Source organism: Vibrio sp. 10N.286.51.E5 (assembly GCF_041469125.1).
Taxonomy (GTDB): domain Bacteria; phylum Pseudomonadota; class Gammaproteobacteria; order Enterobacterales; family Vibrionaceae; genus Vibrio; species Vibrio crassostreae_C.
Window position 1 is genome coordinate 57,672 of the sequence record NZ_JBFRJZ010000019.1, and the last position, 57,671, is coordinate 115,342.

Genomic DNA, 57,671 nt, shown 5'->3' on the forward strand with positions numbered 1-57,671 from the left:
TGTCGAGTCAATGCCAGGTGTTGAACGCTTGTCGATCGATTACATGCTCGAGGAAGCAGATTACCTCTCAAAACTGGGTGTTCCTGCGATTGCTCTATTTCCAGTCGTGAACCAAGACGCTAAAAGTTTATGCGCAGCTGAAGCTCATAACTCAGAAGGTTTGGTGCAGCGCGCTGTACGTTTACTAAAAGAGCATGTGCCAAACATTGGCGTTATTACTGACGTAGCACTAGACCCGTTCACCACTCACGGCCAAGACGGCATCATCGATGAAGATGGTTACGTGATGAATGACGAGACGACTGAAGTGTTGATCAAGCAAGCATTATCACACGCTGAAGCAGGTGCGGATGTGGTTGCACCGTCAGATATGATGGATGGTCGCATTGGTAAGATCCGTGAAGCGTTAGAAGAAGCAGGTCATATTCATACTCAAATTATGGCGTACTCCGCGAAATACGCATCGTGCTACTACGGTCCATTCCGCGACGCAGTCGGCAGTGCTTCGAACCTGAAAGGTGGTAACAAGAAGAACTACCAGATGGATCCTGCGAACAGCGATGAAGCGATTCACGAAGTCGCGATGGATCTTAATGAAGGTGCGGACATGGTGATGGTTAAGCCTGGCATGCCTTACCTAGACATCGTGCGTCGTGTGAAGTATGAACTCCAAGCGCCGACATTTGCATACCAAGTGTCTGGTGAGTATGCGATGCACAAAGCAGCGATTCAAAACGGTTGGCTAAAAGAGCGTGAAACCGTCATGGAATCACTGCTGTGCTTTAAGCGCGCTGGTGCTGATGGCATTCTTACTTACTTCGCTAAAGATGTGGCTGAGTGGCTTGCAGAAGACAACGCACAAGCCGCAGAGCACTTAAAAGAAAAGTAATCGTGTAAGGTTCACTTAAGTGATCAGTAAAGGGTTGGCCATTGTGTCAGCCCTTTCGTTTATAAGGATGAATAAGATGTCAGTTGTCGTACGTGAAGGTTCTTTAGAAGAAGTGGTGTCTGTGGTCGAGCAAATCTCTGAGTTCGCTAAAAAAGAGAGTGTCGCTTCTCTTTCAGAGCGGCTAGCAGGGAAAAAGAATCTTATCTTAGTGGCTGAAGAAGCAGATGTGCTGCTCGGTTTTAAGATCGGCTATGAATTGGATCAAGATACTTTTTACAGCTGGTTTGGTGGCGTGTCACCGCTCGCGAGGAACAAAGGCGTTGCACAGGCGCAATTAGACGCTCAGGAACAGTGGGCGAAAGAGCAGGGCTACAGACAGTTAAAGGTTAAGTCTCGTAACCAGTTCCCTGCAATGTTGCGCCTGTTATTGAGAAACGGTTACCTAATCGAAAAATTTGAAGAAAAAGAAGACATTAATGACCATAGAATCCATTTTTTGAAGCAAATCTAAGCAATGCTGTTAACGGTTTATAAATTAAATGAGATTTATTATCATTTAAGTGTTGACTATTAAATGAGAATCATTATTATTAACTTCGTCTTAGGGAATGAGGAAATGTTCACAAGGATGTTAAGTACTCAAGTATCTACTTGGTTACCCAACAGAATTCTCGCGAACTTGTACTAAGTTCTTTTTGACACGACATTGCTCACATTGCTTCCAGTGTAATTTATAGCTTTTAGGTAAAGCTGTGGTATTCAATTTGAATGGCTTTACCGGTTTTTGCTAGGCGACATCTTCGGGTGTCGCTTTTTTTATACCTACCATTTCAACAAGATGCATATTTAGTGGCACGTATTTTTATGAATAAAACGCCATCAACATTCTTTTCCACAACGCAAGATCGAGAAAAGATCGTTGATCATCTGTTCGATCTGTAAAAATATTCTTTATTTTCAGTTGTTTATTGGTGTTTTTTGAGCTGTTCACCGTAGTTCTCAACAGGGTGGATAAATAATATAAACAGAGTTATCCACAGAACGCTTGCGTCTAAGAACAAAAAATAACAACAAATCGATTATAACGAACACAACCGAGTGAACGGATACAGATCGACAACGTGGAATCCAACCAACAGACGTGGCATTCTTAACAGATAATTTCTGTACTTACTGGATACACAAACATTATGGCTCGTATTCCTGATAATCCATTGATTCTGATCGATGGCTCTTCTTACCTATATCGCGCGTTCCATGCTTACCCTGGCACAATGAGCAATGGTGATATCCCAACTAACGCTGTTTACGGTGTAGTTAACATGCTGCGCAGCATGATGCGTCAATTTGCTTCTGATCGTATTGCGGTAATTTTTGATGCGAAAGGAAAGACGTTCCGTGATGACATGTACCCAGAGTACAAGGCAAATCGCCCACCTATGCCTGATGATCTTCGTTGCCAGATTGAGCCTTTGCACAATGTGATTCGTGCAATGGGTTTGCCACTTATCTCTATTCCCGGCGTTGAAGCGGATGACGTGATCGGTACGCTTGCTTCTCAAGCTTCTGCGATGGGTATGCCTGTGCTTATTAGTACTGGCGATAAAGATATGGCGCAGCTTGTCGATGACAACGTTACTCTGATCAATACCATGACCAACGTGGTAATGGATCGTGAAGGCGTGATTGAGAAGTTTGGCATTCCACCAGAGCTGATCATCGACTACCTTGCGCTGATGGGCGATAAAGTCGATAACATCCCAGGTGTTCCGGGTGTCGGTGACAAGACAGCGACAGCTTTGCTGCAAGGCATTGGTAGCATCGAAAAGCTGTATCAAAACCTGGATGATATTGCCGCTCTTGGCTTCCGTGGTTCAAAAACCATGGCTAAGAAGCTGATTGATAATAAAGAGAACGCTGAGATGTCTTACGAGCTTGCAACAATCAAACTGGATGTTGAGCTTGAAGAGACGCCTGAGTCATTAGTAAAAGCACAACCAAACACGGATGAGCTGATTAAGCTATACGGTCAACTGGTCTTCAAATCTTGGCTAAACGAGCTACTTGAAGGTGGCAGTGGTGTGGTTGAGGCGGATGAAAAGTCGGGCGCAGTGCGCAGCAATACGGCATCAACCACTTCTACCGTAGAAATGAACACCTCTGCCGTGACGATTGATCGCAGCAACTACGAAACCATCCTCGATGAAGCGTCATTCAATGCTTGGCTAGAAAAATTGAAAGCGGCTGAAGTGTTTGCTTTCGATACTGAAACGGATAGCTTGGACTACATGGTGGCGAACCTCGTTGGCCTGTCATTCGCGACTGAAGAAGGCGTTGCCGCTTACGTACCGGTTGCCCATGATTACCTAGATGCACCTCAGCAGCTGGATCGCGATTGGGTACTTGAACAGCTTAAGCCGATTCTTGAAGATGACGCACAAGCGAAAGTCGGTCAGAACCTGAAGTACGATATGAGTGTGCTCGCGCGCTACGGTATCGAGATGAAAGGCATCAAGCACGACACCATGTTGGCGTCTTACGTTTTCAATAGTGTAGGTGGCAAGCATGATATGGACAGCCTAGCGCTGCGTTTCCTACAGCACAGCTGCATCTCATTTGAGCAAATCGCAGGTAAAGGTAAGAAGCAGCTTACTTTCAACCAGATTGAGCTGGGTGAAGCGTCTCCATACGCTGCAGAAGATGCGGACGTCACGCTACGTCTTCATAACCGTTTAATGGAAAACATCGAGCAAGACGAAAAGCTAAAAGCGATTTATGAAGAGATCGAAGTACCACTGATTCCAGTGATGTCTCGTATTGAACGCACAGGTGTATTCATCGACGACATGCTGCTAGGCGCTCAATCGCAAGAGATTGCGGTTCGTCTTGATGAGCTAGAGCAGAAAGCTTACGAGATTGCAGAGCAAGAGTTCAACATGAACTCGCCAAAACAGCTGCAAGCGATCCTGTTTGAGAAAATGGGTCTGCCTGTTATCAAGAAAACGCCATCAGGTGCACCTTCAACCAACGAAGAAGTGCTGCAAGAGTTGGCTCTTGATTACCCGCTACCTAAGCTGATCATTGAGTATCGTGGCCTTGCGAAACTAAAGTCGACCTACACAGATAAACTACCGAAGATGATCAACGCTGAAACGGGTCGTGTTCATACGTCTTATCACCAAGCGGTGACAGCAACGGGTCGATTGTCTTCAACAGATCCAAACCTGCAGAATATCCCAATTCGTAATGAAGAAGGCCGTCGTATCCGCCAAGCATTCGTTGCACAACATGGTTGGAAGATTCTAGCGGTCGATTACTCTCAAATTGAATTGCGTATCATGGCGCACCTTTCGGGTGATAAAGCGCTTCTGGAAGCATTCCAACAAGGCAAAGATATCCACGCAGCAACTGCGGCTGAGATCATTGGTGTTGATATTGAGAGTGTGACCACTGAACAACGTCGTCGTGCTAAAGCCGTTAACTTCGGTCTTATCTACGGTATGAGTGCCTTTGGCTTGGCTAAGCAACTGGGTATTCCTCGTGGCGAAGCACAGCACTACATGGACACTTACTTCGAGCGTTACCCTGGCGTAATGCAGTATATGGAAGACACGCGCAGTGCTGCTTCAGAGCAAGGCTTCGTTGAAACCATTTACGGTCGTCGACTGCACCTTCCTGAGATTCAATCTCGTAATGGCATGCGTCGTAAAGCTGCTGAACGCGCGGCGATCAATGCGCCAATGCAAGGCACAGCAGCGGACATCATTAAGAAAGCGATGTTGTTGGTGGATGAGTGGATTCAAGCGGAAGGCGATGGTCGTGTAAAACTGCTTATGCAGGTACACGATGAATTGGTGTTTGAAGTGGAAGAGTCATCTTTAGCCGAAATTGAAAGTAAAGTACAAGAATTGATGGAATCCGCTGCAGAGCTAGAAGTGCCGCTTGTCGCGGAAGCTGGCCACGGTGACAACTGGGATCAAGCCCACTAATCAGTTTTTGACCTTAATAAGCAAATTAGTATGAGCCAGTGCACAAACACTGGCTTTTTTTTGTCTCAAATAAAGTTAAGTCGTAATAAGAATTTAGGTGTTTTAATAAAACATTCATGAAAAAAAACTACAAAAATTGTTTTCATTTCTGAGCAATTGTTGTACATTAAATCTTGTAGGGTACAGAGGTAAGATGTTCTATCTTTCAGACCTTTTGTTTCACGTTATTGGATTAGGCTGATTCAGCCGCCCCAGTCAGTATTTGACTGGGGCGTTTTTTCTTATGCGAAAGAAAAATATTTCCAACCTACCATTCCCCCGTAAAACCTCTCATTTTTAGTGCCTTTATTACACTTTCTCAAGCACAGTGATAAGCCCCTGATTTGCCTTAGATCTGGAATTCGATCAGCTTTTGGTAATTTAAATCCGTCTCTAAGTCGATTGTTTTATCACTTGAAATAACTTTTATTTTACAAGTTATCGATAAAGGATTGATGGATCACGCCTTATTTATCAGTGTATTGAGTCGGTGAATGCTCAATGTAATCCATGATTTTCTGTTGTTTCTCGGTGCTGTATTTCAGTGCTTCGGCGGTGATCTGGATGGATTGTGCCATCGAAGAGATATTGTTGGTCGCTTTTACCAAGGTTTGCTGCATGGGTTTCAGGATAAGCAGATAGATAGCGGTCAAAGCGATAATAATGACGGCGATAACGGCCGCCAGCGCAATGATGATCTTGGTCTGAATGTCATCCAACAGCATTTGACTGGTTTGTTTAAAGGCGAGTCGAGATTGGTCTAAGGCTTGTGGCAGTTGATTGAGTGATGTCTTGGTGGAGCTCGCAAGCTTATTGATACTTTCAACGGTTTGATTGAGGGCTTGTTGCTGGTCGTCGCTTAGGTTGGGGTTGTTGACTATCGCTTGCAAAGATTGCGATATCACCTCAAGAGACTCACTCGCGTCTTGGGCGTACTTTTCCATGCCATCGAGGTCTAAGGTCATATCGACATTGATCAGTGGGGCTTGTTCTTGTTCTTGTTCTGCTTCAGAGGCAAACCCTGTCAGTGAGACCAACATAAGTGCAATGATGGCCAATGGTGTTTTCCACATGAGTATTCCTTTCTCATTGTTCTGATTATTTAGATGTGTCTTTTAGTATGGTTCACTTCTATTGGTTTTAGTGGCTAAATCCGATTTTTAACACTAAAAACTTAGGCTTAACTCACTCATTTTTGGGCAAAAAAATACCCCACCTATATAAGGAGGGGCATTGATAAGGCTAAATCACGTGTTGTAAGTGCTCTAACCTATAGCGATAAGTAGAGGAACTACTCTGAGTCGTTGTGCTCTTCGTCTGCTAACTCATCAATGATTTGATCAGCAAGCGCAGGCGCAAACCACTCATCCATCTTGGCACGCAGTTGGTCAACGCCGATGCCCTTCATTGAAGAGAAGACATCAACCGCAACATCACCACCGAAAGATTTTGCATCGTTACGGATTTTCAGTAGCTGTGCTTTACGCGCACCACTTTTCAGTTTGTCTGCTTTTGTTAACAAAACCTGTACTGGGATGCGGCTATCGATAGCCCAGTAGATCATTTGTTGGTCAAGGTCTTTCATTGGGTGACGGATATCCATCAATACCACTAAACCTTTCAGGCTTTCACGTCGTTGTAGGTATTCACCTAGCGACTTCTGCCATTTTTTCTTCATCTCAAGTGGTACTTGAGCAAAGCCATATCCAGGTAAATCGACGATATGACAACCGTCCGTTACCTTAAATAGGTTGATTAGCTGAGTTCGACCGGGTGTTTTACTGGTTTTCGCCAAGCTTTTTTGGTTTGTAACGCGATTTAGCGCGCTAGATTTACCAGCATTGGAGCGTCCTGCAAACGCAATTTCGATCCCTTCGTCTTCTGGTAAATGACGAATATCAGGTGCACTGGTAATGAAATGCGTGTTTTGATAATGAATTTTTACGCTCACTGTTAACTCCATCTCGACTTTGTGTAGTCGATTGATTACTTTTTTGTGAATTTGTGTAAAATAACCGTGCTCGGCATAAGGTCGCCTATTGTACCATGAGTGGCAACATAGAGTGGTACTGGAAGCTTGATAATTATAATGGAATGTCATGAAGAAATTAGCGCTAATTTTGAGTCTTTTAGCCAGCTGCTCAGTATGGGCTCAAGGTAGTATTGAAGCTGGTAAAGCCAAATCACAAACATGTGTTGCCTGCCACGGTGCTGACGGCAACAGCCTGATCACTCAGTACCCTAAGCTGGCTGGTCAACATGAGAAGTATCTAGAGAAGCAGTTAAAAGAGCTTAAGCTAGGTATGACAAGTGGTGGTAAGCAAGGTCGTTACGAACCTGTAATGGGTGCAATGGCGATGCCTTTATCTGAAGAAGATATGGCTGACCTAGCGGCATACTACGCCTCTTTACCTATCTCTAGTAACTCAACTCCTGAAAATGTTGTGGATGAAGGTAAAGTTCTTTACACCGCTGGTAACGCAGAACGTGGCGTAACGGCGTGTATTGCTTGTCACGGTCCTCGTGGTAACGGTACTGAACTTTCTGGTTTCCCTAAAATTTCTGGCCAGCACGCAGATTACATCAAGGCTCAACTTGAGAAATTCCGCGATGGTGACCGTAATAACGACATGAATGCGATGATGCGTGATGTAGCTAAAAAGTTAACAGACGCAGATATTGATACCTTATCGAAGTACGTTGGTGGTTTACACTAATTTGTCGGTTTCTTGCTCTTAGCCAGAGTAAAGGAATGTACGTTCGAGCGAGATTGAAGAGACGCCCCGATCAGTAATGGTCGGGGCGTTTTCTTTTGTATTGGTTTTATTAATGCGTTTTGTGTTTATGTCTGATTTATCAATGTGTGATCGATTTGTGTACAAAAGTGTGAAGTCGCACTCTTGTAGTCTTTTTGTAACACGGTAAAGTAACCGCCATCAGCTAGGAGCTGACTTAGATATGGATGATCATCTAGTCTAACGGTATAGACAGAAATGGATCAGGCTAGGACAGCCCAGCAACAAGGTGTTAGAAAAGGATAGCCAAAACTCATCAGGACGATGAACAACAAACAAATTTGGCATGGAAAGCACCAATAACAAATGGAGATTTGTGTACCAAGTTGAGTATGCAAATTTTGGCCGATATAGGCAGATTTAGAGAGCGATAGGTTTTCCTATCGCTTTTTTTATTGATTTGATGAAAAAACACCCAATACCTCTCCACTATAAACTCAGTTTCTGGTATGTTTCGCATCCCTGTTTAAGGATGTGCTATGTATACTTGTCCCTTATGCCATCACCAAGGCGTGAATCACTATTTTGAAGACAAACGCAGAGCCTATCTGCAGTGTCAGCAATGTGAACTGGTATTTGTTAAACCTGAACAAAGGTTAGAAGCAAAAGAAGAAAAAGCACACTATGATCTCCATGAGAACGATCCTAGTGATGCAGGCTATCGCCGCTTTTTATCTCGCATCGCGGATCCACTAACAGACAAAATTTCATCTAACTCACACGGGTTGGATTTTGGTTGTGGCCCAGGCCCTACGCTATCTATTATGTTAGAAGAAGCCGGACACACCATGGAGTTGTACGATATCTATTACCACCCAGAACCCTCTGTGTTGGAAAAAACGTATGACTTTATGACTGCCACGGAGGTGATAGAGCATCTTTATCACCCAGACAAAGTGTGGCAGCAATGGTTGAATTTAGTTAAACCCAAGGGCTGGATTGGTCTTATGACTAAACTAGTAATAGACGTAGACGCGTTTGCTGGTTGGCACTACAAGAATGACCCGACACATGTCGTCTTCTTTAGTCGTCAAACATTCCAGTTTTTGGCAGAGCGGGATAAGCTCGAACTAGAATTTTTTGGAAATGATGTAATTTTACTGAGGAAAGTGCAGTAATGGGTCGTAGTAAGAAATCAAGAAAGCCGGGAGCACTTGGCGCTCCGGAGCCTATGGTTACTCGTAACCGTAGTGAATCTGATGTTGAAGGTCGTGAACGTAAGCGTGTTAAAAAGCGTAAAGGCCTTAAGTCTGGCAGCCGTCACTCAGATGGTAGCGAAGCAAAACAGCGTAAAGCTGCACAAGCTCGTGATCCACGTTTAGGCAGCAAGAAAAAAATTCCGCTGATCGTTGAACCAGCGAAGAAGCCGACTAAACAAGAGCGCAAGCTATCTAACGAACAAGAGTTAGAGATGCTTGAGAATGACGCTCAACTGAACACACTCCTAGATCGTATCGAAAATGGTGAAAACCTAGGTGCTGGTCTACAGAAGTTTGTTGATGAGAAACTTGATCGTATCGAACACCTAATGGGACGCTTAGGTCTACTAGAGCCAGAAGACGATGAAGAAGAGATCTTCGAAGAAGCACCGGTTGCCTCTAAGAAGAAAGCGAGCTCTGACGAAGACTTGTTATCTCAATTCGAAGATTTCGATTTAGACAGCTTTAAAGGTTAATAGCCAGTGAACGTAACCTTATTAGCAATTGCTGGTGGAATTATCATTCTCGGCTTGGGCTCTTACGCAGGTTACCTTCTACTTCAAGTGAAGAAGCAGACGGAGTTGCAAAAGCAGCATCAAGCACTAGCCATTGAAAAACGCAACGCGACGATTTACGAAAACGTAAATACTTTGTGCTTAGCGGGCATTCAAGGGCAATGTGACTTACCTGAGATCAGTATCCGAGTGTGTATCATTATGGATAATGTTCAGGGTGATGAGCGTGTCGATTTTGATTCTGAGTATCCTGCTCTTTCTGGGCTGTACCATATCGTAAAAGATATGGCTCGCGGAGAGGCAAGACAGGAACTGACGAAGAAAGAGCGCATGCAGCAGAATCTCACGCGCCATAAGGCAGAGACTCGCTTGAATGATGCGGTCATTGAAGATCTGAAAAGGTTGCAAGAGAAGGTTAAACCTCTCAACAACCAAATCAACATTCAGATGATCTAGTCGCTAAGACTATTTAAAATAGAGGCTTGTTTAATACAGGGTGTTCTTGAGACACCTTATCTTTATAGATAGTGTTAAATGAGCCTTCTTACCTTTTGCGTCTCGTTAATCCCGACGCTTTGTTAGTGATCAAGCTAGCAGTTCTGAGTTTTTGTCTGAAAAATTGATTTTGTCTTGGAACGACCTTACTGGTCGTGTGGCAAAATAACCCGTCTATATTTTAATGTATGTAAAATGATTTGAGAGACCTTAGGTTCTCGCGGATCTAAATTGGAATTACCGCTATGTCGAGCAAGCCAGTAACAACGAATCAGCAAATCGTTTGGGATCAAGAGATCTTAAACAAGTACAACTATTCGGGACCTCGTTACACTTCATATCCAACAGCGTTGGAGTTTCATGAAGCGTTTACCGTCGCTGATTACGACATGGCGTGTACTCAGTACCCTGAGCGTCCACTCTCTCTTTACGTGCATATCCCGTTCTGTCATAAGCTTTGTTACTACTGTGGTTGTAATAAAGTCATTACTCGTCACTCGCATAAAGCGGATGAGTACCTTGATGTGATTGAACATGAAATCCGCCAGCGCGCCTCTTTGTTGAATGGCCGTGAAGTGACGCAATTGCACTTCGGTGGTGGTACGCCAACGTTCTTGACCAAAACACAAATTACTCGCTTGATGATGATTCTGCGTGAGGAATTTAATTTCACTGCTGACGCTGAAATCAGTATTGAAGTTGACCCGCGTGAGATTGAGCTAGACGTACTTGACCACCTGCGTAACGAAGGCTTCAACCGCCTGAGCATTGGTGTGCAAGACTTCAATAAAGAAGTGCAGAAACTGGTTAACCGTGAGCAAGATGAAGAGTTCATCATTGCGATGGTTAAACGTGCGAAAGAGCTAGGCTTCCGTTCAACCAACCTTGATTTGATCTACGGCCTACCAAAGCAGACTCAAGCTTTGTTCGCTGAAACATTGAAGCAAGTGTTAGAAATGAAGCCGGGCCGTTTATCGGTATTTAACTACGCACACATGCCTCAGCTGTTTGCGGCGCAGCGTAAGATTAAAGACGAAGATCTACCTGAAGCGAAAGAGAAAATGGCTATCTTGCAAGATACCATCGAGACGCTAACGGGAGCGGGTTACCAGTTCATTGGTATGGATCACTTCGCACTACCTGAAGATGAGCTAGCCGTAGCACAACGTGAAGGTATTCTGCATCGTAACTTCCAAGGCTACACCACCCAAGGTGAAGCTGACTTAATTGGTTTCGGTGTTTCTGCGATTTCTATGGTTGGTGATGCTTACGCACAAAATCAGAAAGAGCTGAAGAAGTACTACGCTCAGGTGAATGACCTGCGTCATGCACTTTGGAAAGGTGTTGCTCTAGACAGTGACGACCTTCTACGTCGTGAAGTGATCAAGCAGCTGATTTGTAACTTCAAGCTTGATAAAACAATGATCGAATCTGAGTTCTCGGTTAACTTTAATCGCTACTTCAAAGAAGATTTAGAGCTTCTACAAACTTTTATCAACGATGAGTTGGTTGAAGTCGATGATAAAGAAATCCGCGTGACTTTGCGTGGCCGCTTGCTGATCCGTAACATCTGTATGTGTTTTGATAAATACCTACGTGCCAAGGCTCGCCAACAGCAATTCTCTCGCGTTATCTAATCGCTCGATAGAGAATAGAACAATAAAAAATGCCAGCATCATGCTGGCATTTTTGTATCTGACTCATTCGATTTCTGCCTGGTTTAGGTGAGACTCTCAGTGGTATTTTGTTTGACCTTGGCACTTTGCTTGGAGTTGATGAGGTCGGTAGGCCATTGGTCAAACGGAACTGGGCGACTGTATAAGAAGCCTTGAGCAAGCGGGCACTGCAGCTGCTTGAGAAGTTCAGCCTGTTGCTGTGTTTCAACGCCCTCTGCCACCAAGCTTACTTTGAAGCCCTTAGTGATGTTAACGATGGCCGCGACGATGGAGCTATCTAGGTTCTCTTTATCAAGTTTGCTGACAAAGCTGCGATCGATCTTTAAGCAATCAAATGGCAGTTTGTGTAAATAAGCCAGTGACGAATAGCCGGTACCAAAGTCATCAATCGCAATTGATATCCCTAGTGCTTTTAGAGTCAGCATGTTATCGATGATGGTCGGGTCGTTGTCGACGATGCGTGATTCGGTGATCTCTAGTGTCAGGTTGCTTGCTGGCAGATTTGTGTCTCGCAACGTGCCTTTTACTTGTTCCACAAAGCCACTTTCGCTTAGCTGAACGACCGACAGGTTGACGTGAATCGAGAAGTCCTTGCTCCATTTTCCTGACTCAATCGCGATGGCTGTATCTCGACACGACTTATGTAGAATTTGTTTTCCGATATCGTCAATGAGCCCGCTCTCTTCCGCGAGAGGAATGAACTCGAGTGGCGAGATCACCCCTTCATCCGTTATCCAGCGAGCTAAAGCTTCTGCTCCTATGGTCGAGCCAGATTCCAGATCAATAATAGGCTGATAAAACGGTTCGAACTGTTGAAGCTCAATCGCTCGGTTCATCCGCGCTAACATCTTGGTGCGATGTCTCGATGCTTTGCCCATTTCAAGGCTATAAATACAGACACTGGTTTTGTCTTGTTTCGCATTGCTCAATGCAATGCTGCTGCTGCGTAGCAGGAGTGTAATGTCGTGAAGATTCGAGACATTCACTATCCCCATCGATACCTTAATCACCACGCTTTCCGATTCCATTGAAAATGGGGAAGCGAAGGTTTGAAGTAAGCGGTTAGTCAGCAGCTGAACATCATCGCTTTGCGTTACGTTTGGCGCGTAGATGGCAAACTCATCACCACCAGTGCGAGCTAGTAGGTATTCGGATGGCAGTGTGCCTCTTAAACGAGCGGCCGCAATGATAAGTAGCTGGTCGCCATTGTAATGACCTAGGCTGTCATTGATGTCTCGGAAGCGATCAATACCAATCAAATACAGTGTGCCTTTTTCGTTGTCGGGGTGTTTCTTGGCAGCGTCAATAAAGCCTTCACGGCTGTATAGCTTGGTTAATGAGTCATAGGTAAGTTGAGACTGTAATGCATGAAACGAAGCCTTTAAGTTGTTGGTCATTTCATTGAATGACTCGACCAACATGCTGGTTTCATATATATGCCCTGTTTTTGGCATGCTCGCGTCCCAATCGCCCTTAGCAAGGCGTTTTGCCGCATCCGCTGTCGAGGTGATGGGTTGGGTTGCGCGATTAAAGGCAATTAATCCTGCAATGACCCCAATGCAGCTCAGTGCTAGCCCAAGCAACCAACTGTTTCTTTGATTTTCTGGCAATTCACCGAGCAGATTGCTTTCAGGGATCGACACCCCAATAAACCACGTGAGCCCGTGCTCATCTTCGTATGGGGTGATTTGGTTGAAGTAGCGTTCGTTGTCTAGGCTAAAACTAAAGCGCTGCTCGCCCAAATTCTCGATTAGGTGGAATTGCTCTACGTAGCTAGCACTCTCACGTATGACTGGATTAGCACTCTCTGTTGCTAGTTTGCGTTGCCCTTTGTTGGTTTGTCCTGTGCCCCATGAAACGACACTGCCTCCGCCTGAGTGCGCGACCAAGCGTTGCTGCTTATCGATGATGTAAACAGAGGCATCCGTTCTATCTTTGAGCTTTCTGAGAAACGCATTGAAGGTATTGATTTTGATGTCGCTGACTACGACGGCTTTGAATTCATTATCATCATAGATAGGCGCTAGAGCAGATAAGGTGATTTCTTGACGTTCGTCAGCATTGGCATAAATTGGTGACCATAACGGTTTTTTCTGTGTCGCAATGGGTGTGTACCAAGGACGGATTCTAGGATCGTAACCTGAAATCACCGATCGAATGTCTTCACTAATTTTGCTGCCACGGTAAATGACCAGCTGATCATTGGTGCGTTCGTCTTGCACCATCAAGGTGTAGCCTTTGTTGGCTTCTTTGCGGAAACCGACGTAGTTACCATCTTCAGAACCAAAGCCGATCGCATCGAGTTGAGGTACAGCAGTGTAATGGTCTGAAAACGTATAAAAAATATAGTCTTGGACCTTACTAAGATTGCCTGCTTGATAAAGATGGTGGTAGCCGATGTTATGGCTGAGCGAGAGGTTGGCGTGAAATGGCTTTTCTAAAAAATTAGACAGGCTTTGATGAACATTGTCAGTCAGTGACGTCAGCTGGCGTGCACTAACATCACTCACCATCTCTTTGTAGCTTAGCTTTTGAGTGAAAACCATTACACCCATAGTGAACAGAAAAATCATCACGAATGGCAGAACCACTGCGGTTCTCAAAGTAATTTGTGTTTTCAAAGACATCTTTAGCTACAACTTTGGTGAATAGTGTACTGTAATTGTACCGACACTATTCAAACCAAGCGACACTTTTTTGGTTAAAAAGTAGCTGCATCGAGAATCATATAAGGTCTAGTACAGTTCTTTGAGTTTACGAGTTAGGGTGTTTCTTCCCCATCCCAAAACCTTAGCTGCATCCTGTTTATGACCATTAGTGTGGTGGAGTGCAGCTTCTAGCAGTATACGTTCAAATTCTGGCAGAGCATAAGTTAGCAGCTCTTTTTCTCCTGAATCAAGCGCACACTTTGCCCAATTAGCGAGCAGTTGCTGCCAGTTATCCCCAGAACCTGAAGTGGTCACGACTTTTTCTTCCAACAATTCCGGTGGTAGATCGGAAGGCAGTATCTCGCTGCCGCTAGCCATCACCGTTAACCAACGACAAATATTCTCAAGCTGACGTACGTTACCAGGCCAATTGAGCTGGTTGAGCTTCAAAATGGTCTCAGGATGCAGTGTCTTCACTTCAACACCGAGCTCTTCGGCGGCGGATGCTAGGAAGTGATGAGTCAGCTTTTCAATGTCTTGTTTACGTTCACGAAGTGCCGGGATATGGATTCGGATAACGTTGAGTCGGTGAAAAAGGTCTTCACGGAAGTCGCCTTCATGTACCAAGCGCTCAAGATCTTGGTGGGTTGCAGCAACGATACGAACGTCAACCTTAACCGCAGAGTGTCCACCCACACGATAGAACTGACCATCAGAAAGTACACGCAACAAGCGAGTTTGGATATCGAGTGGCATGTCACCGATCTCATCCAGAAATAGGGTGCCGCCGTTGGCTTGTTCAAAGCGTCCTTGGCGAACGCTGTTAGCACCGGTAAAGGCACCTTTTTCGTGGCCAAACAGTTCAGACTCGATCAGATCTTTGGGGATTGCTGCCATGTTCAAGGCAATGAAGGGCTTCTTAGCTCTTGGGCTGTGACGATGCAGAGCGTGAGCGACCAATTCTTTACCGGTACCCGATTCACCATTGATCAGCACGGATATGGATGAGCGAGACAAACGGCCAATCGCTCGGAAAACCTCCTGCATTGCCGGTGCTTCACCGATGATTTCTGGCGCGTTGGTGTCTTCAGCGACCTCACTGGCTTGTTCGCGTTTCTGCTCTTGGCTGTGCGCGATCGCTCGTTCGACTAGAGTCAGTGTTTCATCAATATCGAACGGCTTTGGAAGATATTCAAAGGCGCCTTTTTGATAAGCATTCACCGCCGCATCAAGGTCTGAGTGCGCGGTCATAATGATCACGGGCAGGTCGGGAGAGCGTTGATGAACCTGATGCAACAGCTCAATCCCGTCAATGCCGGGCATGCGAATGTCAGACACCAATACGTCCGGTGTCTCGCGCTCAAGCGCAAGCAACACGCTCTCAGCATCAGCAAATGTTTCACACTTAATATCCGCAGATGAAAGTGTTTTCTCTACTACCCAGCGGATAGAGCTGTCGTCATCGACGACCCAAACGTATCCCTTACTCATAATTCAATTCCTTTGCAGCCAAATCTATTGTGATAATCATTGTTGTTTTTATGATGTCTTAATCTTTGTGTTACCGAGCTAAGCCTTTCATCTCGCTGTCCAATAGCGAGGTTCTTATGACCTAAATCGGTAGATAAATTGTGAATGTGGTGTTGCCTGGCCAGCTTTCAACATCAATTTTCCCATTGTGTTGATCGATCAGGTTTTGAGAAATCGATAGCCCCAGCCCTGTTCCACCTTCTCGTCCGCTGACCATTGGGTAAAACAGCGTGTCTTTTAAATCATCGGGGATGCCCGGACCGTTATCGCTGATCTCAATACGAGCTGCGAGTTTGTGTCGCTGCCCGTGAATATTTGCTTGATGCACCGTTCTGGTGCGAATGGTGATTTTGCCAGAATCTTGAGTCTTTAGAATCTGCGCTGCATTGCTCACGATATTGAGCATCGCTTGTTCAACCTGTGCCGAATCCATCAAGATGTCCGGTAGGCTCGGGTCGTAATCCCTTTCGATGGCGAGCGTTGAACCCGATTCGAGCTCTACGAGCTGCCTGACTTTCTCAAGTATCTGGTGAAGGTTCTCTTCTGATTTAGTCCCCGGCTTCTGTGGGCCAAGCAGACGGTCGACTAATGCTCTTAAGCGGTCGGCTTGCTCAATAATGATCTGCGTATATTCATTAAGAGACTGATCAGGAAGCATTTTCCCAAGTAACTGCGCCGCACCTCTTAAGCCACCGAGTGGATTTTTGATCTCATGTGCTAACCCGCGTACCAGCAACTTAGCCGCTTGTTGTTGTGCATGTTGGTTGAGCTCTTGGCTAAGGCGTCTTTGCTGGTCTATCTTGCGCATCTCAACCAATAACAGCGTCTCTCGCTGCCAAGATATTGGGCTAACCGTGACTTCAAGCATCAGTGGGCGGTTATCAACAACGAAGGTAACGTCACTGTCGGTAATGCTCTGGCCACTTTGTAGCGGTTGCGTCAACAGTGCCAAATCAAGTGAAGCGTGTTGGATAAGTTGGCTCAGTGGATGATCAACGATGCGTCGTGCGCTCTGTGAAAAGAGCTGCTCAGCGGCCGGATTGGCGTATCGGACATACAATTGCTCATCGAGCATCAATGTCGAAGTCACCATATTGTCGAGAATGGCGCTGGAAAGATGATGTGTATCTATGCTGTCGCTTTTGGCTGATCGATTCACTATTTCGTCCTTGAACTGGTGTTTTTCTCACTGCACCAAATTGGTGCGTGGCTAAGTTCAAGTATGGCGCATATCAACCAGAAGCTAAAGATAATTCATTAGAGTCGCTGAAAGCTGCTTCGATTAGGTGAAAAGTAGAGGTTATTTGGCCTCTTTTAACACATTGGCCTACTTGAGCGTCGCTCGATGTAAATACACGGTGACTGGACTAGTAGATGCAATAAGCTTGCCGCTTCTATGTGCTTGAATTGCAATGGTGTGAGTACCTCGATCGATACCTTTTAATTCCCAAATAGGCTGGGTCTGTGGGGCGCCATATCGACGGCCATCAAGCATCAATTGTAATTGCTCCCCAATACCAAGTTTTCGGTTGAGTTCTATCTGAATCGGGATTAAGCCGCGATTACTACGAATGGTTTGATCATGAACTGGAGTCAACATGGTGAGGGCTAATTGAGTAGGAACCTCGCGCTTTGTGGTTTCGGTTTCTGCCTGAGTTTTGGCTGGCGTTGCCGTTTTAGTTGTAGAGGAAGCAGCAGCGTCAACCGGAGTTGAGGCCTCAAATTTAGGGGCGGGTGCTGAAGCTTGCACATCTGGCAGGCGAAGAGCCTCGGCATCTTGAGCGCTAGGGTTATCACTAAAGTGGAGCACGCCATCTTCATCTATCCAGGTATACACCGTTTGAGCAGAGCACGAGAGCGCGACTGTTAACCCGATTAGGAACAGTATGTTTTTCATATCTTTAGCCTCTTTTCACCGCTAGGTGATTTCACGTTTGGCGTTGGTTTTATTGTATTTAGCGCGACAGCCTCTGAGGGCTTTTGTTAAATGCCAATCACAGTAAGTTAATGCTCAGAAATAGCGCAGGAAAAAGGCTTGAGAACGAGGCAGCCCTGCTCGGCAAAAATAGTTTCGATAAGTAGTTATTCTACAATCAAAAAACCTAACGATGTTATCGAGTGTTTTAACAAGCTAGGCTGAGTAGTTATTTACTACGATTGGTATCTAGTATGGTACGAGGAAGCGGGGGGAGGGAGAATATAAAAAAGGCCCGCCTGCGAGGCGAGCCTAATATTTAGTCAGCGATTCTTACAAGGTTGCAGTAAGAAATGGCTTATCTCTACAGGAGATTAAACTGAGTAGTACAGTTCAAACTCAAGTGGGTGTGTAGCCATGTTCACGCGTTGTACGTCGTCAGATTTCAGAGTGATGTAAGAATCGATGAAATCGTCAGAGAATACGCCGCCAGCTGTTAGGAACTCACGGTCTTCGCTAAGCGCTGCTAGAGCTTCTTGTAGAGATTCTGCAACTGTTGGGATTTCAGCTGCTTCTTCTGCAGGAAGGTCGTATAGATCTTTATCCATAGCTTCGCCTGGGTGAATCTTGTTCTTGATGCCGTCAAGGCCAGCCATAAGCATTGCTGAGTAGCATAGGTATGGGTTAGCTGCTGGGTCACCAAAACGTAGCTCGATACGACGTGCTTTAGGGCTTGGTACTACTGGGATACGGATAGAAGCAGAACGGTTACGTGCTGAGTAAGCAAGCATTACAGGTGCTTCGAAACCAGGTACAAGACGCTTGTACGAGTTAGTTGATGGGTTAGCAAACGCGTTGATTGCACGAGCGTGCTTGATTACACCACCGATGTAGTAAAGAGCCATTTCAGATAGGCCGCCGTACTTATCACCAGCAAACAGGTTAACGCCGTCTTTTGCTAGAGATTGGTGAACGTGCATACCAGAACCGTTGTCACCAACTAGTGGCTTAGGCATGAATGTCGCTGTTTTACCAAATGCGTGAGCAACGTTGTGTACAACGTACTTGTAGATTTGAGTTTCATCAGCTTTCGCTGTTAGCGTGTTGAAGCGAGTAGCGATTTCGTTTTGACCCGCAGTTGCTACTTCATGGTGGTGAGCTTCAACAACTAGGCCCATCTCTTCCATTACTAGACACATTGCTGAACGGATGTCTTGAGATGAATCTACTGGAGCTACTGGGAAGTAACCGCCTTTAACGCCAGGACGGTGACCTTTGTTACCGCCTTCGAAGTCAGAACCTGTGTTCCAAGCTGCTTCTACGTCATCGATCTTGAAGAAAGAACCAGACATGTCGTTTGAGAACTTAACGTCGTCAAATAGGAAGAATTCTGGCTCTGGACCAACTAGAACTGTGTCTGCGATACCTGTAGAACGTAGGTACTCTTCAGAACGTTTAGCGATAGAGCGTGGGTCACGGTCGTAGCCTTGCATTGTTGCAGGCTCAAGGATGTCACAACGGATGTTTAGTGTTGCGTCTTCTGTGAATGGGTCCAGTACAGCAGATGCTGCGTCTGGCATCATTACCATGTCAGATTCGTTAATGCCTTTCCAACCAGCTACTGAAGAGCCGTCAAACATTTTGCCTTCTTCGAAGAAGTCTGCATCAACTTGGTGAGAAGGAATAGAGATATGCTGCTCTTTACCTTTTGTATCAGTAAAACGTAAGTCGATAAATTTAACTTCGTTCTCTTGGATCAGGGATAGTACATTTTCTACTGACATCTTGGATAACCTCCAGTGTTATTAATTCGGTATTAGCTCGATTCGGTTGAAACTAGCATTGATTAATGTCTATAAGTGCATTAATCGATGCTGATTTATCTACTGCCAAAAACGTGCCAAAAAAATTATTCCATTAATTTCAATGATTTACTTGTTTTGCGATTTTGCTTAATCTGGTTTTTGCACCAAAATGATCTCTAGTTGCACTTTATTGGTGCAGCTGTTTGTCTGTGCACCAATATGAGACATAAGCGAGCACCATTCAGCAATGAATTGCCTAAGTTGTCAATCCACTTTTGTTATTTTGCGGGAGATTTGGCTCGCCACTCGTAGGTGATACTTTTTTAGAGTCCTACGAATTTGGCTGCTCAACACTGTACTGAATCAAAGTTAAGCGGATATGAATCGCTAATAAAGAAAAAAGCCTTGGTTCAGATCACATATTTCTGGGTTTTTGTCTAGAATCTGGTATATTATTGACCGTTTTTTAAATCAAGCTAGCGGTTATTATCCAAACTTTTGAGATAAGTGACGGCTACTTTTATGAGTGAATCGAGAATCCATGTCTACTCCACAGATTGATAAGTTAAGAAATATCGCGATCATCGCGCACGTTGACCACGGTAAAACGACTTTGGTTGATAAACTGCTACAACAGTCAGGCACTCTTGAGTCTCGTGGTGAAGCTGAAGAGCGTGTCATGGATTCGAATGACATCGAAAAAGAGCGTGGCATTACCATTCTTGCTAAGAACACAGCAATCAACTGGAATGATTACCGCATCAACATCGTAGATACTCCGGGACACGCGGACTTCGGTGGTGAAGTTGAGCGTATCATGTCTATGGTTGACTCTGTTCTGCTTATCGTTGACGCAGTTGATGGCCCAATGCCTCAAACTCGTTTCGTAACGCAAAAAGCATTCGCACACGGTCTTAAGCCAATCGTTGTAATCAACAAGATTGACCGCCCAGGCGCTCGTCCTGATTGGGTTATGGATCAAGTATTCGACCTTTTCGACAACCTAGGTGCTACTGATGAGCAACTAGACTTCACAGTTGTTTACGCTTCAGCTCTAAACGGCTGGGCAACAATGACTGAAGGCGAAACTGGCGAGAACATGGAACCATTGTTCCAAGCTGTTGTTGATACAGTAGACGCGCCTGCAGTTGACCTTGACGGTCCACTACAAATGCAAATTTCGCAACTTGATTACAGCTCTTACGTAGGTGTTATCGGTGTTGCTCGTGTTACTCGTGGTTCTGTTAAACCAAACCAACAAGTAACTATCGTCAATGCAGAAGGCAAAAAACGTAACGGTAAAGTAGGTACAGTTCTTGGTTACCTAGGTCTTGACCGTCACGAAGTTGAGCAAGCTAACGCTGGCGACATCATTGCAATCACTGGTCTTGGTGAGCTGAAAATTTCAGACACTATCTGTGACGTAAACAATGTTGAAGCAATGACTCCGCTTTCTGTTGATGAACCAACAGTAACAATGACGTTCCAAGTAAACACTTCTCCGTTCGCGGGTAAAGAAGGTAAGTTCGTTACTTCACGTAACATCCTTGAGCGTCTAGAGAAAGAACTAGTACACAACGTTGCACTACGTGTTGAAGAAACTGATAACCCAGATCGTTTCCGTGTTTCAGGTCGTGGTGAACTTCACCTATCTATCCTGATCGAAAACATGCGTCGTGAAGGTTTCGAGCTAGCTGTATCTCGTCCAGAAGTTATCATCAAGAAAGACGAAGATGGCAACCTAACTGAACCGTTTGAAACTGTGACTATCGACGTGCTTGAAGAGCACCAAGGTGGCATCATGGAAAACATCGGTCTACGTAAAGGTGAGCTAACTGATATGTCTCCAGATGGCAAAGGCCGTGTTCGCATGGACTTCATGATGCCTTCTCGTGGTCTTATCGGTTTCCAAACTGAGTTCCTAACTCTAACGTCTGGTTCTGGTCTTCTTTACCACTCATTTGATCACTACGGTCCTCACAAAGGCGGCGTAATCGGTCAACGTAACAACGGTGTTCTAATCTCGAACGCAACTGGTAAAGCTCTGACTTACGCACTATTCAACCTACAAGAACGTGGTCGTCTATTTGCTGAGCACGCGGATGAAGTATACGAAGGTCAAATCATCGGTATTCACAACCGTTCAAACGACCTAACAGTAAACTGTCTGAAAGGTAAGCAGCTAACGAACGTTCGTGCATCTGGTACTGATGAAGCACAGGTTCTTTCGCCACCTATCCGTCACACTCTAGAGCAAGCTCTTGAGTTCATCGACGAAGACGAACTAGTAGAAGTAACGCCATTAAGCATTCGTATCCGTAAGAAGCTTCTTACGGAAAACGAACGTAAGCGTGCAGCACGTCCAGCTAAGGCTTAATTGCCAGCTGACTAGCTTCTAGCTAACAAGCAATACGTTTTAGAATAAGTAAGAAAGCCCCGAGTAGCCTAGCTGCTCGGGGCTTTTGTTTTTTAGTTTGTTTAGATACGGTTAAACGAGATTTCGTCATCCTCAAGAGGGAGGAACGACCGAGTTGGGGATCTAGCTTTTGATACCTAAGTAACGCTCAACGAATTGAAGCCGTTCTTCGACTGGCATAAACGGCACTTCAACCACCTCATAACCAAGTTCTTGGTAGACTCTTTCTAACGCGTGGTGAATCTCTAACGCCTCCTCAAACGGATAAGGTCTCACATCATCTTGTACATAAATTGAAGCCTCAGGGCGACAGAACAACACTTGGGGGTGATAACCTTGGCTCGCTTCTCGGTAGGTTGTGTTTATCTCTAGTTTCGCCTGAGCCAAGTAGCCACAGATATCTGGAATGGCGCGATCGAGAAAGGCAACAGGATGCTGACTGGCTTGGTCTTTGTGTTCGCTCATGACGGTTAAACATAGGCGAGCAAAGCCTGGAAGGTCTAACCAAGGTAAGATACCGTTCTCAAGTTGACTCTGCTGTTCGATTAACTGGCGAGAGGACTCAGCGAAGGTGGGGTAACCCGCATCACCCAAAGCATTGATCAATGTGGTTTTTCCGGCGCCAGGGCCGCCAGTAATAATGATTGGGTTCATACGGGCTTATCTTTATTTGTGCCTACGGGCGTTATTTCTGGTTTAGTTGAGCAAGGAACTTATCCGATTCGGCGATCGCAGCATTCATCTGTTCTATTGCGTAGGCGATGTCTTTTTCTAAGCTCATAAACTCACCTTGCAGCGAGCCGACAGCGCTCGCATTGAGGTTGTGCTTCAAGTAAAGCGTGTTGTCGCGAAGGGTATTGAGCACGGGGTCCATTTTCTTCTCGGCGCGCTTCATTGCTGACAGCATCGTTTGGTAAGACAATTTAGTTTCACGAAGCTTTTGCTCGCTCGAGCGGCGCAGTGAATCACTGGTGTAGAGATCTAACTCACTCTGCCACTCTTCAAACAGCGCATCCGACACATCTTCAATCGCAGCAATGCGGTCACTGACATTTTGCGCGGCTTTCTCGCTGTCTTGGTATTTATCATTGATTTGGTTGTACATGTCTTCAAGGTCGCCGCCACTGAAGTTAGTCAGGCTGCTGAGTGCTTCAAGTGCGCTGGTAAACTCTTCCTGAGCATCCTGCTGTGACTCTTTAGCGTCTTCCACTCTATCAACCATAATGTCACGCTTGTGATAGCCCACTTGCTCCATTGCGGAGTAATAAGCTGATTGGCATCCAGTAAGAGTAAAAATAGAGAGGACTATAACTATTAAATAAGGCATCCTAGTTTCCTATAGTTAAATAATATCAATCGTAGTAAATAACTGCCCAACCTAGCTTGTTAAAATGCTCGATAACGGCGTTAGAATTTTTGATTGTAGAATAACTACTTATCAAAAAATCTGCCTTGTTCTCAAGCCTTTTTCCTGCGCTATTTTTGAACATTTACTTACTGTGATTAATATGTCGGAATATTAATTAGGACTATGAACGAGTTACAAGGGAGTTACAAGTTGAAGATAAAAAAGGTCGCCACACTCAGTATTCAGTTTTCTCGCTATCTTTTGGCGCGAATGACGCACGATAGAGTCAACGTGAATGCGGGCTACTTGGCGTACATTACTTTGCTCTCGATCGTACCGATGTTGACGGTTCTGCTCTCTATCTTGTCATCATTTTCCATCTTTGCTGATGTTGGTATCGTGATTCAAAACTTCGTTATTACCAACTTTGTTCCCGCGTCTGGGGATGCCGTACACGGTGCTTTGCTCGAGTTTGTTGCCAACACGGGTAAGATGACGGCGGTCGGTAGTGTGTTCTTGTTCATTGCGGCACTGATGTTGATCTCGAATATTGATAAGAACTTAAACTACATCTGGCGTGTCGATGAGAAGCGACGAGCGGTGCTGTCTTTCTCTATGTACTGGATGGTGCTCACGCTTGGACCTATTTTAGTTGGGGCGAGCATTGCAGCCACTTCTTATGTGACATCATTGAGCTTGTTGCAAAACGAAGTGGTGTCTGGCGCCTTTAACACCGTGATTCGCAAACTTCCTTTGATTCTCTCTTTCTTTGCGTTTTTCGGTCTGTACCTGTTGGTTCCCAACAAAAAGATACACTTTTCTCATGCGGCTGCAGGTTCTCTAGTGGCGGCTCTGTTGTTCGAACTCAGTAAGAAAGGCTTCGCGGCCTACATTACTCAATTCCCTTCTTACCAGTTGATTTATGGCGCATTGGCGGCAATACCAATTCTTTTTGTCTGGGTTTATTTGTGCTGGTTGATTGTGCTGGTGGGTGCTGAGGTGACCGCTGCATTGGGTGAGCAGGAACAGTGGAGTGACTCGAAAGAAATGGTACACTCGTCGGATAAAGACAAAATCACAGAGCAAGGAAACAACAGTGATAGCACTGATCCAGAGAGTAAGTGAAGCTGCCGTCCGTGTTGATGGCGAAGTAGTTGGTGAGATTGAGCAAGGCTTATTGGTTCTGTTAGGCGTAGAAAAAGGTGATGATGAAGCCAAAGCTAAACGTTTGATGGAACGAGTGACCACTTATCGTGTCTTTGGAGATGAAGACGATAAAATGAACCTCAACGTGAAGCAGGTAGAAGGTAAGGTATTAGTGGTGTCTCAATTCACTCTGCCGGCCGATACCAAGAAAGGGACTCGAGCAGGGTTCTCTCGTGGTGCTCACCCAGAAGATGCTGAGCGTCTTTATAACTATTTCTCTGACCAGTGTGAATCAGTGTTACCAACGGAACGTGGCCGATTCGCAGCCGACATGAAAGTGTCTTTGGTTAATGATGGCCCAGTGACATTCTGGCTGCAGGTTTAGGCTTAAAGGAATAAGCATGTTTAAACTCATAACACCAACCACCGAAAATCAGCTAAACAAGTATTACCATTTTCGTTGGCAGATGCTCCGTGAACCTTGGCGAATGCCGGTAGGTTCTGAGCGCGATGAATATGACCCAATGAGTCACCATCGCATGATTGTTGATGGTCGTGGTCGCCCGATGGCGATTGGTCGTCTCTATATCACCCCAGATCTGGAAGGTCAGATCCGCTATATGGCGGTGAAGAAATCTCGCCAAAGTAAAGGCATGGGTTCGTTGATTCTAGTCGCACTTGAGTCATTGGCTCGCCAAGAGGGTGCTAAGCGCTTGGTGTGTAATGCACGTGAAGATGCGATCTCATTCTATGAGAAGAATGAATTTGAACGTCGCGGTGAGATTAACGATCAACGTGGCCCTGTGCGTCACCAACAGATGGTTAAGCATCTTGACCCAATGGCAGACGTTCTGCGTAAACCTGAGTGGTGTAATGAGCTTCAGCAGCGCTGGGAACATCAGATCCCGATCAGTGACAAGATGGGCATCAAGATCAACCAATACACGGGTTACCAATTTGAGTGTAGTGCTCAGCTGAATCCCAACTTGAACCCGCATAATACCATGTTTGCAGGCTCTGCCTTTACCTTAGCGACCTTAACTGGTTGGGGGATGACTTGGTTATTGATGAAAGAACGCGGGCTGACCGGTGATATCGTGCTGGCAGACAGTAATATTCGTTATCGTCACCCGGTTGAGCAAAACCCTGTTGCCTCTACTTCATTGGATGGGATCAGTGGTGACTTGGACCGCCTTGCGTCAGGAAGAAAGGCACGTATCATCATTCACGTGACCATTCATAGCGGCGATGTGGAAGCGGTAGAGTTTACGGGAACCTATATGCTGATCCCTGACTACAAAAAGCGATTATCAACAGACTCCAACGTAAACGTATAGCTGACACTGGCTAACAGATACAGATTAAAGATACAAGGCGCTACTCCTGTGGAGTGGCGTTTTTTTGTTGGCAGTCGTTAATCTCCGAATACTCAGCTTGGGTGAGCTTTCCTGAGATTTGATGGCATGGGTCCGATAGGGTAATCGAGAGGGTGTGTTGCTCAGCTTTAAGCAAGTCGAGTTCTCCAGAAGCCTCGCCATTGAGCGTTTGAACCCTTTGTTCGCCTTGCTCTGCTGATGATGCACCAATAATATGCATCGGTTCGAGAGTGAAGCGCCCACGGTCAAAATGCGCATTAAGCTCTGGAATTTCAAACACGTTATCAGTCGATGTTTCAGAAAGCTTGTCATTAAAGGTCATCACACCCTGGCGAACGCTGCCAGTGAGTTGCCCTGTGGTTGAGTAACCGAGCATCAGTGAGTCGCCATATAAACCTGCGGCTTGAAGTTCAAACTCGCCATAGCCGGTTGCATCGAGTGGTAATTCAAGTCGCTGCAGCATAGGCGCAATGGGTAACCCATCGGCAGAAATATCTAAGCTCCATGGCTTGCTGATTTGGTTAAAATCGAGCGTTGCATTGGCTTCAATGTAGCCATTCCTGAGTGGTGCAAACAGACGAGTCAGCGTCCATTTTCCTTGTTCGCTATTCATCTCAACCACAGGCTGTGCGCTGAGAATATTTTGGTAGCTGGCATCATTGGCGCTCGCCATCAGCTTCCCTTGCCACAAGCCCAGTTTTCTATCTTGCAGCAGTTGAACTTGATGCCCCTCGACATGTAATCCAGAGACCTGCCAGTAAGGCGTTTGTGCTAGTTGGATAAGTTGGCTGCGTTCTATATTAAGTCGGTTAATCTCGACGTTCTGGAGCTGTGTGAGCCAAGGCAATAGGCGAGCGGCCGGTAGAGGGCTATCTTGGTTTTCGGTAATCCACTTGATGCCTTGCAGGTCGAGCTGCGCCAATTGAATGCTGCTAGGGGCGACTTCGCCATTGAGCTGAACAGTGCCCTGCAGGAATTGAGTATAGAAATCCTCAATCAGAATCCGGTTTGCTTCTAGGTTGAGCTTGAGGCTTGGCTCGATGAACATGTCATCATCAATGGTCACTCCTTCTGCCTGTAGAGAAAAAATGGCTTTCTGTTGTTTCCAGATTTCAAAAGGCAGTTGGATATTTTCTAATGAGGCATCAAAGGCAGCGAGGTGGCCATCTTGCCACTCTACGTCGCTACGCAGAATATCTAAGCTATTGATGTGATTAATCTTAATGCCTGCAACATCCCACTCTTTGCTTAGTAGGTTTTGGGTCTGTTCCTGATTGAGTCGTAAGCCATCGACGGTCACGTTCACCAACGACCAATCTTGTTGATACTGCTCTGCTTGACCGGAAATCTTGGCGCCACGCCAGTCAAATGAAGCACCATAAAGCGTGCTATCGCTAGGTTTTAAGTCTAGGTCAATCAACAGATTATCGAATGCTTCACCTTGCCAATACAGTTGTGAGGCAGAGAGTTGGGTTTTTCCATAAGGGAGAAGTGAGTTGTCGTTGTTCCATTTTGGGGCGGAGATCTGCAGGTCGATGCCTCGCGCATTAAACTCTGGCGTCGAAAAGTCGAGATTGTTGATGGCCAGCTGGTGGAGCTTGATGTTTGGTTGGGTAAATAAAGAAGTCAGTGTTTTTAGATCGTCTGCCTCTAATTGTAGGCCGCTGATCAAAACAGATTCAAAGACCAGTTTGGCCTCTGTCATCGAGCTGGGGCTGAACCAAAGATCGATCTTGTCGATATACAGAGGTGTTTGCTTTTCTGGTTGGCTTTGGGTAATGCCCATTAAGGTGATGTGATAAGGCGCCTGATACTCAACATCTTCAATGAATACAGGTTGTTCAATCGTATGTTTGATAAAAAAGTTGGCAACATCCGCACGGTATTGGGTCTGCAGGCTTAATAGCAGCGCTGCGATAGTTGCAACGGCGATAGCCAACACAATGCCGAACACCATGAATACCTTTTTCATTCCCTGAAAGCCTTAAATTTCAATAGTCTTAAAACAGAGTGGAACAAAAAGGGTCAAGCATCAACAAAAAAGCCCCTCAAAAGAGGGGCTTGCTACAAAAATATCATTTTAAATTGGGCGTTTGCTTTTGGCTAAGCCCGAGCAGATGGTTGGATTAGTCCAGTTGAGGACCAGCTGCAACCAGTGACTTACCTTCAGCGTTGTCTGTGTACTTATCAAAGTTGTTGATGAAGCGCTCGGCTAGATCTTTCGCTTTGCTTTCCCATTGTAGAGGGTCAGTGTACGTATCGCGTGGGTCAAGGATCGCTGGGTCAACATCGTGCAGCGCTAGTGGCACTTCTAGGTTAAACATAGGGATAACCTTAGTTTCAGCGTTGTCGATTGAGCCATCTAGGATAGCGTCGATGATGCCTCGCGTATCTTGGATAGAGATACGTTTACCAGTACCGTTCCAACCTGTGTTCACTAGGTAAGCTTCAGCGCCAGCTGCTTCCATACGCTTCACAAGCACTTCAGCGTACTGAGTTGGGTGGAGAGTTAAGAATGCCGCACCAAATGCAGCAGAGAACGTTGGCGTTGGCTCAGTAATACCACGCTCAGTGCCCGCTAGTTTTGCAGTGAAGCCAGAAAGGAAGTGGTACTTCGTTTGCTCTGGAGTCAGTTTAGAAACGGGTGGCAGTACACCGAATGCATCAGCAGTCAGGAAGATAACCTTTTGAGCGTGACCGGCTTTTGATACTGGTTTAACGATGTTATCGATGTGGTGAATTGGGTAAGAAACACGAGTGTTCTCAGTTTTTGAACCGTCATCAAAATCGATAGAACCATCACCACGAACTGTTACGTTTTCTAGTAGTGCATCACGACGGATTGCATTGTAGATTTCAGGTTCTGCTTCTTTAGATAGACGAATCGTCTTCGCGTAACAACCACCTTCGAAGTTGAAGATACCATCGTCATCCCAACCGTGCTCATCATCACCGATTAGCTCACGCTTAGGATCGGTTGAAAGCGTAGTTTTACCTGTACCAGATAGACCGAAGAAGATGGCTACATCGCCTTTCTCGCCGACGTTTGCACTACAGTGCATTGAAGCAATGCCTTGCAGAGGAAGCAGGTAGTTCATCATTGCGAACATGCCTTTCTTCATCTCACCGCCGTACCAAGTACCACCGATGATTTGAACGCGCTCTGTTAGGTTGAAAGCAACGAAGTTTTCAGAGTTTAGACCCTGCTTTTCCCAGTTAGGGTTAGTTGTTTTAGCACCGTTCATTACCACGAAATCAGGTTCGAACGTTGCTAGCTCTTCGTCAGTTGGACGAATGAACATGTTCTTAACGAAGTGCGCTTGCCACGCTACTTCAGTGATAATACGCACGCTTAAGCGCGTATCAGGGTTAGCACCACAATAACCGTCGATGACAAACAGACGCTTGCCAGATAGCTGAGTTGTTACAAGCTCTTTCAGCTCGTCCCATACTTCAGTGGTAATCGGTTTGTTGTCATTTTTGCCTTGATCTGACCACCACATGGTATCGCGTGTTGTGTCATCTTTAACAATGTACTTATCTTTTGGTGAGCGGCCAGTAAAGATACCAGTATCAACCGCAACGGAGCCTAGTTCCGTTACTACGCCTTTTTCGTAGCCTTCTAGACCCGGCAGTGTTTCTTCAACGAATAACTGCTCGTAGCTAGGATTACGAAGAACTTCGGTAACGCCAGTCAGTCCGTGCTTAGTTAGATCAATTTGTGCAGCCTTAGTATGTTCCATAACGGTCATAGGTGCTCCTTGTAGGATATTTTGTAGGGATTTTGTAATAATTTTTTATTGTTATCTGCTCACCATGCTAGCAACGAGGCTCGGGGGAAACAGGGATACAGCTCAAAAAATATCCATATTAACCTTGGGGTTTTAAGCGCCTCGTCACATATTGGCCCAACTAGTCTATCCTGTACGCAAACCTTTGCGCTAGGGGCGAGAACATTATTAATTGATTAAAATTAAGCGGTGATTTTATTACGAGATGTTACGGAGTTTGCGCTATTTTGATCACAAAAAAGGCCAGCTGAGTGCTGACCTTTTTGGGGTAAATTACGTGTTTTTGGTACGCCGTAAATTAATGAACCGTATTGCTGCCTTTATCTGCTGCTTCTGCGTACAGTGCATCAACATCATTCTTGTCGAACGAGTAGTTTGTGCCACAGTAATCGCAGTGTAGACCAACGCTTCCTTCGGTGCTTAGGATGTCGTAGATCTCTTCTTGAGCAACAGTAATGATTGCTGCTGCACTTCGATCGCGTGAACAGCCACAGAAGAACTCAACCGGTTGTGGTGTGAATAGCTGTACTTTCTCTTGGTTGTACAAACGGTAAAGCAGTTCGTTCGCTTCTAGAGTGAATAGCTCTTCGTTTTTCACGGTGTCTGTTAGTTGCTCTAGGTGCTCGAAGTCGTCTGGAGTACCGGTGCCGTCAGGCATTACTTGTAGCAACATACCTGCAGCGTGTGCTTTGCCTTCATGCTCGCCAGTGCGCAGCCATAGACGAGTCTTAAGCTGTTCAGAGTTAGCGAAGTAGCCTTCAAGCACTTGTGCAAGCGTGTCACCTTCAAGACCAACGATACCTTGGTAACGCTCACCTTTCTTAGGATCGATAGTGATCACTAGATGACCTTTACCCATTAGGGCGTGTAGACCTGCGTCGTCTGCGATATCGCCTTCAAAGCGAGCAACACCACGGATCTTCTGATCGTGATCGCCATTGATAACTGCTAGAGATACTGGGCCGTCACCTTGCAGCTGCATCGTGATAGAACCTTCAAACTTTAGGGTCGCCGTTAGTAGCGTCGTTGAAACCAGTAGCTCACCCAACAGCTTTTGTACTGGAGCTGGGTATTCCTTGCTAGAAATAATCTGTTGGTACGCTTCGTCCATCTGTACCAATTCACCACGTACTGATAGGTCTTCAAATAGGTAGCGATTTAAAACATTACTTGTAGACATTGGGTCTGCCATTTGGCTATTCCTTCTAGCTTATTGAGTCTTGAACTTGATGATGTCACGACGTTGCTTTTTATCTGGACGACGTTCTGGTGCTGGGCTATGAGCATTTAGCTTGCGCTGTTGTGCAAACTCTTCTCTTTTTGCCAAGCTTTCGGTGGTTTCTTCATAGAGGGTTTGAGCGATCGGGGCTCCACCACGATGGGCTGAGATTTTCTCGATCGTTACCGTCTTTTCTTCATTACCTTGGCGCAGTGTAATCACAGCCCCAAGTTCGACAATTTTACTTGGCTTGCTGCGCTGACCATTATAGTGGACTTTGCCACCATCGACCATGTTGCGAGCAATAGACCGGGTTTTGTAAAAACGAGCTGCCCACAACCATTTATCGAGTCTGACAGCTTCATTAGCAGTTTTCATATAGGGCTGTGCCTTATTAAGTGAGAAATGAATGCGGTTTAACTGTAACGAACAGTGCGCAACATGTTTTTGATGATGCTTATCACATTAAGTAGAAGCTTAAAGTGGAGGCGGTTGGCATTTTTTTCAAGTCATAATACAAAATAGCCATGTTATGCCGATTTATCGATTTGCTATGATATAGTTCAGGATCTTATTGCTTAAATAAGCTTGGTATCGAACGAATGAATAAAAAAGCTGAAAGTTTAATGATTTGCAGCGTTTGTCGTCATGAAAAGGGACTAGGAAAGTGAACTTTTTAGAGCTCAAAAATCGCGTAGGGAATTCTCCTATGTTGAGCCGCTTATTAGAGAATGGATTTGTACTTCAGCAGAAACTAAGCTTAGCGACCTGTTGTGTATTGATTGCAGCTTCCGCATGGATCTTAGGGCAGCTTGCATGGTTTATCGAACCTGCTGAGCAAACTATCGCGCCTTGGACAGCAACGGCTTCATCGTCTTCAGCACCTCAATCGACCCTTGATATCTCTTCTTTGCAGCAGAGCAACATGTTTGGTGCTTACAACCCAAGCACGCCCGCTGTGGTTGAACAGCAAGTTATCCAAGATGCGCCTAAGACGCGATTAAACCTCGTTTTAGTGGGTGCAGTCGCGAGCTCGAATCCAAAACTGAGCTTAGCGGTGATCGCCAATCGCGGCACGCAAGCGACCTACGGAATTAATGAAGAGATTGAAGGCACTCGAGCCAAGTTAAAAGCGGTATTAATCGACCGCGTTATCATTGATAACTCAGGACGAGACGAAACCTTGATGCTTGAAGGTATTGAGTACAAGCGTTTGGCTGTATCAGCGCCTGCGCCACCTCGTAGCTCTTCTTCGGTTCGTGGTAATAATCCGGCTTCTGCAGAAGAGAAGCTTGATGAAATTAAAGCGAAGATAATGAAAGATCCGCAACAAATCTTCCAATATGTTCGACTGTCTCAGGTGAAGCGTGACGATAAAGTGATCGGTTATCGTGTGAGCCCTGGCAAAGATTCAGAACTTTTTAACTCTGTTGGGCTCCAAAACGGAGATATTGCCACTCAGTTAAATGGACAAGACCTGACAGACCCTGCTGCTATGGGCAACATATTCCGTTCCATCTCAGAACTAACAGAGCTAAATCTGGTGGTCGAGAGAGATGGTCAACAACATGAAGTGTTTATTGAATTTTAAAACTTTGCGTCTAACGAAGGACGAAAGTGTAGGAGAAGTACGTGAAGCATTGGTTTAAGAAAAGTGCATGGTTATTGGCAGGAAGCTTGATCTGCACACCCGCAGCCATCGCGAGTGATTTTAGTGCCAGCTTTAAGGGCACTGACATTCAAGAGTTTATTAATATTGTTGGCCGCAACTTAGAGAAGACCATCATCGTTGAACCTTCGGTACGCGGGAAAATTGATGTGCGCAGTTATGACGTACTCAATGAAGAGCAATATTACAGCTTCTTCTTAAACGTATTAGAGGTGTATGGCTACGCGGTCGTTGAAATGGACTCGGGTGTTCTTAAGATCATCAAAGCCAAGGATTCGAAAACATCGGCAATTCCAGTCGTTGGAGACAGTGATACGATCAAAGGCGACAACGTGGTGACACGTGTTGTGACGGTTCGTAATGTCTCGGTGCGTGAACTTTCTCCTCTGCTTCGTCAACTAAACGACAATGCAGGCGCGGGTAACGTTGTGCACTACGACCCAGCCAACATCATCCTTATTACAGGCCGAGCGGCGGTAGTAAACCGTTTAGCTGAAATCATCAAGCGTGTTGACCAAGCGGGTGATAAAGAGATTGAAGTCGTTGAGCTAAAGAATGCTTCTGCGGCAGAAATGGTACGTATCGTTGATGCGTTAAGCAAAACCACTGATGCGAAAAACACACCTGCATTTCTACAACCTAAATTAGTTGCCGATGAACGTACCAATGCGATTCTTATCTCAGGTGATCCTAAGGTACGTAGCCGTTTAAGAAGGTTGATTGAACAGCTTGATGTGGAAATGGCAACCAAGGGCAACAACCAAGTAATTTACCTTAAATACGCCAAAGCAGAAGATTTAGTCGATGTGCTGAAAGGCGTGTCGGACAACCTGCAATCAGAAAAGCAATCTTCAACCAAAGGCAGCTCATCGCAACGTAACCAAGTGATGATCTCCGCTCACAGTGATACCAACTCGTTGGTGATTACCGCACAACCGGACATCATGAATGCGCTTCAAGATGTGATCGCACAGTTGGATATTCGTCGTGCTCAAGTATTGATTGAAGCCCTAATTGTCGAGATGGCAGAGGGTGATGGCATTAACCTTGGTGTGCAATGGGGTAACCTTGATACTGGTGCTGTGATTCAGTATGGCAACACAGGTGCGTCAATCGGTGGCGTAATGGTTGGTTTAGAAGAAGCGAAAGACACTGAAACGACCACCGCAGTCTATGATGATAATGGCGCCTTTTTGCGTAATGAAACGACCACAGAATCCGGTGACTACTCAACGTTAGCTTCTGCTCTTTCTGGCGTTAATGGCGCGGCAATGAGCGTAGTGATGGGTGACTGGACTGCCTTGATCAGTGCAGTAGCGACCGATTCAAATTCAAATATCCTATCTTCTCCAAGTATCACCGTGATGGATAACGGCGAAGCGTCGTTCATTGTGGGCGAAGAGGTGCCTGTTTTAACTGGCTCGACCGCAGGCTCAAGTAACGATAACCCATTCCAAACGGTTGAACGTAAAGAAGTGGGTATCAAGCTAAAAGTCGTGCCACAAATCAATGAAGGTGACTCAGTTCAGCTGCAAATAGAACAAGAAGTATCGAACGTATTAGGCGCAAACGGGGCAGTAGATGTTCGTTTTGCTAAGCGTCAGCTAAATACGTCAGTGATTGTTCAAGACGGTCAAATGCTGGTGCTGGGTGGCTTGATTGACGAGCGAGCGCTGGAAAGTGAATCTAAGGTGCCGTTCTTGGGCGATATCCCTGTTCTAGGACACCTGTTCAAATCAACCAGTACTCAGGTTGAGAAAAAGAACCTAATGGTCTTCATCAAACCAACCATTATTCGTGATGGTATGACAGCCGATGGTATCACGCAGCGTAAATACAACTTCATCCGTGCTGAGCAGTTGTACAAGGCTGAGCAAGGACTGAAGCTGATGGATGACGATAATATTCCAGTACTGCCTAAATTTGGCGAAAGCATGAATTACCCGGCTGAACTTCAAGCCTTCATTGATCAGATGGAAACAGAATAATGGCTGAATTGGTAGGGGCGGCACGTACTTATCAGCGCTTGCCGTTTAGCTTTGCGAATCGCTATAAGATGGTGTTGGAGTATCAACATCCAGAGCGCGCACCGATACTTTATTATGTTGAGCCACTGAAATCGGCGGCGATCATTGAAGTGAGTCGTGTTGTGAAAAATGGTTTCACGCCACAAGCGATTACTCTCGATGAGTTTGATAAAAAACTGACCGATGCTTATCAGCGTGACTCGTCGGAAGCTCGTCAGCTCATGGAAGACATTGGTGCTGATAGTGATGATTTCTTCTCACTAGCGGAAGAACTGCCTCAAGACGAAGACTTGCTTGAGTCAGAAGACGATGCGCCAATCATCAAGTTAATCAACGCGATGCTGGGTGAGGCGATCAAAGAAGGTGCTTCGGATATCCATATCGAGACCTTTGAGAAGTCGCTATCGATCCGCTTCCGTATTGATGGTGTGCTGCGTGATGTTCTTGCACCAAGCCGTAAATTGGCGCCGCTGCTCGTGTCACGTGTAAAGGTTATGGCGAAGTTGGATATTGCAGAAAAACGCGTGCCACAAGACGGTCGTATTTCTCTGCGTATTGGTGGTCGAGCGGTCGACGTTCGTGTATCAACCATGCCTTCATCACACGGTGAGCGTGTGGTAATGCGTCTGTTGGACAAAAACGCCACTCGTCTAGACTTGCACAGTTTAGGTATGACAGCAGAAAACCATGAAAACTTCCGTAAGCTGATTCAGCGCCCACATGGCATTATCTTGGTGACTGGCCCGACAGGCTCAGGTAAATCAACGACCTTGTACGCTGGCCTGCAAGAGCTTAACAGCAACGAACGCAACATCCTTACCGTTGAAGACCCAATTGAATTTGATATTGATGGCATTGGTCAAACACAAGTGAACCCTAAGGTTGATATGACCTTTGCGCGTGGTTTACGTGCGATTCTTCGTCAAGATCCCGATGTGGTAATGATTGGTGAGATACGTGACTTAGAGACCGCAGAGATCGCTGTTCAAGCCTCTTTGACCGGTCACTTAGTGATGTCGACCCTTCACACCAATACGGCAATCGGTGCAATTACGCGTCTGCGTGATATGGGCATCGAACCCTTCTTGATCTCTTCTTCGCTGCTGGGTGTTTTGGCTCAGCGCTTGGTTCGCACCCTGTGTAACGACTGTAAAGAACCTTACGAAGCGGATAAAGAACAGAAAAAACTGTTTGGGTTGAAGAAGAAAGACAGCCTAACGCTTTACCATGCCAAAGGGTGTGAAAGCTGCAGTCACAAAGGCTATCGAGGCCGTACTGGTATTCATGAGCTATTGATGATTGACGATTCGGTACAAGAGCTGATTCACAGTGAGGCTGGCGAACAGGCGATTGAGAAAGCAATTCGTGGCACAACACCAAGTATTCGAGATGATGGCTTGAGCAAAGTTCTGAAAGGGGTAACGTCCTTAGAAGAAGTGATGCGCGTGACCAAGGAAGTCTAGTATGGCGGCATTTGAATACAAAGCACTGGATGCCAAGGGTAAGAGCAAAAAGGGCTCGATTGAAGCGGATAACGCTCGTCAGGCTCGCCAGCGCTTAAAAGAACAAGGCTTGATGCCGGTTGAGATGACCGAAGCCAAGGCCAAAACAGCGAAAGGTGCACAGCCTTCGACTAGCTTTAAGCGTGGTATCAGCACGCCAGACCTTGCTTTGATTACTCGCCAAATTTCCACCTTGGTGCAATCAGGCATGCCGCTAGAAGAGTGCTTGAAAGCCGTGGCGGAGCAATCTGAAAAGCCACGTATTCGAACCATGTTACTGGCGGTTCGTTCGAAGGTAACGGAAGGTTATTCGCTAGCCGATAGCTTGGCTGATTACCCACATATCTTTGATGAACTGTTTAGAGCCATGGTCGCGGCTGGTGAGAAATCGGGTCACTTAGATGCGGTATTGGAGCGACTGGCTGATTACGCAGAAAACCGTCAGAAGATGCGCTCTAAGTTGCTGCAAGCGATGATCTACCCTGTGGTGCTGGTGGTGTTTGCGGTGACGATTGTTTCGTTCCTGCTGGCAACCGTGGTACCTAAGATCGTTGAACCGATTATCCAAATGGGCCAAGAACTTCCTCAATCGACACAATTTTTATTGGCATCGAGTGAATTTATCCAGAATTGGGGCATCCAATTACTGTTGTTGATCATCGGTGTGATTGTGTTGATTAAGACCGCTCTGAAAAAGCCGGGTGTTCGCATGAGTTGGGATCGCAAGCTATTAAGCATTCCACTGATCGGCAAGATCGCGAAAGGGATTAATACCTCTCGTTTTGCACGAACACTCTCTATCTGTACCTCGAGTGCGATTCCTATTCTTGAGGGGATGAAAGTAGCGGTCGATGTCATGTCGAATCACCATGTTAAACAGCAAGTAACACAGGCGTCAGATAGCGTTAGAGAAGGGGCAAGTCTGCGTAAAGCGCTTGATCAAACCAAACTCTTCCCTCCAATGATGCTGCATATGATCGCCAGTGGTGAGCAGAGTGGTCAGTTAGAGCAAATGCTAACAAGAGCGGCAGATAACCAGGATCAAAGCTTTGAATCGACCGTGAATATCGCGTTAGGTATCTTTACGCCAGCACTTATCGCTTTGATGGCAGGCTTAGTACTGTTCATTGTGATGGCGACTCTGATGCCGATGCTTGAAATGAATAATTTGATGAGTGGTTAATCAACTGCTCATAAGACGTTAGTTTTTGGATTAACGAGAAGAAGGACATTATTACCTTCAACTCGCTGTCTGTAATTTGGAGAAAATAATGAAAAACAGAATGAAGAAACAATCAGGCTTTACCCTATTAGAAGTGATGGTTGTTGTGGTTATCCTTGGCGTATTGGCGAGCTTTGTTGTACCTAACCTATTGGGTAACAAAGAGAAGGCTGACCAACAAAAAGCCATCACTGATATTGTGGCGCTAGAGAACGCGCTAGATATGTACAAACTGGATAACAGCGTTTACCCAACAACGGATCAAGGTCTTGATGCATTGGTTTCTAAGCCAAGCAGCCCAGAGCCTCGTAACTACCGCGACGGTGGCTACATCAAGCGTCTGCCAAACGACCCATGGGGTAACGAGTACCAATACCTAAGCCCTGGTGATAACGGCACTATTGATATTTTCACTCTTGGTGCTGATGGCCAAGAAGGTGGTGAAGGTATTGCGGCGGATATCGGCAACTGGAACATGCAGGATTTCCAATAAGCTTCAGCTTATTGTTTGATTCGTTATTGATGCTTGATACGTTATTGATGGTAGGACGTAAACAGATGGAGTCTAAAGGTGAAAACTAAGCAAACACAGCCAGGTTTCACCTTGATTGAGATTCTCTTGGTGTTGGTACTACTGTCAGTAACGGCGGTTGCGGTGATCGCGACCATTCCTACCAATAGCAAAGATGTTGCTAAAAAATACGCTCAAAGCTTTTATCAGCGAGTTCAATTACTCAATGAAGAGGCTATTTTGAGTGGTTTGGATTTTGGCGTTCGTGTTGATGAAAAGAAATCGACCTATGTACTGATGGCGCTTAAGTCCGAAGGCTGGCAAGAAGTCGATTTTGAAAAAATCCCCTCTTTAACTGAACTACCGGAAGAACTCGCATTGTCACTGACCTTAGGTGGTGGCGCATGGGAAGACGATGATCGGTTGTTCAACCCAGGAAGCTTGTTTGATGAAGATATGTTTGCTGATCTTGAAGAGGAAAAAAAGCCTAAGCCACCACAGATCTACATCTTATCGAGTGCTGAAATGACACCATTTGTGCTGTCGTTTTATCCAAATACCGGAGACACCATACAAGATGGTTGGCGCATTCGAGTGTTGGATAATGGCGTTATTCGATTGCTTGAGCCAGGAGAAGAAGATGAAGAGGAATAACGGCTCTCCTTATCGTTCTCGTGGTATGACTCTTGGTTCTCGAGGAATGACCCTGCTTGAAGTATTAGTTGCGCTCGCTATTTTCGCAACGGCAGCGATCAGTGTTATTCGTGCCGTCACTCAGCACATTAATACCCTTAGCTATCTAGAAGAAAAAACCTTCGCAGCTATGGTAGTAGACAATCAAATGGCTCTCGTCATGCTGCATCCTGACAAGCTTAAAAAAGCGCAGGGCACACAAGAGTTGGCCGAGAGAGAGTGGTTTTGGAAGGTCACGCCAATCGATACTAGCGATGATTTATTAAAGGCGTTTGATGTGAGTGTGGCAACCAGTAAACAAGCTTCTCCAGTGGTCACGGTGCGCAGCTATGTGGTCAAGTAAAAGCGTGGCGTTAGCTAAGAGCAAGTCGCTAAGTAAGAGCATGTCCGCCAATAAGCGTGTGCCTCGTAAACAAGGACTATCTTCGAAAGGGAGAGGCTTTACCTTAATTGAGGTTTTGGTCTCGATCGCTATCTTTGCCACGTTAAGCATGGCGGCTTATCAGGTAGTAAATCAGGTTCAACGCAGCAACGAGCTTTCAATCGAGCGCAGTGCTCGTTTAAATCAACTGCAACGTAGCTTAGTCATTTTAGATAATGATTTTCGCCAGATGGCGGTGCGACAATTTCGTACCAACGGTGAAGAAGCATCATCTAAGCTGATCTTAATTAAAGAGTATTTACTGGATTCCGACAGCGTTGGCATCATGTTTACTCGCCTTGGCTGGCATAACCCACAGCAGCAGTTTCCTCGCGGAGAAGTCACCAAAGTGGGTTACCGCATTAAAGAAGAAACGCTTGAGCGTGTGTGGTGGCGCTACCCCGATACTCCTGCAGGACAAGAAGGTGTGATTACGCCTTTGCTTGATGATGTTGAAAGCTTGGAATTCGAGTTTTATGACGGAAGCCGCTGGGGGAAAGAGTGGCAAGCCGACAAATCGCTACCGAAAGCGGTAAGGTTAAAGCTAACCTTGAAAGATTATGGTGAGATAGAGCGTATTTATCTCACCCCTGGTGGCACGCTAGATCAGGCCGATGATTCTTCAAACAGTGACTCTTCAAGTAGTAATGAGGGGAATAATGACTCATCGAACTAATAAGTTTGCACTGACAAGGTCTGCCATGGGGCGCAAGCAGCGAGGTGTTGCGCTGATCATTATCCTGATGCTACTGGCGATAATGGCAACCATCGCAGGCAGTATGTCGGAACGCCTGTTTACTCAATTTAAGCGCGTGGGCAATCAACTGAATTACCAACAGGCTTACTGGTACAGCATTGGTGTCGAAGCGCTGGTGCAAGATGGCATTAGGCAAAGCTACAAAGACAGTGATACCGTCAACTTGAGTCAACCATGGGCGTTAGAAGAACAAGTATACCCGTTGGATTATGGTCAAGTTAAAGGCCGTATTGTTGATGCTCAGGCATGTTTTAATCTCAATGCGTTGGCTGGTGTGGCGACGACTTCAAGTAACCAAACACCTTATTTAATTACGGTTTGGCAAACCTTGTTGGAAAACCAAGATATTGAGCCTTATCAGGCCGAGGTTATCGCACATTCAAGCTGGGAATTTGTTGATAGTGATACCCGAACCACCTCTTCAGCAGGTGTCGAAGACAGTACTTATGAGGCGATGAAGCCATCTTATTTGGCAGCGAATGGCTTAATGGCCGATGAGTCCGAGCTACGCGCGGTTTATCAAGTCACGGGTGAGGTGATGAATAAGGTTCGCCCCTTTGTTTGTGCTTTGCCGAGCGACGATTTCCGTTTGAATGTGAATACTCTTACGGAAAAGCAGGCGCCGTTATTGGAAGCGATGTTTGCCCCCGGCTTAAGTGAATCGGATGCCAAACAGCTGATAGACAAACGCCCATTCGATGGTTGGGATACGGTGGATGCGTTTATGGCTGAACCTGCCATTGTGGGTGTGAGTGCCGAAGTTAGTAAAAAGGCGAAAGCATATTTAACTGTAGATAGCGCCTATTTTGAGCTTGATGCAGAGGTATTAGTTGAGCAGTCACGTGTACGTATACGGACGCTTTTCTATAGTAGTAATCGAGAAACAGTGACGGTAGTACGCCGTCGTTTTGGAGGAATCAGTGAGCGAGTTTCTGACCGTTCGACTGAGTAGCGAACCACAAAGCCCTGTGCAGTGGTTAGTTTGGTCGACAAGCCAACAAGAAGTGATAGCAAGTGGCGAACTGTCTAGCTGGGAGCAGCTTGATGAGTTAACGCCTTACGCTGAAAAGCGCAGCTGTATCGCTTTATTGCCGGGAAATGAATGCTTAATTAAGCGTGTTGAGATCCCGAAAGGTGCTGCTCGCCAGTTCGATTCTATGCTGCCGTTTTTATTAGAAGACGAAGTCGCACAAGATATCGAAGACTTACACCTGACTATTTTAGAGAAAGACGCAACGCACGCGACAGTGTGTGGTGTGGAACGTGATTGGCTTAAGCAGGCGCTGGATACTTTCCGCGAAGCGAACATTATCTTTCGTAAAGTATTGCCTGATACCTTAGCGTTGCCTTTAGAAGATCAGGGCATCAGTGCGCTGCAGATCGACCAACATTGGTTATTGCGTCAAAGCAACTATCAAGCAGTGTCGATCAATGAGGCGTGGCTAGCGATGTTCTTACAAAGCGATTGGGTTGCCTTAGATGACGAAGAGCAATCACCAACGATTTTTAGCTACACCGCACTGCCAAGTGATGACGTTCAACTGCAAAGTGGCATTGAGTGGCAAGCTAAACCTGCTGAACTGGTGATGTCTTTACTGAGCCAACAAGCCATTACAAGTGGCGTAAACTTACTGACGGGCACCTTTAAAACCAAATCTTCATTCAGTAAGTACTGGCGTGTATGGCAAAAAGTAGCGATCGCAGCTTGTTTGCTGGTGGCGGTGATCGTCACTCAGCAAGCCTTAAAGGTTCAGCAGTACGAAGCACAAGCCGAAGCGTACCGAACGGAGAGTGAGCGTATCTTTAGAGCGGTGCTGCCTGGTAAACAGCGTATTCCGACGGTCAGCTACCTTAAGCGCCAGATGAACGATGAAGCTAAGAAGTATGGTGGCTCGGGTGATGGTGATTCCTTACTTGGATGGCTAGCGTTACTGCCAGAAACTTTAGGACAAGTGAAAGCCATCGAAGTGAATAGTATTCGCTACGACGGCAACCGCTCAGAGGTGAGATTGGAAGCGAAAAGTACTGACTTCCAATATTTCGAGACTGCGCGAGTGAAACTTGAAGAGAAGTTTACCGTTGAGCAAGGGCCATTGAATCGTAATGGTGATGCCGTATTTGGTAGCTTTACCCTTAAACCCCGTCAATAAACTGCGTAAGGAGATCAGTGATGAGAAATATGATTGAGCCACTCCAAGCGTGGTGGACTTCAATAAGTCAAAGAGAGCAACGATTAGTGATTGGTTGCTCAATTTTATTGGTGGTCGGTGTCGTTTATTGGGGGCTAATCCAGCCACTCAGTCAGCGAGCTGAACTTGCGCAGAGCCGTATTCAAAGTGAGAAGCAACTTCTAGCTTGGGTAACCAATAAAGCCAATGAAGTGGTTGAGTTGCGAGGCAGTGGTGGCATCAGTGCGAGCCAGCCTCTGAATCAATCTGTACCAGCTTCTATGCGTCGCTTTAATATCGAGCTAATACGTGTGCAACCACGTGGCGAGATGCTGCAAGTCTGGGTGAAACCTGTGCCTTTTAATCAGTTCTTAGATTGGCTGACATACTTGAAAGAGAAGCAGGGTGTCGAAGTTGAGTTTATGGACATTGATCGCTCCGATAACCCAGGGGTTATTGAGGTCAACCGACTACAGTTTAAACGAGGTTAATGTGAAACGCGGTTTATCTTTGAAGTTAGGTTTACTTTTTGGCGGCATCTTTATTGTCTTTTTCTCGGTTAGTCTGTTGCTGCATCTACCGGCCTCTTTTGTACTCAAACATGCACCGGCTGTGCGTGGCTTGAATATTGAAGGTGTTGAAGGAACGGTTTGGCAGGGCAGCGCCAATAATATCGCCTGGCAGCGTGTTAATTACGGTTCAGTACAGTGGGACTTTCAGTTCTCTAAACTCTTCCAAGCCAAAGCTGAATTAGCGGTTCGTTTTGGTCGTAATAGCGACATGAACTTGTCAGGAAAAGGGCGTGTTGGGTACAGCATGAGTGGCGCGTATGCGGAAAACTTAGTCGCATCAATGCCCGCTGCTAACGTGATGAAATATGCTCCAGCCATTCCAGTCCCGGTTTCAATTGGTGGACAGGTTGAGCTGACGATCAAGCATGCGGTTCATGCTCAACCTTGGTGTCAGTCTGGTGAAGGTACTGTGGCTTGGTCTGGTGCTGCAGTCGATTCACCTGTTGGTTCGTTAGACCTTGGTCCTGTGATTGCGGACATAACCTGTGAAGACAGTACAATTGCAGCCAAAGGCGTTCAGAAGAGCACTCAAGTAGACAGTGAGTTCTCAGCGAGTCTAACATCTAACCAGCGCTACACATCTGCAGCGTGGTTTAAACCGGGTGTTGAATTCCCGCCAACGATGCAAAATCAGCTTAAATGGTTGGGCAACCCTGATAGCCAAGGTAAGTACCAGTTTACTTATCAAGGCCGTTTTTAGTGCTTTGTTAAAAAGTGAACGAGTAAGAGAAAGGGCGGTAGAATTAAATTCTATCGCCCTTTGGTTTATCAGGGGGGGGGACACTAGTCAGCGTAGTATTTACTTTCTAGCATTTTTTCTGCGTAGTTTTGCGTTGGCTGAGATGATTTCAGGACTTGGCTACTATAAGCTGCAGCAGGAGTAGTAGCGGAGTCAGGGTCAGTTGTTGACCATTGATTTATTGGAGTTAGGCTGAAACTTAGGTTGTCGCTTACTTCAATTTCAAATACATACCACCAACGTTCTGCATCTCCCTCTGGTGGAGTAAACACAGTGCGATTACCGTCTAAAATGATTTCTACTTTTGTCTCTCGGCGCTGAATATCGCCGGTTCCAGAGTACTTGTATACGCCATAACGATAAGTTCCAGGAACAGTAAAGTCAGGAATGGTCACAACTTCTGGGCCATAACTACTTGTATCATCAACATCTAAGAAAATATTATTGCCAGATTGATTGAAGTTCTTATTGCCATAGTAAACGTGGAATCGACCATCTTCACCATTTGGGCCATAGAAGTGTGTATCTAAGTCTCTAGGGTTTTGTCCCCAGGTTAGTTGGATCTTGGTTGTAGCATCATCAAGGGTTAAGCACTCATTCATGGTTTCATCACGTGAATCGGTGTGTATAGTTTCTGTGCGACTTTGATACTGGCTTTCTGCAGAGATCAGCACTGTACTATCTTGTCTAACCGGTATTCTAAAGTTACCTTGAGCATCACTATAGGCAGATGAGCGACCATTATAGTTAACACCTTCCGAACGAATCCTTGCATTGGCAATTGATTGATTTTCTTTGTCAACGACACAACCATCAACGTATACAGTTTCATAAATTCTATCTGCATTCCATGTTGTGAAGTGAGTAACTTCCCCAACATAGAATCCATCGTCTAAAGTAGCGGTACCGTCTTCTACCCAAATACCTTGTACTTCATCGTAATAGAAGAGTGGGATTGTGGCTGGTGGATTCGAACCTGACGCAGGGATTCTAACTTGTGCGGTTTTACCATCTGCTAATTGTAGCTCATTGCCTTCACTATCAGTAAAGGTTGCAGTGACCGCACCAAAAGATTCAATCAGAACTGTTTCTCCTGAAGGAATCTCAGTAACCATTTCGCCAGGCATCAAATCAATATCCAACGATGGATCGATTACGAATAGTTCGGAACTAATTTGTCCAGTTACGGCTTCCCCTTGCGCGTTCACGAAGCTCTGAGCTTCTACTGAAACAAGAGTTTCATTATCGACTTGTAGATCTGAAGCGACTTGACTATCGAAGTTAACATTTGCGTGAATTGTCGGTAGATACAAGTTTATTGCCGTACCGATATCTGAAAATTGCTTAGATTCTGAAGCTTCAGAAAAGCCTATAGCATCAGCCGATACAATAATTGCTTTATTGGTATCTAAATCAGTGTCTAATACCTTAATACTGTATTTACCTGATGCGTTAGAATTTCCTTCGGCTAAAACAGCTCCATCATTCGAAATTTTGACGACGCTATCTTCAATCGCTGTATTCTCATAATAGCTAGAGACTTCACCTTGTACCGTGTAGTAGAACAATTCAGAGAGTTTGAAAGTGTTTTGCGCAATTACGGCGCCATCTTCTAAGCCATCTTGAACCTTCAAAACGATGTCGTCGTGAATGATTGAGGCAAGAACAGAAGAAGATATCGTCAGTTCTCCGGTCTCTGAAACAGACAGCCCATTAGGCGCGTTGGTCAAAGAGAACTGAATATCAGAACCATTGTTTTCATCGTCTGGATCGGTGACTTGAACTTGAAAAGATAGTGATTCACCAGCTTCTACACTTAAGCTAGCAAAAGACTCTATTTGTACAGGGTCGTTGACTGCTGAAATTATTACAATGCCACTATTACTGATAGTAAATTCTTCATCTGAAACACTAAAAGATAAGTTCGCATCGCCATTGTAATCTTGCAATGCTGTAAGAGTAATCGAGTCACTGTTTTCTGTAATAGTTATGGCTGGGTTATCAATTGATAAGTTTGTAATTGTTAAAATACTAGAGTCGACATCTGTCACATTACTTAGAAGAGTTGCATGAGAAATAGTAAGAGCAACATCTTCATTAGTATTAAGCTGTAATGGTGTCTCTGCTACCGGAGTGTCGTTGACAGGCGTTACAGTTATTGAAAATGTTTGAGTGTCAGATAGGTTTGTATCACTTGAAGCGACGGCCTTAACGGTGATCTCACCAGATGTAAGGATACCTTCTAGTGGTATCCATGTGAGCAAACCATCACTGCTTAAAGTCATACCAGTAGGTATATTGGTTGCAGAGTAGGCCACGGGTTCTGAATGGTTTGTTGATAGTTGATATTGGTATTGAATGTCTTCTGTGGCGGTTGTACTTGCCGTAGAGTTGATTTCAAATGATGAGCTTGGTGGTGTTTGTGGGCTATTATCTGAACTGTCGCTACCGCATCCTGATAGAATTAGAGCGATGGTACTAGCTAGCAAACTAAGACGTTTCATGGAGTATCCATTCCTATTTATTATTAAGTTGCTTTTTATAGGTAAGAATGGAACTAACATCAAATCATTTGTATAGAAAATAGTTGCCCATTGAACTTTATTCACATTTTATATTTTAAAGTTAGGGTGAGGTCTCAATGTTATGTAATTGATAAAACTAATCTTTACCCTGAAGTATTTCTGCCCACGGTAAATCTGCATCACCGAGTACAATGAAGTTCGGGTTTTCTAGCGTTTCTCTTTCATTGTACGAAAGCGGCTCTAGCTGAGTACTTAAGATACGTCCGCCAGCTTCTTCAACAATGCACTGCGTTGCGGCTGTATCCCATTCTCCGGTTGGTCCAAGGCGCAGATAACAATCCACAGCCCCTTCTGCGACTAAACATGCCTTAAGCGCTGCTGAGCCTAGAGGAACCAAATCATAATTCCATGCTGAGCTCATACGGCTAGTGATGCGATTGATGTCTTGGCGACGGCTGATCGCCATGGCGATTGACTGGTTTGGCAGCTCGTGACGGTGCGTTTTGATTTTCACGCTGTCATTAAGGTCTGGGATCTTCCAAGCACCTTTGCCACTGTAAGCGTAATAGCTCACACCAGAAACGGGTGCGTATACCACCCCCATTACTGGCTTGTTATGCTCGATTAGGGCGATAATTGTCGCGAAATCACCACTTCGTGCGATGAACTCCTGGGTGCCGTCCAGTGGGTCAACTAACCAGTAGCGATCCCATTGAGAGCGTTGCTCTAGGCTGATGTCGGCGTCTTCTTCGGATAATACGGGAATATCAGGCGTCAATTCACTGAGTTTTTTTAATATCAGCTTATGTGCTGCAAGATCGGCACTGGTTACTGGAGTGTCATCACTCTTAATGAACTCTTCGTAATCCTTTTTCTCGTAGATCTCTAAGATGAGTTGACCAGCAGAGCGAGCAATCTCAATGACAGAGGGTAGGAGGTGAGACAAATCTTTTGTTATTGGCATAAATGTTCTCTTACTCTTAGAGCGAGCCTGAATGTTCTAGTTATTGTTTAATACACGAAGGCTTAAAAGCAGGGCTGTAATACTCCGAGCCTCACAGAAATCGAGATGTGTTAACAGTTCTTCGGCTTGAGCAAGTGGCCAGCGCACAATATCGAGAGGCTCTGGCTCATCACCTTCTAGCTTTTCTGGGTAGAGGTCTTCTGCAATAAACAGCGTCATTTTGCTAGAGAAGTAAGAGGGTGCAAGGATCACTTCCTTCAGCGGAGTAAGCTTGTTGGCACCGAAGCCTATCTCTTCTTTGAGTTCGCGAACGGCGGCTTCGTTTGGCTGCTCACCTGGATCAATCAGCCCTTTTGGAAAGCCAAGTTCGTAGCGTTCAGTTCCCGCTGCATATTCACGTACTAATAGAATATCGCCTTGCTCAGTAATAGGAACCATCATCACTGCGTTGCGCCCGCTGGGCTTCATGCGTTCGTAAGTGCGCTCTTCGCCGTTTGAAAAGCGTAAGTCGAGAGACTCGATAGAGAATAGTCTTGATTGAGCGACAGTTTGTTTAGCCAAAATCTCTGGCTTGGTCCTTTTCGTCATTGCGCTCGCTCCTTAGCTCATTGGAATTCTTTCTTATAAAGTCATTCTAATATAGGGGAAATGACCTTGAGTTCCTAGATCCGAGTTTTCATATCCGAAAATTATTGAAGCAGGAATCGATTACGATCACTTGAATACCTTACTCAAGATGGTAACGAGGTGAAAATATGGTTGTATAGCAAAAGAGTATAGAGAGAACGCGATAGTCCTAACTTGCTTATCCACATAACAAAAAAGGTTGATGCTTGCGCATCAACCTTTCAAATAACAACTAACACTAAATCAGTGATTAGTAGTAAGAGTGCTCACCACGATCGTGCTCAGTTGCATCACGAACAGCAGTCAGTTCACCTTCAAACTGTTGAAGAAGTTCTTTCTCGATGCCTTCTTTTAGCGTTACATCAACCATAGAACAACCGTTACAACCACCACCGAATGCTACAATAGCTGCGCCGTCTTCAGTGATTTCTACCAAGCTAACGTGACCGCCGTGACCAGCAAGTTGTGGGTTAACTTGTGTTTGAATTGCGTATTCAACACGTTCTAGAAGTGGTGCATCGTCTGCGACTTTACGCATCTTAGCGTTTGGTGCTTTAAGCGTTAGCTGAGAGCCCATTTTGTCAGTAACGAAGTCAATTTCAGCTTCATCTAGGAACGGTAGGCTTAGCTCATCTACGTATGCAGAGAAAGCTTCGAATTTAAGCTCTGTGTCAGACGCTTCGATAGCATCTGTTGGGCAGTAAGAAACACCACACTCAGCGTTTTGTGTGCCTGGGTTTACCACGAACACACGAATGTTTGTACCTTCAGGCTGCTGTGACAGCAGATTGGCAAAGTGAGTTTGAGCTGTTTCTGTAATAGTAATATTTGACACGACGAATACCTGAGTAGATTTGTAGGTTATTAGCGCCATTCTACTCCTGTCAGATTTGTAATTCAGCCCTTTTTTGTTGGATTGCTGTACAAGTAGTGATTCACAGCTTTTATCCAGAGGGCTCAGGAGTGCGGCAGATGCAGTAAATATCAATCCTTTTAACGTCCACTTCAAGTAGTAATTGGCATAATTGATACACAGTACTGCCGGTGGTTACAACATCATCAATTATCGCGACGTGAGAGGGGATAGTTCCTTGAACGTCTTGTTTTCGCAGCGCAAAAGCGCTCTTTAGATTGTGTAATCGTACGGATTTAGTCAGCCCCTGCTGGGAAGCCGTTGAGCGAATTCGACGAAAGAGCACATCACTTTCAACGCCAAGCTCTTGAGCCGTGTAGTCGGCTAGCAGCTTACTTTGATTAAAGCCGCGATGAGTATATCGACGCCAATGCAGCGGCACGCTGGTGATCAGCGGAGCAGGATATTCGATACGTGATGCCAATAGCTTAGATAGATCACGTGCAAACCAAAACTTATCAGCGTACTTCATTTGCTGAATGTAACCTGCTGTAGGGAAGGTGTAATCGCCGACACAGTAGAGGCGATGCCAAGGTGGAGGTTGAGATAAGCACTGTCCGCACTGTCCGCACTGCTCTACTGTGAGCAGTGTTTTTAAACCACATCGTTGGCAGCGTGGTACTGGCTGAAAGAGTTTGAGACAAGAATTGCACCATCGAGGATGTGTATCACTGGGCAGTTTATCAAGTTTGCACAGGTGGCATTGAGGTGTGACCAGACGTGGTGTGTGTTTTTGTAGCCAATCGGATAACATAGCTCGTGATGCTTTTGGGTTATGGTGTTCCTTTTGCTCACCATACTGAAAAGCGCGGATTATCGCTGATGGAAAAAGTAGGGAATATTGAGAATGAGTGACGCGTTATATTGGCATGTTTCTGGGCAAGGGCCTGATTTAGTACTGGTTCACGGCTGGGGAATGAACGGTGCGGTATGGCAACAAACCGTTAATGCATTACAAGCTGATTTTCGAGTGCATGTTGTCGATTTACCAGGGTATGGACACAGCGCGCACTGCCACGCTCAAGATCTTGAAGAGATTGCTCAGCAGCTTTTGGCCGAAGCACCAAAGCAAGCGATTTGGGTGGGTTGGTCACTTGGAGGCTTGGTCGCAACGCACATGGCTCTCCATCACTCAGATTACGTGAGCAAGCTGGTGACTGTCGCCAGTTCTCCCAAATTCGCCGCTGCAAAAGAGCCCGTGTTATGGCGAGGCATTCAGCCCAACGTATTAAGCGCATTCACCGAGCAACTGGTTGAAGATTTCCAAACCACCATCGAACGCTTTATGGCATTGCAAGCCATGGGCAGCCCTTCAGCAAGGCAAGATGTAAAACAACTCAAGCAAGCGGTGCTGTCTCGCCCGTTGCCGAACCCTGACTCATTATTGGCAGGATTAAAGATGCTGTCGGATGTCGATCTGCGTGAACAACTGCCTGAGATTTCAGTACCAATGCTACGCTTGTATGGTCGATTAGATGGATTGGTGCCAATCAAGGTTGCGAAAGACTTAGGCACAGCCTTGCCTCATACCGAGCAATACATATTTACCCAGTCTTCGCATGCACCGTTTATGACCGAAGCGGATGCCTTTTGCAGTGAGCTTGTCAGCTTCGCACAAAAATAATTGCTAAATATATATCCGGCTTGGTCGATATATAAGCTAATACCAATCACAGTAAGTAAGTGTTCAAAAATAGCGTAGGTAAAAGGCTTGAGAACAAGGCAGCTTTTTTTTGACAAGTAGTTTCGATAAGTAGTTATTCTACAATCAAAAAATCTAACGCCGTTATCGAGCATTTTAACAAGCTAGGATGATCAGTTATTTACTACGATTGGTATAACACCAACGTGTTGCATGATACTCAGACCTAACTCTCTCCAGAGCTGATTGCGCTAAGTTGGGCTATGCCTGTTGTGCGTTCTCGGTACAACAGTGCTATGGCAATAGTGATGGGCGATTCTTGAGGAGAGTTCGCGATGATTGTGTCACCTGCAACTGCAGTGAGTGTGCCACTAATCGCCCCGTCCGTTAATGTGCAAACAGAGCAAGTTGCGCGTGATAATAGAGTCCGAGAGCCTGTTGCTCCCGCAGTAGCATTGGCGAGAACCAATGCAGAGCGTAAGGTAAAATCAGACGATAAACGAAGGCAGCAGTCGGCTTGGGATCCTTCAGACCATCCAGGTTATGAAATGGAGAACGAGTCAGAGGCCAATTCGGTTAGCCAAGAAGAGCCACAAGACCCTTTTGATAGGCTGTTCAGCTTATTGGCACTGAAAACATACAGTGCTGATCAAGGCAAAGGTTATACTATGCGTTTCCGCCTGCCAAAGCATGTTTTAGATGCGGCGATTCAGGAAGGACAGATGGAGAAACGACGTAAGGTCATAAAGTATCATTATGGTCATGCTGTTGCGCCTCATGCTCCATCAGAGATGTTGGTCGTATTATAATTATACTCTTCATACTTGAAGCTGCAGCGTTGTTAACTGCGTAAGTTCACCCTAATCACATAGAACCCCTATGCTCATAGGGCTGAACTTCATTCCTTTGTAGGGAAAAGGTTGCCTAGCTGCAACTCCAATTATTTTGAGTATAAACACGAAGAATACAACCAAGCTTCGATGTCTTTTTTGAACACATAATAAAAAACCTGCATACCCTAAGGGATGCAGGTTTTCTGTTTTAAGCACATCAGCTTTTTAGATGAGCTAATGGATTACTTTTTCGCTTTAGCAAAAGCGGCAGCGAATGCACCACCCATCGCGGCATTTTGTTGTGGCTCTTCACGACGGCGTTGGCCACCTTGTGAATTTTGATGCGAGCGGTTTTGTGTGCGAGGTGCACTTGAACGTTGAGCACGGTTGTCTTGTCCAGGCTCGTCCTTCATACGCATGCTCAGTGCAATACGTTTACGCTGAACATCCACTTCCATCACCTTCACTTTCACGATGTCGCCCGCTTTAACCACTTCACGTGGGTCAGAGACAAAGCGATCGGTGAGTGCTGAAATATGAACTAAGCCATCTTGGTGAACACCAATATCAACGAAGGCACCAAAGTTAGCCACGTTCGATACCACACCTTCTAGAATCATGCCTGGTTCTAGGTCTGAAACGCTGTTTACGCCATCTGCGAAGGTTGCAGTCTTGAACTCAGGGCGAGGGTCGCGTCCCGGCTTATCCAGCTCCTTGATGATGTCGGTGACCGTTGGAACACCAAAGTTTTCATTGGTGTAATCAACCGCGTGCAAACCACGTAAGAAGTCGGTGTTACCCACCAGAGATTTGATGTCTTTGTGGTTTTTCTCGGCAATGGTTTTCACTACTGGGTAAGCTTCTGGGTGAACCGATGATGCATCTAACGGGTTCTTACCATCCATAATACGTAGGAAACCAGCACACTGTTCAAAGGCTTTTGGCCCTAAGCGAGCGACTTTCTTTAGCGTAGTACGTGCTTCGAAGCGACCATTCTCATCACGGAAATCCACGATGTTCTGAGCGATGGTGCTAGAAAGGCCGGCTACGCGAGTAAGTAGCGCGGCAGACGCTGTATTCACATCAACGCCTACGGCGTTTACACAGTCTTCGACAATCGCATCTAGGCGCTTAGCGAGCATAGTTTGGCTCACATCGTGTTGGTATTGGCCCACACCGATCGATTTAGGGTCAATCTTCACTAGCTCTGCCAGTGGATCTTGCAGACGACGAGCAATAGACACCGCACCACGGATTGATACATCCATGTTCGGGAACTCTTTTGCAGCTAGTTCAGACGCGGAATACACCGATGCGCCCGCTTCGCTAACAATGATCTTTTGCGCTTTTAGGTTGCCGCGTTTAATTACGTCAGCCACAAAGCTGTCGGTTTCGCGTGAAGCCGTACCGTTACCAATCGCAATCAAATCAACATTGAATTGACGAACCATCTGCTCAACCACGTGTGCCGATTTGTCGTATTGCTTTTGAGGTGGGTGAGGGTAAATAGTTTCTGTTGCCAAAACCTTACCGGTTGAATCCACGACAGCGATTTTCGAACCGGTACGTAAACCTGGGTCCAAGCCTAAGGTTGCTCGAGGACCAGCTGGCGCTGCCATGAGTAGGTCTTTTAGGTTGGTTGCGAATACTTCAATCGCTTCGATCTCTGCACGCTCTTTCATTGCGCCCATCAATTCAGTTTCCATGTGCATAGAAACCTTGATGCGCCATGCCCAGCTAATCACTTGCTTACGCCAAGCATCCGCAGGTGCGCTGCTTAGGGTAATGCCGTAGTGATCAGAGATGATGTTTTCGCAGTATGAACCACGTACACCTTCTTCTTGCTCTGGGTCTGCGTTCATTGCCAGTGTTAAGAAGCCTTCATTACGGCCTCGTAGCATTGCAAGAGCACGATGTGACGGTACTTTGCTGAGTGTTTCGTTGTGCTCGAAGTAGTCTTTGAACTTCTCGCCTTCTTGCTCTTTATCTGTCACTACACGAGCGACTAGCTCTGCGTTGCGTGTTAGGTGTTGGCGAATCTTTTCTAGTAGGTTTGCGTCTTCCGCAATGCGTTCCATGATGATCGCACGAGCACCATCGAGAGCAGCTTTGGTATCGGCAATGCCTTTATCGTTGCTGATGAAGTTCGCCGCTTCCGTTTCTGGATCGTGCTGCGGTTCATTCCACAGTGTGTCGGCAAGTGGTTCTAAGCCCGCTTCAATCGCGATCTGGCCTTTAGTGCGACGCTTTGGTTTGTAAGGTAGGTATAAATCTTCTAGACGAGTCTTGCTGTCGGCTTGAGTGATATCACGCTCGAGTTCTGGCGTGAGTTTACCTTGGTCTTGAATCGACTTAAGAATCGTTTGGCGACGATCATCAAGCTCACGAAGGTAAGAAAGGCGACTATCAAGGTTACGTAATTGGGTATCGTCTAAGCCACCCGTGACTTCTTTACGGTAGCGGGCAATAAAGGGAACAGTGTTACCGTCGTCAATTAGGTTGACTGCGGCGATGACTTGCTCTGAACGAACATTCAGTTCTTCAGCAATCAGTCGACAGATAGCTTGGCTCATCCGATGAATCTCTTATTTAATATCGTGACAAATACATGGGGGTGAGCGTACGCTTTTTCTAGCTATGACTGTGTAATTATCCTGTCAGAAGTCGAATTTCCGTTTGTGATACCCGCTTTGTGCGAGATCTCTTACAAGTGATGTGAGACTAAGTCGCTTTAGACCGATGAAATCGTCTTGATGTTACACTAAGTTGCTGATTTTATTTGATTGTGTGTTTGTGGGCGTATTTCTCACCTGAAATGTTTTTTAAGACTATCTAGGAAACACGGCTATTTGCCGTAATATTTAACTTGTCGACAGGGAGTTGGCAGGAACAGGAAAAAGCCTAATGGACTAGGTATCTTCAGGATGAAGATTTGATTACTTAGGATGAGTGGTCAGCAAGGAAGTGATAATCTCTGGATGAGATTCGCCAGTCAGGATGACAGGCTAGAATGGACACCGCTAGGATGGCGATGAACAAAAAGGAAATTGGTTAAAGGATTTAGCCACTATCAAGGAAAGATGCAGGGAGCACCTTATCTCGAAGAGATAAACAGTAGCCGGATTGCTGCGATAGAGACTTAACCCCGCTAGGCGAAAGCCTTGCGGGGTTTTCTTTTATCTGGAGTTTGGGTTTGCTGAACACTCAGTTTATCGCTAAGTGTTTATTAAGTTTGGTTATTCGTTGTCTGCGTAGCGAATCGAGTTAATGAACCACTCTTTGTCGCCTTCCGGTGTTTTTACCGTAAACTCATCATCCACTTCTTTCTTGAGCAGAGCTCTAGCCATTGGTGAGTCGATAGATATATAGCCTTTAGCATCGCCGTAGATCTCTTCTGGGCCGACAATTCGAAACTTCTTAATTTCCCCATCATCATTCTCAATTTCGACCCAAGCACCGAAAAAGACCTTACCTTCTTGTTGAGGTGAGTAATCCACGATCGTGACATCAGGTAGGAACTTTCTTAAGAAACGCACTCGGCGATCAATCTGACGAAGCAAACGCTTATTGAAGGTGTAATCTGCGTTTTCTGAACGATCTCCTAGGCTTGCAGCCCAAGTGACTATTTTGGTGATCTCTGGACGCTTCTCGTGCCATAAGTGGTCATGTTCTGCTTTGAGTTTGTTATAACCTTCTCGGGTGATAAGTTTGGTTTTCATAAATCTGACTTAATGAAATGATGATCTAAGATAGAATATATAGAAAGGCAACATACGTTAACAATTATTTAGGCGACTTTTTCTCCAATAATGTTACATTTTTAATGTCTTATACCAATATACAATTTACCAAGAATGCTTAACCTTAGGTTTAAGCTTTAATAGGTGGAACCATTACATGCAAGAAAACTACAAAATTTTAGTGGTCGATGACGATGCTCGTTTACGTGCACTGTTAGAACGCTATCTGTCAGAGCAGGGCTTTCAAGTGCGTAGCGTGGCAAACAGTGAGCAGATGGACCGCCTGTTAACCCGTGAAAATTTTCACTTGATGGTATTGGATTTAATGTTGCCGGGCGAAGATGGTCTATCGATCTGTCGTCGTCTAAGAAACGCAAACAACTCGCTACCTATCCTTATGCTGACAGCAAAGGGGGATGAAGTGGATCGCATTGTGGGCTTGGAAGTGGGTGCGGATGATTACCTGCCAAAACCATTTAACCCACGTGAACTGCTTGCTCGTATCAAAGCGGTAATGCGTCGCCAAGTGATTGAAGCGCCGGGCGCACCAAGCACAGAAGAATCTGTGGTTGAGTTTGGTGAATTCCGCTTAAATCTAGGTACGCGTGAGATGTTCCGCGGTGAAGATCCGATGCCTCTTACCTCAGGTGAATTTGCGGTTCTTAAGTCACTAGTGACTAACGCGCGTGAGCCAATGTCTCGCGATAAGTTGATGAACATGGCGCGCGGCCGTGAGTATTCAGCGATGGAACGTTCTATCGATGTTCAGATTTCTCGTCTGCGTCGTCTAGTGGAAGAAGATCCAAGTAAACCTCGTTATATCCAAACGGTGTGGGGCTTGGGTTACGTATTCGTTCCAGATGGCAAAGCTGTGTAATTCAGCTTAATAAGCTCTACAGTAGCTTTATCGATTCTGTGAATCTTACGGGTCATCTCATTAATATGCGATGGCCCGTTTTCTATTCAGCACAATGGTTTAGAGTTATAGTCATATAACACTTTCTTTATCTTTCTACATCTCGGGTACCCCATGCGTATACGTAGCTCCTTTACTCAGTCGATAGTGCTTTTCTTAACGCTATTGGTCGCTAGCCAAATTTTTTCTTATTACGCGGTGTTTAACTATGCGTTGATGCCAAGTTTGCAGCAGTTTAATAAGATTTTGGCTCACGAGCTAAACCTGGTATTGGACCAAGGCAGTGATATCGAGATCGATGCGCCATTGCGTCAGCGTGTGCTTGAACAGCTCGGGGTAACCGTTCACGCCAAGGGCAGCGAAGCGGCGGGTGAGTATTACCATGCGGTCGCAATCGACCTGATGAGTGAGGAGATGACCAAGGAGCTGGGTTCTGAAACTGAAGTGCGGCTGATCTTGGGTAAAGAGAGCTATGTGCTTTGGATGGACATTGCGCAGTTACCCAACTCTTTAATTCGTATTCCGTTATCAGAGCTGCAAGAAGAGGATTTTGCACCACTGTTTCGTAACAGTCTGATCATGGCGCTGTTGATTGTCGCAGGTGGTTGGCTGTTTATCCGATTGCAAAACCGTCCGTTGATCGCGCTAGAGAAAGCGGCGCAAGGTGTCGGGCGAGGTGATATTCCACCGCCATTGCCAGTTCAAGGCGCACAAGAGATTCGCTCGGTAACTCGAGCCTTTAACCAGATGTCGAAAGGCATCCAAGAGCTAGAAGAAGACCGCGCCTTGTTGATGGCGGGTATCAGCCATGATTTACGTACTCCGTTAACGCGTATTCGCTTAGCAACCGAGATGATGTCGCCAGAAGACAGCTATTTGGCGGAAGGCATCATCAGTGATACCGAAGAGTGTAACGAGATCATCAGTCAGTTCATGGATTACCTAAAGCCTGTTGACAGAGACTCATTCCAAGCGGTGTTTGTCGATGATATTGCGCGAGAAGTCTCTAGCTCTGAAGGTGGCTATGAGGTCCAGATTGAAACCGATATTCCAGAAACCATGAAACCTGCGTTGGGCAACCCGATCGCAATGAAGCGTGCTGTGAGCAACTTGGTGGTGAATGCGCTGCGTTACGGTAATGGTTGGGTCAAGGTATCAACTGGTATGACGGCGGATAACAAGCTTGCTTGGGTGACGGTAGAAGATAACGGGCCGGGTATTCCACAAGACCAGATCGGAAAGCTGTTTGAACCTTTCACGCGTGGTGACACGGCTCGTGGTAGCGAAGGAACGGGCTTGGGCTTAGCAATTGTGAAACGTATCGTTAGCCAGCATCAAGGTGCTGTTGTGGTCAATAACCGCAGTGAAGGTGGCTTAAAAGCGCAGATCAGTTTCCCGGTTAAGCCCTAGTTATCATCGGTCCGTTTGATGACGATAAGTTCGGTTCGGGGAACGGTTAAGAGATCCCCGACTCGGTCATTCTTCCCTCTCCGAGGATGACGAATTGCTAACCATGGACTTTGATGATGAAAGTTTACTTTGATCGTCATTCCCTATCGTGAGGAACGAGCGAATAGGGAATCTCGCTCTTGCTTGATGAAAGTAACGCACACTAAAAAGGCTTCCTTGAGGAAGCCTTTTTTACGTTTGAATACGGTCTCAGTGTTAACTATGCCTTAGTGTTAACTACGCCTTAGAGTAAACATCGCGTTCACCCAACCAACGGTTGATGATCGCCTTAGCATTGTCTGGGTAGCTATCGTGAATATGACGCGCAATACGCTGCACTTCAGGTATCAAACGTTGGTCACGAATTAGATCGGCGATCTTGAAATCAGCCAAGCCAGTTTGTTTGGTACCGAGCAATTCACCGGGGCCACGGATTTCTAAGTCGCGCTGTGCAATCACAAAGCCATCGTTACTTTCACGTAGCACACCTAGGCGTTTCTGAGCGGTTTTAGACAGCGGAGAGTGATACAACAATACACAATGACTTGCGACCGAACCTCGGCCGACACGGCCACGCAGTTGGTGCAGTTGCGCTAGGCCAAGACGTTCTGGGTTCTCGATGATCATTAAGCTCGAATTCGGAACATCCACACCCACTTCAATCACGGTTGTCGCAACCAATAGATGCAGCTTGTTCTCTTTGAACTCTCGCATCACCGCTTGTTTCTCGGCGGGTTTCATACGGCCATGGACTAAACCAATTTTTACGTCAGGCAGTTTGCGTTGTAGCTCTTCTGCTGTATCAGCTGCAGCTTGAGCTTCCAGTACTTCCGATTCATCAATCAGCGTACATACCCAGTAGGCTTGTTTGCCTTCATTGAGACACGCATTTTTCACACGTTCAACAATGTCATCGCGCTTGGTATCAGGAATTGCCACGGTTTGAATTGGGGTTCGTCCCGGTGGCAGTTCATCAATAATCGAAGTTTC

Annotated in this window: 49 protein-coding genes (2 of these 49 cut by a window edge); 28 read left to right on the forward strand and 21 right to left on the reverse strand. The window is 45.7% G+C overall.

Annotated features, from left to right (window positions below; translation table 11 throughout):
• The 3 genes from hemB to polA form a co-directional block, all read left to right on the forward strand.
• Positions 1-889, forward strand: partial view of a porphobilinogen synthase gene (gene hemB, locus AB4161_RS06515; protein ID WP_372083047.1) — the 3' portion only. 155 nt of this gene lie to the left of the window's left edge; only the last 889 of its 1,044 coding nucleotides appear in the window; its start codon lies off the left edge, out of view; it ends in the stop codon at positions 887-889.
• A 76-nt stretch (positions 890-965) separates the two neighbouring features.
• A complete protein-coding gene (locus AB4161_RS06520) occupies positions 966-1,400 on the forward strand; it encodes a GNAT family N-acetyltransferase (RefSeq protein WP_048617757.1) in 435 nt (144 codons plus the stop codon).
• 679 nt (positions 1,401-2,079) lie between these two features.
• Positions 2,080-4,878, forward strand: a complete 2,799-nt coding sequence (gene polA, locus AB4161_RS06525) for a DNA polymerase I (RefSeq protein ID WP_372083048.1) — start codon at positions 2,080-2,082, stop codon at positions 4,876-4,878.
• 506 nt (positions 4,879-5,384) lie between these two features.
• On the opposite strand, the gene AB4161_RS06530 is transcribed toward polA, so the two are convergent.
• On the reverse strand, positions 5,385-5,990 hold the full coding sequence (locus AB4161_RS06530; RefSeq protein WP_102428481.1) for a GTP-binding protein: 606 nt from the start codon (positions 5,988-5,990) through the stop codon (positions 5,385-5,387).
• A 218-nt stretch (positions 5,991-6,208) separates the two neighbouring features.
• Complete coding sequence (gene yihA, locus AB4161_RS06535; protein WP_017060162.1) at positions 6,209-6,868, reverse strand: ribosome biogenesis GTP-binding protein YihA/YsxC; 660 nt, start codon at positions 6,866-6,868, stop codon at positions 6,209-6,211.
• Positions 6,869-7,016: 148 nt separating this feature from the next.
• Between yihA and AB4161_RS06540 the strand changes: the two genes are divergently transcribed.
• The 5 genes from AB4161_RS06540 (at position 7,017) to hemN (ending at position 11,558) form a co-directional block, all read left to right on the forward strand.
• The gene (locus AB4161_RS06540; protein ID WP_012602993.1) at positions 7,017-7,634 is read left to right on the forward strand and encodes a cytochrome c; all 618 of its coding nucleotides are present in this window, start codon (positions 7,017-7,019) and stop codon (positions 7,632-7,634) included.
• A 557-nt stretch (positions 7,635-8,191) separates the two neighbouring features.
• Positions 8,192-8,830: a class I SAM-dependent methyltransferase gene (locus AB4161_RS06545; protein WP_010433503.1), complete on the forward strand. Its 639-nt coding sequence runs from the start codon at positions 8,192-8,194 to the stop codon at positions 8,828-8,830.
• Complete coding sequence (gene yihI / locus AB4161_RS06550; RefSeq protein WP_017060163.1) at positions 8,830-9,387, forward strand: Der GTPase-activating protein YihI; 558 nt, start codon at positions 8,830-8,832, stop codon at positions 9,385-9,387. The genes AB4161_RS06545 and yihI overlap by 1 nt, the downstream gene beginning before the upstream one ends.
• A 6-nt stretch (positions 9,388-9,393) precedes the next feature.
• A complete protein-coding gene (locus tag AB4161_RS06555) occupies positions 9,394-9,882 on the forward strand; it encodes a DUF2489 domain-containing protein (protein WP_372083049.1) in 489 nt (162 codons plus the stop codon).
• Positions 9,883-10,166: 284 nt separating this feature from the next.
• Positions 10,167-11,558 (forward strand): oxygen-independent coproporphyrinogen III oxidase, encoded by a 1,392-nt coding sequence (gene hemN / locus AB4161_RS06560; protein ID WP_372083050.1) that lies wholly within the window; start codon positions 10,167-10,169, stop codon positions 11,556-11,558.
• 83 nt (positions 11,559-11,641) lie between these two features.
• Here the strand turns inward: hemN and AB4161_RS06565 are convergent, their stop codons facing one another.
• From AB4161_RS06565 to glnA, 5 genes are all read right to left on the reverse strand, one after another.
• Complete coding sequence (locus AB4161_RS06565) at positions 11,642-14,224, reverse strand: GGDEF and EAL domain-containing protein (RefSeq protein ID WP_017059225.1); 2,583 nt, start codon at positions 14,222-14,224, stop codon at positions 11,642-11,644.
• 108 nt (positions 14,225-14,332) lie between these two features.
• Entirely contained in the window at positions 14,333-15,736 is a 1,404-nt protein-coding gene (gene glnG / locus AB4161_RS06570) for a nitrogen regulation protein NR(I) (protein WP_017063059.1), read from the reverse strand.
• Positions 15,737-15,857: 121 nt separating this feature from the next.
• Positions 15,858-16,934, reverse strand: a complete 1,077-nt coding sequence (glnL, locus tag AB4161_RS06575) for a nitrogen regulation protein NR(II) (RefSeq protein ID WP_019826501.1) — start codon at positions 16,932-16,934, stop codon at positions 15,858-15,860.
• 168 nt (positions 16,935-17,102) lie between these two features.
• Positions 17,103-17,672 (reverse strand): DUF4124 domain-containing protein, encoded by a 570-nt coding sequence (locus AB4161_RS06580; protein WP_017059222.1) that lies wholly within the window; start codon positions 17,670-17,672, stop codon positions 17,103-17,105.
• Between the two features lie 392 nt (positions 17,673-18,064).
• Positions 18,065-19,474, reverse strand: a complete 1,410-nt coding sequence (glnA, locus tag AB4161_RS06585) for a glutamate--ammonia ligase (RefSeq protein ID WP_017059221.1) — start codon at positions 19,472-19,474, stop codon at positions 18,065-18,067.
• Between the two features lie 562 nt (positions 19,475-20,036).
• Here glnA and typA point away from each other — a divergent pair.
• Complete coding sequence (gene typA / locus AB4161_RS06590) at positions 20,037-21,872, forward strand: translational GTPase TypA (protein WP_372083051.1); 1,836 nt, start codon at positions 20,037-20,039, stop codon at positions 21,870-21,872.
• A gap of 162 nt (positions 21,873-22,034) precedes the next feature.
• On the opposite strand, the gene AB4161_RS06595 is transcribed toward typA, so the two are convergent.
• Both AB4161_RS06595 and AB4161_RS06600 read right to left on the reverse strand, forming a co-directional pair.
• Positions 22,035-22,565 (reverse strand): AAA family ATPase, encoded by a 531-nt coding sequence (locus AB4161_RS06595; protein ID WP_171732302.1) that lies wholly within the window; start codon positions 22,563-22,565, stop codon positions 22,035-22,037.
• A 31-nt stretch (positions 22,566-22,596) separates the two neighbouring features.
• Positions 22,597-23,238, reverse strand: a complete 642-nt coding sequence (locus AB4161_RS06600) for a DUF2959 domain-containing protein (protein ID WP_029235101.1) — start codon at positions 23,236-23,238, stop codon at positions 22,597-22,599.
• A 204-nt stretch (positions 23,239-23,442) separates the two neighbouring features.
• Between AB4161_RS06600 and AB4161_RS06605 the strand changes: the two genes are divergently transcribed.
• The 3 genes from AB4161_RS06605 to AB4161_RS06615 are packed head-to-tail and all read left to right on the forward strand — an operon-like array spanning position 23,443 to position 25,742.
• Positions 23,443-24,384 (forward strand): virulence factor BrkB family protein, encoded by a 942-nt coding sequence (locus AB4161_RS06605; protein ID WP_019826491.1) that lies wholly within the window; start codon positions 23,443-23,445, stop codon positions 24,382-24,384.
• A complete protein-coding gene (gene dtd, locus AB4161_RS06610) occupies positions 24,356-24,790 on the forward strand; it encodes a D-aminoacyl-tRNA deacylase (protein WP_004735590.1) in 435 nt (144 codons plus the stop codon). The genes AB4161_RS06605 and dtd overlap by 29 nt, the downstream gene beginning before the upstream one ends.
• Positions 24,791-24,806: 16 nt before the next feature.
• Positions 24,807-25,742, forward strand: a complete 936-nt coding sequence (locus AB4161_RS06615; protein WP_017065806.1) for a bifunctional GNAT family N-acetyltransferase/hotdog fold thioesterase — start codon at positions 24,807-24,809, stop codon at positions 25,740-25,742.
• A 40-nt stretch (positions 25,743-25,782) separates the two neighbouring features.
• Here AB4161_RS06615 and AB4161_RS06620 read toward each other — a convergent pair whose 3' ends face one another.
• The 4 genes from AB4161_RS06620 to hslR all read right to left on the reverse strand — a co-directional run bounded on the left by AB4161_RS06620 (position 25,783) and on the right by hslR (position 31,169).
• Positions 25,783-27,753, reverse strand: a complete 1,971-nt coding sequence (locus tag AB4161_RS06620; RefSeq protein ID WP_372083052.1) for an AsmA family protein — start codon at positions 27,751-27,753, stop codon at positions 25,783-25,785.
• Positions 27,754-27,907: 154 nt separating this feature from the next.
• On the reverse strand, positions 27,908-29,533 hold the full coding sequence (gene pckA / locus AB4161_RS06625; RefSeq protein ID WP_136977385.1) for a phosphoenolpyruvate carboxykinase (ATP): 1,626 nt from the start codon (positions 29,531-29,533) through the stop codon (positions 27,908-27,910).
• A 337-nt stretch (positions 29,534-29,870) separates the two neighbouring features.
• Entirely contained in the window at positions 29,871-30,764 is an 894-nt protein-coding gene (gene hslO, locus AB4161_RS06630) for an Hsp33 family molecular chaperone HslO (RefSeq protein WP_017063067.1), read from the reverse strand.
• A gap of 18 nt (positions 30,765-30,782) precedes the next feature.
• The gene (gene hslR, locus AB4161_RS06635) at positions 30,783-31,169 is read right to left on the reverse strand and encodes a ribosome-associated heat shock protein Hsp15 (RefSeq protein ID WP_017062490.1); all 387 of its coding nucleotides are present in this window, start codon (positions 31,167-31,169) and stop codon (positions 30,783-30,785) included.
• A 331-nt stretch (positions 31,170-31,500) separates the two neighbouring features.
• Between hslR and gspC the strand changes: the two genes are divergently transcribed.
• The 12 genes from gspC to AB4161_RS06695 all read left to right on the forward strand — a co-directional run bounded on the left by gspC (position 31,501) and on the right by AB4161_RS06695 (position 43,033).
• The gene (gene gspC / locus AB4161_RS06640) at positions 31,501-32,382 is read left to right on the forward strand and encodes a type II secretion system protein GspC (RefSeq protein ID WP_017062489.1); all 882 of its coding nucleotides are present in this window, start codon (positions 31,501-31,503) and stop codon (positions 32,380-32,382) included.
• Between the two features lie 41 nt (positions 32,383-32,423).
• Positions 32,424-34,448, forward strand: coding sequence for a type II secretion system secretin GspD (gspD, locus tag AB4161_RS06645; protein WP_372074881.1), 2,025 nt, complete (start codon positions 32,424-32,426; stop codon positions 34,446-34,448).
• The gene (gspE, locus tag AB4161_RS06650) at positions 34,448-35,950 is read left to right on the forward strand and encodes a type II secretion system ATPase GspE (protein ID WP_102394588.1); all 1,503 of its coding nucleotides are present in this window, start codon (positions 34,448-34,450) and stop codon (positions 35,948-35,950) included. The genes gspD and gspE overlap by 1 nt, the downstream gene beginning before the upstream one ends.
• A 1-nt stretch (position 35,951) precedes the next feature.
• A complete protein-coding gene (gene gspF, locus AB4161_RS06655) occupies positions 35,952-37,172 on the forward strand; it encodes a type II secretion system inner membrane protein GspF (RefSeq protein ID WP_017062486.1) in 1,221 nt (406 codons plus the stop codon).
• An 88-nt stretch (positions 37,173-37,260) separates the two neighbouring features.
• Positions 37,261-37,704, forward strand: coding sequence for a type II secretion system major pseudopilin GspG (gspG, locus tag AB4161_RS06660; RefSeq protein ID WP_017062485.1), 444 nt, complete (start codon positions 37,261-37,263; stop codon positions 37,702-37,704).
• Between the two features lie 78 nt (positions 37,705-37,782).
• Positions 37,783-38,376 carry a type II secretion system minor pseudopilin GspH gene (gspH, locus tag AB4161_RS06665; RefSeq protein WP_017062484.1) on the forward strand — a complete coding sequence of 198 codons (594 nt, stop codon included), beginning with the start codon at positions 37,783-37,785 and terminating at the stop codon, positions 38,374-38,376.
• Positions 38,363-38,758 (forward strand): type II secretion system minor pseudopilin GspI, encoded by a 396-nt coding sequence (gspI, locus tag AB4161_RS06670; RefSeq protein WP_372083053.1) that lies wholly within the window; start codon positions 38,363-38,365, stop codon positions 38,756-38,758. The genes gspH and gspI overlap by 14 nt, the downstream gene beginning before the upstream one ends.
• Positions 38,745-39,512 (forward strand): type II secretion system minor pseudopilin GspJ, encoded by a 768-nt coding sequence (gene gspJ / locus AB4161_RS06675; protein ID WP_065585035.1) that lies wholly within the window; start codon positions 38,745-38,747, stop codon positions 39,510-39,512. Before gspI ends, gspJ begins: the two co-directional genes overlap by 14 nt.
• Positions 39,496-40,545: a type II secretion system minor pseudopilin GspK gene (gene gspK, locus AB4161_RS06680; protein WP_372083054.1), complete on the forward strand. Its 1,050-nt coding sequence runs from the start codon at positions 39,496-39,498 to the stop codon at positions 40,543-40,545. Before gspJ ends, gspK begins: the two co-directional genes overlap by 17 nt.
• Positions 40,514-41,743, forward strand: coding sequence for a type II secretion system protein GspL (gene gspL / locus AB4161_RS06685; protein ID WP_372083055.1), 1,230 nt, complete (start codon positions 40,514-40,516; stop codon positions 41,741-41,743). The genes gspK and gspL overlap by 32 nt, the downstream gene beginning before the upstream one ends.
• Before the next feature lie 20 nt (positions 41,744-41,763).
• On the forward strand, positions 41,764-42,252 hold the full coding sequence (locus AB4161_RS06690; protein WP_017070117.1) for a type II secretion system protein M: 489 nt from the start codon (positions 41,764-41,766) through the stop codon (positions 42,250-42,252).
• A gap of 1 nt (position 42,253) precedes the next feature.
• Positions 42,254-43,033 carry a type II secretion system protein N gene (locus AB4161_RS06695; protein ID WP_017062478.1) on the forward strand — a complete coding sequence of 260 codons (780 nt, stop codon included), beginning with the start codon at positions 42,254-42,256 and terminating at the stop codon, positions 43,031-43,033.
• Positions 43,034-43,116: 83 nt separating this feature from the next.
• On the opposite strand, the gene AB4161_RS06700 is transcribed toward AB4161_RS06695, so the two are convergent.
• From AB4161_RS06700 to AB4161_RS06720, 5 genes are all read right to left on the reverse strand, one after another.
• The gene (locus tag AB4161_RS06700) at positions 43,117-45,576 is read right to left on the reverse strand and encodes a cadherin-like domain-containing protein (RefSeq protein ID WP_372083056.1); all 2,460 of its coding nucleotides are present in this window, start codon (positions 45,574-45,576) and stop codon (positions 43,117-43,119) included.
• A gap of 157 nt (positions 45,577-45,733) precedes the next feature.
• On the reverse strand, positions 45,734-46,561 hold the full coding sequence (gene cysQ, locus AB4161_RS06705) for a 3'(2'),5'-bisphosphate nucleotidase CysQ (RefSeq protein WP_059021843.1): 828 nt from the start codon (positions 46,559-46,561) through the stop codon (positions 45,734-45,736).
• A gap of 36 nt (positions 46,562-46,597) precedes the next feature.
• Positions 46,598-47,149 carry an ADP compounds hydrolase NudE gene (gene nudE / locus AB4161_RS06710; RefSeq protein WP_017062476.1) on the reverse strand — a complete coding sequence of 184 codons (552 nt, stop codon included), beginning with the start codon at positions 47,147-47,149 and terminating at the stop codon, positions 46,598-46,600.
• Positions 47,150-47,438: 289 nt separating this feature from the next.
• Entirely contained in the window at positions 47,439-48,023 is a 585-nt protein-coding gene (gene nfuA / locus AB4161_RS06715) for a Fe-S biogenesis protein NfuA (protein WP_004741449.1), read from the reverse strand.
• A gap of 109 nt (positions 48,024-48,132) precedes the next feature.
• The gene (locus AB4161_RS06720) at positions 48,133-48,855 is read right to left on the reverse strand and encodes a ComF family protein (protein ID WP_372083057.1); all 723 of its coding nucleotides are present in this window, start codon (positions 48,853-48,855) and stop codon (positions 48,133-48,135) included.
• Positions 48,856-48,948: 93 nt separating this feature from the next.
• On the opposite strand from AB4161_RS06720, the gene bioH reads away from it, so the two are divergent.
• Positions 48,949-49,725, forward strand: a complete 777-nt coding sequence (gene bioH, locus AB4161_RS06725; RefSeq protein ID WP_017063077.1) for a pimeloyl-ACP methyl ester esterase BioH — start codon at positions 48,949-48,951, stop codon at positions 49,723-49,725.
• Between the two features lie 353 nt (positions 49,726-50,078).
• Complete coding sequence (locus tag AB4161_RS06730) at positions 50,079-50,552, forward strand: hypothetical protein (RefSeq protein ID WP_017063078.1); 474 nt, start codon at positions 50,079-50,081, stop codon at positions 50,550-50,552.
• A 266-nt stretch (positions 50,553-50,818) separates the two neighbouring features.
• On the opposite strand, the gene AB4161_RS06735 is transcribed toward AB4161_RS06730, so the two are convergent.
• Positions 50,819-53,149: a Tex family protein gene (locus tag AB4161_RS06735; protein ID WP_372074878.1), complete on the reverse strand. Its 2,331-nt coding sequence runs from the start codon at positions 53,147-53,149 to the stop codon at positions 50,819-50,821.
• A gap of 663 nt (positions 53,150-53,812) precedes the next feature.
• Positions 53,813-54,295: a transcription elongation factor GreB gene (gene greB, locus AB4161_RS06740; protein ID WP_017062470.1), complete on the reverse strand. Its 483-nt coding sequence runs from the start codon at positions 54,293-54,295 to the stop codon at positions 53,813-53,815.
• 178 nt (positions 54,296-54,473) lie between these two features.
• Between greB and ompR the strand changes: the two genes are divergently transcribed.
• Complete coding sequence (ompR, locus tag AB4161_RS06745; RefSeq protein ID WP_010433618.1) at positions 54,474-55,193, forward strand: two-component system response regulator OmpR; 720 nt, start codon at positions 54,474-54,476, stop codon at positions 55,191-55,193.
• Positions 55,194-55,346: 153 nt separating this feature from the next.
• The gene (gene envZ, locus AB4161_RS06750) at positions 55,347-56,642 is read left to right on the forward strand and encodes a two-component system sensor histidine kinase EnvZ (protein WP_102320999.1); all 1,296 of its coding nucleotides are present in this window, start codon (positions 55,347-55,349) and stop codon (positions 56,640-56,642) included.
• Positions 56,643-56,918: 276 nt separating this feature from the next.
• On the opposite strand, the gene recG is transcribed toward envZ, so the two are convergent.
• Positions 56,919-57,671 carry the end of an ATP-dependent DNA helicase RecG gene (gene recG / locus AB4161_RS06755; protein WP_017066313.1) on the reverse strand. It continues 1,326 nt past the right edge of the window, so the window shows 753 of its 2,079 coding nt (coding positions 1,327-2,079); its start codon lies off the right edge, out of view; the stop codon is at positions 56,919-56,921.

Coding starts and splice junctions, on each gene's coding strand:
- AB4161_RS06520 (WP_048617757.1), top strand. CDS start 966: ATGTCAGTTGTCGTACGTGAAGGTTCTTTAGAAGAAGTGGTGTCTGTG.
- polA (WP_372083048.1), top strand. CDS start 2,080: ATGGCTCGTATTCCTGATAATCCATTGATTCTGATCGATGGCTCTTCT.
- AB4161_RS06530 (WP_102428481.1), bottom strand. CDS start 5,990: ATGTGGAAAACACCATTGGCCATCATTGCACTTATGTTGGTCTCACTG.
- AB4161_RS06540 (WP_012602993.1), top strand. CDS start 7,017: ATGAAGAAATTAGCGCTAATTTTGAGTCTTTTAGCCAGCTGCTCAGTA.
- AB4161_RS06545 (WP_010433503.1), top strand. CDS start 8,192: ATGTATACTTGTCCCTTATGCCATCACCAAGGCGTGAATCACTATTTT.
- yihI (WP_017060163.1), top strand. CDS start 8,830: ATGGGTCGTAGTAAGAAATCAAGAAAGCCGGGAGCACTTGGCGCTCCG.
- hemN (WP_372083050.1), top strand. CDS start 10,167: ATGTCGAGCAAGCCAGTAACAACGAATCAGCAAATCGTTTGGGATCAA.
- AB4161_RS06565 (WP_017059225.1), bottom strand. CDS start 14,224: ATGTCTTTGAAAACACAAATTACTTTGAGAACCGCAGTGGTTCTGCCA.
- glnG (WP_017063059.1), bottom strand. CDS start 15,736: ATGAGTAAGGGATACGTTTGGGTCGTCGATGACGACAGCTCTATCCGC.
- AB4161_RS06580 (WP_017059222.1), bottom strand. CDS start 17,672: ATGAAAAACATACTGTTCCTAATCGGGTTAACAGTCGCGCTCTCGTGC.
- glnA (WP_017059221.1), bottom strand. CDS start 19,474: ATGTCAGTAGAAAATGTACTATCCCTGATCCAAGAGAACGAAGTTAAA.
- typA (WP_372083051.1), top strand. CDS start 20,037: ATGTCTACTCCACAGATTGATAAGTTAAGAAATATCGCGATCATCGCG.
- AB4161_RS06595 (WP_171732302.1), bottom strand. CDS start 22,565: ATGAACCCAATCATTATTACTGGCGGCCCTGGCGCCGGAAAAACCACA.
- AB4161_RS06600 (WP_029235101.1), bottom strand. CDS start 23,238: ATGCCTTATTTAATAGTTATAGTCCTCTCTATTTTTACTCTTACTGGA.
- AB4161_RS06605 (WP_019826491.1), top strand. CDS start 23,443: ATGAACGAGTTACAAGGGAGTTACAAGTTGAAGATAAAAAAGGTCGCC.
- AB4161_RS06615 (WP_017065806.1), top strand. CDS start 24,807: ATGTTTAAACTCATAACACCAACCACCGAAAATCAGCTAAACAAGTAT.
- AB4161_RS06620 (WP_372083052.1), bottom strand. CDS start 27,753: ATGAAAAAGGTATTCATGGTGTTCGGCATTGTGTTGGCTATCGCCGTT.
- pckA (WP_136977385.1), bottom strand. CDS start 29,533: ATGACCGTTATGGAACATACTAAGGCTGCACAAATTGATCTAACTAAG.
- hslO (WP_017063067.1), bottom strand. CDS start 30,764: ATGGCAGACCCAATGTCTACAAGTAATGTTTTAAATCGCTACCTATTT.
- hslR (WP_017062490.1), bottom strand. CDS start 31,169: ATGAAAACTGCTAATGAAGCTGTCAGACTCGATAAATGGTTGTGGGCA.
- gspC (WP_017062489.1), top strand. CDS start 31,501: ATGTTGAGCCGCTTATTAGAGAATGGATTTGTACTTCAGCAGAAACTA.
- gspE (WP_102394588.1), top strand. CDS start 34,448: ATGGCTGAATTGGTAGGGGCGGCACGTACTTATCAGCGCTTGCCGTTT.
- gspF (WP_017062486.1), top strand. CDS start 35,952: ATGGCGGCATTTGAATACAAAGCACTGGATGCCAAGGGTAAGAGCAAA.
- gspG (WP_017062485.1), top strand. CDS start 37,261: ATGAAAAACAGAATGAAGAAACAATCAGGCTTTACCCTATTAGAAGTG.
- gspI (WP_372083053.1), top strand. CDS start 38,363: ATGAAGAGGAATAACGGCTCTCCTTATCGTTCTCGTGGTATGACTCTT.
- gspJ (WP_065585035.1), top strand. CDS start 38,745: ATGTGGTCAAGTAAAAGCGTGGCGTTAGCTAAGAGCAAGTCGCTAAGT.
- gspK (WP_372083054.1), top strand. CDS start 39,496: ATGACTCATCGAACTAATAAGTTTGCACTGACAAGGTCTGCCATGGGG.
- AB4161_RS06690 (WP_017070117.1), top strand. CDS start 41,764: ATGAGAAATATGATTGAGCCACTCCAAGCGTGGTGGACTTCAATAAGT.
- AB4161_RS06700 (WP_372083056.1), bottom strand. CDS start 45,576: ATGAAACGTCTTAGTTTGCTAGCTAGTACCATCGCTCTAATTCTATCA.
- cysQ (WP_059021843.1), bottom strand. CDS start 46,561: ATGCCAATAACAAAAGATTTGTCTCACCTCCTACCCTCTGTCATTGAG.
- nudE (WP_017062476.1), bottom strand. CDS start 47,149: ATGACGAAAAGGACCAAGCCAGAGATTTTGGCTAAACAAACTGTCGCT.
- AB4161_RS06720 (WP_372083057.1), bottom strand. CDS start 48,855: ATGTTATCCGATTGGCTACAAAAACACACACCACGTCTGGTCACACCT.
- bioH (WP_017063077.1), top strand. CDS start 48,949: ATGAGTGACGCGTTATATTGGCATGTTTCTGGGCAAGGGCCTGATTTA.
- AB4161_RS06730 (WP_017063078.1), top strand. CDS start 50,079: ATGATTGTGTCACCTGCAACTGCAGTGAGTGTGCCACTAATCGCCCCG.
- AB4161_RS06735 (WP_372074878.1), bottom strand. CDS start 53,149: ATGAGCCAAGCTATCTGTCGACTGATTGCTGAAGAACTGAATGTTCGT.
- greB (WP_017062470.1), bottom strand. CDS start 54,295: ATGAAAACCAAACTTATCACCCGAGAAGGTTATAACAAACTCAAAGCA.
- ompR (WP_010433618.1), top strand. CDS start 54,474: ATGCAAGAAAACTACAAAATTTTAGTGGTCGATGACGATGCTCGTTTA.
- envZ (WP_102320999.1), top strand. CDS start 55,347: ATGCGTATACGTAGCTCCTTTACTCAGTCGATAGTGCTTTTCTTAACG.